This window comes from Neobacillus sp. 114 (assembly GCF_030127045.1).
GTDB lineage: Bacteria > Bacillota > Bacilli > Bacillales > Cytobacillaceae > Neobacillus > Neobacillus rhizophilus.
In genome coordinates, this window is record NZ_CP126144.1 from 3,216,028 (window position 1) to 3,273,698 (window position 57,671).

The window sequence follows — 57,671 nt, forward strand, 5'->3', positions numbered from 1 at the left end:
CAGGAAATATATCGTCAGGCACCAGAAATGTGCCGCTCCTTGCTGTTAGTAAGTACATTCCATTATGCCCCAAAACAGTTTGGAGAATTATTTTTAAAATACCGTCGTGCTTTGGTAAAGAATAAATCGTTGGAAGGTATAAAAGAAACTGCCGCCAAGATTTGTTTATATTCTTGGTCAAAGGAAAACTTCGAAAAGTTTTACCAATATTATCAACCAAATAAAGAATACTATATCCAATCGGCGGAAGCGTGTTTGAAAGTGAATAATTTAAGATTACTTTCAAACATAACTGTACCTACCCTTTTAATTGGCGGACAATATGATACTGTCACTCCTGTTTGGGTACAGTACTTAATGCATAAGCAAATTGCCCACTCCGAGTTTGTTATATTCAGAAATACTGGTCATGTTGCCAAGCTTGAGGCAAAAGATGCCTTTAATAAAGAACTTCGTAACTTCTTAAATAAACATAAAACGGCAAGCTAGCCTCCCCCATTATTACTAATTCCATATTAAAAGCCCCTCTCAACCAAGAGGGGCTTTATTTCTTTCAAAGCCTATTTCATTCAATACTCTACCATATCGCCAGCTTAGATAGTAGGTTCGTTTCCAGAATTTTTCCTGACCAAATGGACGATAAAGGTTCCGAAGAAGGTGGTGATTAAAACGCTGAAGAAAATGATTTCATCAATATGAATTCCAAATGAAGAAATAATCATTTTTACCCCGATTATAGCGATTAATATAAAGGAGGTTGTTTCAAATTCTGGTACTTTATTAATTAACTTCAAGAATAACTGGGCGACACCCCGCATCATTAAAATTCCTAATATTCCGCCCATGAACAAGACCCATTCTTCATTTGAAACACCGAACGCGGCAACTATGCTATCAAAGCTAAAGGCAATGTCCATTAACTCCACCGTTAACACGGTCCTCCAGAAACCCATTCTTTTCGGCCGAACCTCATCCTCTTCTTCTTTTTTCAAAAATAAGTTCTGCAGGACTATAAACAGCAAATAGTGACCACAGACAATCTTGATCCAAGCAATATGAATTAAGGAAACACCTATGCCAATGACCAATAATCGAAAAAAATAGGCGCCGAATATACCATAGAATAATGCCTTCTTTCTCTGTTCCGGTGGCAGATGCTTCACCATAACCGCTAATACCAAAGCGTTGTCCGCTGATAATAATCCTTCGAGAATAATCAGCGAACCAATAATGCCCCAGCTTGTGTGGTCAAATACTACCGATTCAAAAGCCTTTAATGATAAAAATGTACTATAATTGTGGATTATTTCTTGAAGGAATTCCATCAGCATGTTTACTCCTTTTCCTTAAGCTGGGATTTTCTATTTATTATCTACAGTTCGAAGGTTTGTCCACTTTAAAATCAACAGTCCTTCCCTTCTCTCTAAATTTATGAACTGCTTTGCGATATATGAATTAAAAATATTTAAAGTCCACAAAGTTCCTCTTCCTGTACCTTTCTTTCCTATAAAAAGCAGGATATCTGATAGTTTTTCAGAATACATTATAAAAGACTGAAAGGGGTGGTTGTTGGACATGCTTCGGGCTGAAAAAATGGAAGTGAAGGATGGTCTATCGGCAATTGAGCATTTTTTTCAAAAAGGCTGGACGGATGGTCTGCCAATTGTTCCGCCAACGGAAGATCGAATCTATGAAATGTTGAAAAGTGTCAATATGGAACCGGACACCATCATTGGTGCCATTCCTGAAAGAGGAAGAGTTTTTACAGCTGAAATAGTCGCCATAAATGCAGTTATGGCAGGTTGTTTGCCAGGATATTTCCCTGTCGTCATGGCAGCGGTACAAGCAATGTCAGAACCTGAATTCGGACTGCATGGACCGAGTGCCAGTACTCATGGTGCTGCCATCATGATCGCTGTGAATGGGCCGATTGTCGAGCAAATTGGGTTAAATTCAGGTGCCAATGCCTTTGGACCTGGTAATCGTGCAAACGCCACGATTGGACGAGCGATTCGCTTGTTGATGATTAACGCCGGCGGTTCACCGGAATTCGACCGCTCGACCCTGGGGACTCCGGCAAAATACAGCTTTTGTTTTGCTGAAATGAAGACGGATTGGACACCTCTTCATGTTCAAAGAGGCTTTAATGAGAATGATAGTACGGTTACCGTTTTTGCCTGCGAAGGTCCTAATCAAATTCAAAACCATGGTTCGCTTAACAGCGTGGGAATTCTTAGAACGATGTCGGACCGGATGAGTTCTTTAGGCACCATGAACATGGCGAGTGAAACGGAAATGGCGGTTGTTCTTTGCCCTGAACATTATTATCATCTACAAAAAGAAGGCTGGTCTAAGGAAAGTGTTCAGCAGTTTCTCTACGAGAATGCCAAAAGGTCCATTCGTGATATGAAACATGGCGGAATCATCGACGCACCGATTGATGATGGAGATGATCATAAATTTAAACACGCCATACCTTCCTCTGAACAGATTATTTTAATGGTTGCCGGCGGCGAAGCGGGAAGATTTTCCGCTTGCATGCCGGGATGGTTTAGCTACAAACAGTCGAAAGCCGTCACAAAATCAATTAAAGCCGCAACAGGATTCACCTGACACGAGTGCTCTTAACCGATCGGTGATTGGTTTTCATAATTACTTTTTAAAAGAAAGGATGGCTGCGATTTGAGTTTAATTGTGTTTAATCCTACCTCTGGTCCTAGTTTAAAAGAATTGAGAATGGCGAAAAGAGAGAAACCTTTAGAAGGCAGTGTCATTGGTTTAGTCGATAACGGAAAGAAGAATTCAGATACCGTCATTCGTTTTCTGGCCGAACGTCTTCAGCAAAAATATAATCTGAAGGATGTCATCCACCATAAAAAATTATCTTTTTCACATGGTCTCTCCCATGCAGAGGCTAGCATGCTTGCCGAGAAATGTGACTTTATCATCTCCGGGGTTGGAGATTGAGGGTCCTGCAGCTCGGGCAGTTTGCTCGATGGGATTATTATGGAAAAACAAGGCATCCCGACAGTTGTTCTTAGTACTGAACCTTTTATTTCGTCAAGCAGAGCCATGGCCGTTGCCCATGGGATTCCTGATTACCCGTTTGTCACTATCTCCCATCCAATTGCGGCGACGGAAAAAGAGGTTCTTCATCAGTGGGTAGATCAGATTGTCGGTGACGTTGAAGATATTTTATTGGGAAAATCATGAGATACTTTTTTAAATTCTATTAATTAAAAACAGCCAGGGTGGCCAACTTGCCCTGGCTGTTTTTAGATTTAAAAAAGGTTTTTTGAAGCTTTTATAAAGTCCATATCATTAATAACTATATTTTTTAGAACTTAGAATGATAGTTTGCGATTTCCCAAGAGTGTACAGCTGTACGGTAGCTGTCCCATTCTGCTTTTTTCAGGGAAACATATTCAGTGTAAACATGCTCTCCCAATGTTTGAGAAGCAATTTCTCCTGCCTCTAATTCTTTTAAAGCTTCCGCTAAGCTTCCAGGAAGATTGTCGATGCCGCGGAATGCTCTTTCTTCTTCATTCATGTGGAAAATATCCTCTTTAATTTGCGCTGGCGCTTCTAATTCTTTTTCAATTCCATCTAGGCCTGCCGCCGCAATAACCGCAAACGTTAAGTATGGGTTAGAAGAAGGATCTGGACAGCGTAATTCTACACGAGTCGCAAGACCTCTTTTGGCAGGTATACGAATAAGGGCTGAACGATTTGATGTGGACCATGCAATATAGCACGGTGCCTCATAGCCAGGAACCAAACGCTTGTAAGAGTTTACGAGCGGGTTCGTAATGGCAGTAAAGCTCTTTACATTTTCTAATACACCTGCAATAAATTGATAGGCTTTTTTCGATAATTGTAATTCATTAGAAGGATTGAAGAATGCATTTTCATTTCCCTCAAAGAATGACATATTGACGTGCATCCCGGAACCATTGATCCCGAAAACTGGCTTCGGCATAAAGGTTGCGTGTAAACCAAATTTCTTCGCAACTGTCTTAACAACCCACTTATAAGTAGTCGCCAAGTCTGCAGCTGTCAGGACATCTGCATATTTGAAATTAATTTCATGCTGTCCTTCTGCTACCTCATGGTGAGAGGCTTCAATCGTAAAGCCCATTGCTTTTAAGGCACGATAGATTTCCAAGCGGACACGTTCACCTAAATCATATGGGGATGGCTCGAAATAACCTGCTTTATCGCCAAGCTCCTGTGTTGGGTACCCATTTTCATCTGTTTTAAATAGGAAGAATTCTAATTCAGGACCGACCGAAATGGTATAGCCTTGATCAGCAGCACGCTCCACAGTTTTCTTCAAAACGTTTCTTGTGTCCCCTTCAAACAACGTTCCATCAGGGTTCTTAACAGAGCATAGGAAACGCGCTTCGGAATATCCTGCTTCCACTGTCCAAGGAAGGACTGCAAACGTATTTAAGTCTGGCTGCAAATAAAGATCGGATTTATTTATTGGGGAAAAACCTTTAATTGACGACCCATCAAACATCATTTTTCCTTCTACTACATCTTCAAATTGCTCCGTTGTTACAGTAACGTGCTTTAGGATTCCTTCGATGTCTACGAATTGTAAGTGAAGTAGTTCAACACTTTTTTCTTTAATAGTGTTTTTAATTTGTTCTAGAGTTGTAGAATTTACAGCTGCATTTGAAATAAGTGTTTCGGTCATGTCACATTACCTCTCAAATTCATGTTATATTTTCTTACATTATATTTAAAAGTAAATCATTAGACAAGTCCTTTTTGCATATTTTTTTGAATATTTATGCTAGTTTCTCGGAAAGCGTTTTCATATTATGATAATGAATAACAGGTTACCATCAGATAATAAGAGATTTTATATTCATAAATATACATAATTATGTATAATAAACTAAAAAAACCGACATTCTTCCCCTGAATGTCGGTTTTAACAGTATGTTCTATTTCTTATAGGTTTTGTTTTTTCATAATATCATTAATTACTTCATTAAACATTTTAATCAATACGCTCTTTTTTTGGGCTTTTAACCATTCGACCTGGTTTATGGGCAGTTTTAATTTTAAACTGACTTCCTCATCGGGCATTTCCGCTTTTCTTATTTCTTCTAATGTAATGCCCTCTTCAATATTAGGAAACCACGAATCATTTTCGTTGATTTTTTCGAAATCCTCATATTCATTTAGATCGTCAAGTTCACAAAATAAATTTAGCTGCGGTAACCCTCCTGGCAGGATTTTCGCATGCATAATGGAATTAAGAATACGGCCATCCTCTAATTCTATTTCCATTATCAGGTTTTCAAACTTTCTGTATTTTTTCACCGTCACTTCACTCACAATGAGATCCAATTGCAAACTGAATCCAGAACTTGATTCAAAAATATAGATGGCACTATTAAATATATGGATACTCTCTCCATCTATTTTTACCGATTTAACAACAACCATATCTGTTCCCCCATGCAGCTGTCTCAAACATTCCTATAATTTTTAACTATTAACTTAATTTTATATCATAACCTATTAATTGTTCAATTGGCAGAAGGGCAAAATCCTTTAACTATTATGAATGTGTTTACATCGGTGAGGGTTGGGGAAATTTTCGAAAAATACACAAAGTTAACATAATATTATTATGATTTATTTAATAAAAAAAGATTTAGCCTCAGCTAAACCTTTTTCTTAAATCGATAAACAAAATGAATAAGCGGGATAGAAAGTGGTACCCCTATTACGACCAAATAATAAAATGCCTTTTCACCGATTGTTGGTACAGAGTCTGAAAAAAATGCATTCTCCCCCGATAAAATGATATTATAATGGTTATGAATAAAAGGAAGATTTTTTCTTTTCAACATGGAGGAACAGAATGAAAAAAATGAATAGAACCCTTCTCGTCATTGGGATTATTTTTATAGCGTTTAATTTACGGCCTGCCCTCACATCTGTGGGCCCCCTCATCGGATTTATCCGTACAGACTTAGGCATTTCAAACGGAACAGCCGGATTTATTACCACTCTGCCATTACTATCATTTGCGATCATTTCCGTGCTTGCACCAAGAATCAGCCGCACCTATGGCAATGAGCGAACTATATTTTTCGGCCTTTTTATCTTATTTATCGGAATTATCATACGGTCACTTGGTTACATCCCAACCGTTTTTCTCGGCACCCTTCTGATTGGGGTTGGCATCGCTGTCGGGAATGTCCTCCTGCCTAGTTTAGTAAAGCTTAAATTCCCGGATAAGGTCGGAATCATGACAAGTACCTATACGACAGCACTTAGCACCTTTGCCGCGCTTGGATCAGGAATCATTGTGCCGCTAGCTCAAGGCATGTCCTTAGGTTGGAAAGCCGCATTAGCCTCCTGGGCTGTAATAGCAGTGATTGCTATGATTATTTGGTTTCCGCAGCTTCGTGAAACCAGTGTCCGGAAACCGGTCGAGAACATTCCTTCCGGAAATAAAGGCCTATGGTCTTCCGCATTGGCTTGGCAGGTTACCTTTTTTATAGGACTACAATCATTTTTGTTTTACTGTACAATCGCCTGGCTGCCGGCCATTTTAGAAAGCCATGGGATGAGCTTGACTTTAGCAGGCTGGATCCTTTCTATCATGCAATTAGCGGGGCTTCCGGCCACGTTTATGACACCGGTCATAGCCGAACGTTTTCGACATCAAAAAGGAATCGTTCTCTTTTTAGGAATCCTTCACCTAGTTGGCCTATTTGGACTGATCTATATTGGTAATACCATATTATTAATAGCAGCCGTTATTTGTATAGGAGTTGCCCAGAGTGCCAGCTTTAGTTTGGCCCTTACCTTTATCGGTCTAAGAACAACCGATGCCAAGCAAGCAGCGAATTTATCTGGTATGTCCCAATCAATTGGGTATCTGCTGGCAGCGATTGGTCCTAGTTTGATTGGTTATCTTTTCGACCAAACCCATTCATGGACAATTCCGTTATTCGTTTTAGCAATTATAAACGTCATGTTAACTGTGGCAGGTATTGGCGCAGGAAGAAATCAATATGTTTTTCGAGAACCATTGAAAAAAATTAGTTAAAAGATAAAAAATGCCGGTACTCCTTCGTAAATGAGAGTAACCGGCGCTTTTTTTATAGAAAAACTATCTTCTTCTAAATCCTTCTTCAACTAAAAATATTTCTGCCTCTTCCCGTGTAGCGAAAGTTTCTTCGAGATTGAGTCCGAAATAAATATTCCAGATTTCATCCTCGTTCACTAATAACAGAACTTGATTTTCCTCATTGACCCATCGTTCCTCTTCGTTATCCCCAACAATCGCTTCTTCTTCGATCGGCTTTTCAACAGCAGACAAGCTATTAATGGATTCTCTAATCAGTTTCTTTAACTCTTCCTCCGAGTAGTCTCGAATATTAACCATCCCTTTTGCATCGGTATGATATTGGGATAATCGGCCGGCATATACGAATCCATTCCCATTTGGATGAAGATGGTACACCACATTTTTCTTTTCATAAACACTTTCGTTAAATTGGAAATTTACTCGTCCTAGGGAAACATTTACCCTCTCAAGTTCAGGAAATGATTCGATTACAGACAGTTTTTCATCAAAAGTCAGCATAAAGGCCTCCAAAATCTTTAAAGTCATATAAACTCCATTATAAATATATTGGTCTAAAATCACCAACTAAATTTTAAAAAATAAAAACCCTCTATCCATCACAGATAGAGAGCCTTCTTCCTTATGCAGATTTACGGATGAAAGATTTCTTTCCTTCTAAACGGTTCTTGCGGTGTTCAGCAGCAGCCGTGAACAATACGTCTGTTGAAGAGTTCAATGCTGTTTCGCAAGAATCCTGTAAAACACCGATGATAAATCCCACACCTACTATTTGCATTGCCACATCATTCGGGATTCCAAATAGGCTGGCAGCCAACGGAATTAACAATAAGGAACCACCCGCAACCCCTGAAGCACCGCAAGCACATACGGCTGATAAAACACTAAGAATGATAGCAGTAGGGATATCTACTTGAATACCAAGGGTATGAACGGCTCCTAGTGTAAGAACTGAAATAGTAACAGCAGCACCGGCCATATTGATAGTTGCGCCTAACGGAATGGAGACAGAATAAGTATCCTTATCCAAACCTAGTTTTTCACATAATTTCATATTTACCGGAATATTGGCAGCAGAGCTACGTGTAAAGAAGGCTGTAATGCCGCTTTCCTTAAGACACATGAATACAAGTGGGAACGGGTTTTGACGTGTAGCAACGAAAACAATTAGCGGATTGACGACAAGCGCCACAAAAATCATACAGCCAAGTAAAACGACTAGCAATTTTCCATAACCAAGCAAAGAATCAATACCATTTGTCGTAATCGAATCGATAACAAGACCCATGATTCCTAGCGGTGCCAACTTGATGACCCAGGTGACCATTTTGGAAACAGCATCCGAAAAATTAGAAATCATTGTTTTTGTTGTATCAGGAGCATTTTTCAACGCAATGCCAAGAACGACTGCCCAAGCTAGGATTCCGATATAGTTGGCATTAAAGATGGCTTTGACAGGGTTATCGACAACATTCAGAAGTAAGGATTTGAGTACCTCAACAACACCGCCGGGAGCTGTCATATCCTCGGCGCCCTTCGCAAGAGTCAAACCTACTGGGAAAATAAAACTTACAATAACGGCGACCAATCCTGCTAGAAAAGTTCCTAAGAGATAAAGAACGAGAATGGATTTCATATTAGTTTGTTGACCGCTCTTATGCTGGGCGATGGCCGACATAACTAGGAACAGTACCAATACAGGTGCAATTCCTTTTAAAGCTCCTACAAATAATGAACCTAAAATGACTAACGGCTTTGCTACTGCTGGAACCGTTAAAGCAAGGATAATACCAAAAATCAAACCAACAATGATTTGTTTTACTAGACTTACTTGATTCCACTTTTTCAATAGATTTCTCAAATAAACTCCCCCTTTGTCTATTTACTTACTACTTTCCACACCAGGATGAAATAGGTGTCTTTCAAGCTGTTATATCTAACAAATAATATTATAATGAATATTTTGATATCTCACAATAGTATTATTTTCATGAAGTTACGTATTGAATATTTGAAAAATTCCCATAAGTTAAAAATATTTCAAATCCATCAAATTTATTCTCTGTCCCGAATGTTATCAAATTAATAATATCATAATCTCTTTTTTTAGCGAATTGTATAATAATATAAACAGTTCCATCAGACTTAACTTTAAAAAACAAAACCCACCCTGATAGACAAAAAGGGTGGGTTACTCAGCTATCTTTTATTTCCGAATGACTAGATTTTCCTTTCTTTTCCTTCCCAGTGCGGGTCCCTCAAAAGCCGTCGGACAACCTTTCCCACCGGACTTTTTGGCAAGGATTCAATAAATTCAACAGAGGAAGGCTTTTTATAAGAAGCTAACTTTTCTTTACAAAATTGGATGAGTTCTTCTTCAGTTACAGTTTGGCCGTCTTTGAGAACGACAAATGCCTTCACTGTTTCTACCCATTTTTCATCCGGAACACCAACTACAGCGGCTTCCATCACCGCTGGATGCTGATAGAGGATTTCTTCCACTTCCCGCGGATACACGTTAAAACCTCCTGAAATGATCATATCTGATTTACGATCAACCAAGAATAAATAACCTTTTTTATCGAGGTATCCCATATCCCGGGTATGTACCCAGCCATCTTTTATCGTTTCTTCTGTTAATACAAGTTCATTCCAATAACCGAGCATAGCTTGACTGGATTTTACAGCAATCTCGCCAATTTCCCCAGCTTGGAGCTCCTCACCGAATTCATCAACTATTTTAATAGATGCAGTCGGAACGGGACGGCCACAGGACAATAATCTTTCCTCGCCTTCCTCTCCACCGACGGTATGGTCCTCTTTGTTTAAAATGGAAAGAATGAGCGGTGCCTCCGTTTGGCCGTAGTATTGAACAAATTTCGGGCCCCATAGGGTGAGTCCGCGCCGTAATGCTTCTCGAGGCATCGGTGACGCACCATATATAATATTTCTAACGGATTCAAAGGAATACAGTTCGACATTAGGCTGGGACAATAGCATGACAATCATAGTTGGAACTAAATTCAATGTGGTAGGTTTTTCATGGTGTATGGTTTGAAGATACTGTTCGGGATTGAAGCCTGACAGGATGGAATTTGCTGCACCTGATACCCAATGCGGGAGCACCAACGTTCCTGACGCATGGGTCAATGGCGCCGCGTGAAGCATTGTATCTCCTTCGTGGATATCTAATGATGATAAGATATTATTGCTAATAGCTGTCCAAATTTCTTGAGTATGAACGGCAGCTTTAAGTGTACCAGTTGTTCCTGAAGTATATTGAATAGTGGCAATATCGGATTCATGTACTTTCACTGACGGTTCCTCTTCAGATACACCCTTAACAAACTCCGCCATATTAATCATCCATGGTTCTCTTGTGGAACCATTCATTTGGCAGAAATAACGGAGATTTTCACAATGAATTTTTATTTGTTCGGCTCGTTCACTAAATTCATCTGTATATAAGAGCGCACTGGCACCGGTCTCCTTAATCATATGAATATGTTCATTCTCTGATAATCTTGTATTCAGTGGGACCCTTATAATCCCAGTAAGGAGAAGTGCAAAGTCAATTTCAACACTTTGAAGGGAATTTGCCAGCAAAAATGCCACCCGGTCCCCCTTTTTGAGACCAAGACTCAACAATGCATTGGCTAAGCGATTACTATTCCGATAGACTTGATCAAATGTTAATTTTTTTCCTTCAAAGATAACCCCTGTATGATTTGGGAAAAACACGGCACCTCTTTTGATTAATTCAGCTGCATTCACTAACGATTCCTCCCCGTTTAAATAATATTTATGACAGACAAAGACTATTAAGCTTCTTTAACCGACTACTGCAAGTTACGTCCGAATTCCCCGTGTCTGCCCTGTCCTTTAGAAAAACGGGTAGCACCTTCTCTCGTTTCTCCACTATTAACGACATTTACCCCTAACAAGAACTCCAGCTGCATGGCCTTATCAAAGTCAAGATCAAAACCCCGGTAGACTGCTTCCCGATCACTAATCATGCAAGTTTGCGGAAATTCAGCAATTTCTGCAGCAAGTTTTTCAGCCTCTTCCCTCGCTGTCCCTGGTTCAACAACACGGTTTGCTAAACCAATCATCAGCGCCTCTTCTGCGTGCACAGGCCGGCCTGTTAAAATCAAGTCCAATGCTCGGCTCATACCGATTAACCTTGGGAGCCTTTGCGTTCCGCCATCCACAAGCGGAACTCCAAATCTCCGGCAAAACACACCCATGACAGCATCTCGTTCCATCACCCTCAGATCACACCAAATGGCTAGCTCTATACCGCCAGCAACCGCGTAACCTGATACTGCCGCAATTACCGGTTTTGATAAGTGCATTCTGCTTGGCCCCATTGGACCATCCTTTAACATGTCAAGGTTCATTTCATTACCTTCATCTTTAGAAAGCGCATTCAAATCGGCCCCTGCACAAAAAGTTCCGCCTGCTCCATGCAGAACAGCAACCCTTAATGTATCGTCATTTTCAAATTCTCGAAATGCATCCGCCAGCTCCTTAGCGGTCCTCCGATCAACAGCATTTCTCACTTCAGGTCGGTTAATGGTAATCGTACAGACTTTCCCCTTTTTCTCCAAAATCACATTCATTCTTGACTGCCTCCTTTACGTGCGTTTAGATAACTAGAAATTAAATCTTTAAAATTTAGTTCCATCTCGTCCATGTCATATAACTGATTATTCATTGACCACATCGTTCCCAAGCCGATACCCATTGCGATAATCATGACAGGTAAGTTTTTAAGCTGAGTTCCCTCTTTAGATACATCACCCAAGTAGTTCCTGGTATACTCTACCAAGTTTCTAAAAAACTTATTAATAATTTCACGGATTTGCGGATTATGATTTGCCTCACCCAAATAATTTAAAAATACAGCCATGTATTCAGGATTTTCTTTTGAAACCACATTAATATTTTCCAAATGCTTCATCAATTTATCTTCCGGATTTTGCAGCGGTTCAACTGTTTCCATTACCTTTTCATGGGACCGGCGAAATGAAACCTTGAGAACCTGCATAAGCAGATCTTCCTTGCTTTTATAATAATGATAAATAATCCCCGTGCTGATACCGGCTTCCTCGGCTATATCTTTCATGGACAAATTTGAAAGCCCTTTTGAAATAATACAATTTTTGGCTGCCTCAATCACTTGCTCTTTCCTGATGTCTTCCATTCCTACTTTTGGCACAATGGCACCCCCTTTTTTTATTTATAATGAACGTTCAATATAAATAATAGTACTTCTATGAATATTCTGTCAATTATAATTTAGATAACACCTTTTAATCACTCTTAAACATCCTTCCCTTGTCCAGTTTGCATAAAATCTTCTGCACCAAATCATACTAACATTGAGAAAATGTGGAATATTGTCATGAGCACTTAATTATACAGGGGAAATGGGACATGAAATTCCGTAAAAGGAAATTATTATCACAAATTATAAATGAGAAGAGTCAAATGGTTCTAGTTGAACAACAAACGATTTTGAGTAAGGATCGTTTATCTATTCATTTACACGATAATGTCAAAAAATTGGAATCGATCTATGCGGATTGTGCCGATATAAAGTTCCGGTATTTTTTAATTGGGAATGAATCAAAAGCTGTTCTAATTTATGTTGACGGCATGTCAAACGTCGAAGAAATCGATAATAACCTTTTAACACCGTTAATGCGTTTAGAGCTAGAAAAAGAACCGGATATCCATGCCCTGATTGAAAATACCTTAACGGTTTCTAACATAAAGGAAATACAAACCTATGACGATGTGGTTAGTGAGGTTTCATCAGGAAATCCAATCATTTTAATAGATCATCAATCAAAAGGAATTTCGGCCGGAATTCCTAAATGGGAAAAACGGTCTCTTCAAGAGCCGACTACAGAAACTGTCGTCCGCGGTCCAAGAGATGGCTTTATTGAAACGTTAAGCACAAATATTGTCCTCCTGCGCAGGAAAATCAGAAGTCCTAAATTGAAAATAAAATCTCTTCAAATAGGACGCTATAGCCAAACACAAGTCGTTATCATGTACATCGAAGGTATTGCTGATCAAACCCTAATCGAAGAGGTTCAAAACCGTTTAAATCGGATTGATATTGACGGCATTCTGGAGAGCGGATATATCGAGGAGTTTATTAAGGATCATCCATACTCTCCCTTTCCGTTAATGTTAGATACAGAACGGCCGGATATTGCAGCTGCGAGCTTACTGGAAGGAAATGTAGTTATCCTAACGGATGGGACTCCCTTCGCCCTGATTGCGCCAACGACCTTTTACTCCCTGCTGCAGTCACCAGAGGATTATTATGAAGGGTTTATCATTGGAACGCTGATTCGCTGGCTTCGTTATGTCTTTTTGCTGGTGGCCTTGTTGCTGCCTTCCGTTTACGTTGCCATCCTGACATACCATCAGGAAATGATTCCCACCACCCTATTAATCAGCGTAGCAAAATCGCGGGAACAAATCCCTTTCCCGGCACTCGTAGAAGCATTAATCATGGAAGTTTCATTCGAGGCACTTCGAGAGGCCGGCATCCGATTGCCTAAGAACATTGGTTCTGCGGTTAGCATTGTCGGTGCCCTGGTCATTGGTCAAGCGGCTGTATCTGCGGGTTTGGTTTCAGCACCAATGGTCATGGCAGTGGCGATTACCGGGATTGCTTCCTTCTTAATCCCGCGTTACAGCGCATCGATTGTCCTCCGGATACTCAGGTTCCCCATCATGTTTCTGGCCGGCACATTGGGGTTAGTTGGCATCATGCTCGCACTTCTTACGATCATTGTTCATATGTGTACACTTCGTTCCTTTGGAGTTCCCTATCTGCAGCCCTTGGCGCCAATTAGAAATTCAGAGTTGAAGGACTCCATCATCAGGGCGCCCTGGTGGTCTTTTAAGAAGCGGCCCCATTGGACAGATGATTATAATAAGGTCCGCCAGCCAAATGGACAACAGCCTTCTCCTCTAAAAGGAAAGGAATAGGAGCTGACTTACCATGCTGGAACAAGGTAAAATTTCGCCAGTTCAAATGGCCTTGCTAATGATCCCGGCCATAATTGCAACTGTGCTTCTGTTGGTGCCGTCGATAACCGCCAAACATGCCCATCATGACTTATGGCTGTCACCAATCTGGGCATCAGTAACCGGTTTTTTCGTTGTGTTTTTATCGTATAAATTGAATAAACTTTTTCCAAAACAAACCATTATTGAATATAGCGAACATGCTCTAGGAAAAATACTCGGAAAATTGGTTGGGGGCATTTTTCTATTTTTCTATTTTCATGCAACCGGGATAATGGTGCGGGAATACGGCGAGTTTGTCTCCGGGGCGGCCCTGTTCCATACCCCAATGGCGGTTATAATCGGAACCATGGTTCTTGTTTGTTCCTTTGCGGTTCTTGGCGGCCTGGAAGTGATGGGTAGAGCTTCGGAAATCATCGTTCCTGTCGTGATTCTTCTCTACATCTTGCTTTTCATTCTGCTCATCAAAGATTTGGAAGTGAAAAATCTGTTTCCCATTATGGAAAAAGGGTTTAGGCCTTCGTTAATGGGGTCGATTGTCCCGCAAAGCTGGTACAGTGAGTTCATCCTCGTCTCTTTTTTATTGCCTTATGTGACAAATCAGAAAAAAGGGTTTAAATGGGGATTGATAGCGGTTTTCATCGTCTTGTTTCTAATGGTTCTTACCAATATCATGACTCTCTTAATATTTGGAAATTTGACTTCTTCCCTTACCTACCCTGTGATGGTGGCAGCCCGTTACATTAGTATCGCTGATTTCTTGGAACATTTGGAATCGATTGTCATGGCGATATGGATTGCCGGGACATTTATCAAAATTACAGTATTTTATTATGTACTTGCTCTAGGCACCGCTCAGTGGCTTAAGCTTTCAGATTACCGCCCAATCGTGCTGCCGATTGGTTTCTTAATTCTCTTACAAGGGCTCTGGGCAGCGCGGGATCTTCAGGAACTATCCCATTTTCTTGCAACATCAGGGACAATTTATATTTTATCCATACAAGTGGTGATTCCTTTTATATTGCTCCTTTGTGCATCCATTCGAAAAAAGCTTGGCCAGCGGAAAGGAAACAAACAGAATGAAACTCCGGTCAATCATTGAAAATGGACTGCTCCGTTTTTTCCTTATAAGTTCGGTCATTTCCCTTTCTGGCTGCTGGGACAGGAATGAAGTAAATGATTTGGCCTTAATTACAGCTGCAGGTTTTGACATGGTTTCAGACGAAAAGATTGAGTTGAGTGTACTTGTCTTTATCCCAAAAGGCGGCGGCAGTAGTGATCAAGCGATGGAGAGCGGCAATGGCGGAGCGAGTCAAACACTGGTAAGATCGGCTGAGGGGAAAACTGTTGCAGATGCGATGGCCAAACTTCAGGAGAAACTGCCCCGGAAAATCTTTTGGGGCCACACTGATGTTTTTATCTTAGATGAGGAGCTTGCCAAAAAAGGCATTGCCGGACACGTTGACTTTATCATGAGGCATCCAACGCTTCGGGAACGCGGGCAAATTTTTGTCAGCAGCCAAAAGGCTAAAAAGATACTAAAACTTATGCCCCCGCTCGAACGTGATTTGTCCGAGGTTTTGAAGGAACTAAGCCAGCATAAGTTGGGATTAAACATTACCACCAAAAAATTGGCGCAAATGCTGATCGGGGATTCAGGCGATTGTGCTCTGCCTTGGATTACCATCCTCCCCCCTGAAAATAAGGAAAAGCCTAAACAGACGATTGCTTATATTACCGGAACCGCCATTTTCAAAAAAGATAAAATGATTGGAATTATTGACGATTCCGTTACAAGGGGAGTGCTTTGGCTCAGAAATGAGATTCTGTTAGGTGTAATCACGATTAAGCCGCCTAAAACAGACGGTTATATCTCAGTAAATGTGTTGCAAGCACAATCAAAGCTGGTACCGAAAATACAGAATGGCAAATGGATTATCACTCTTAAATCAGTATCCGCCAGTGATATCGTCCAAAATACAACAAAATTAGATGTTTCGAATCCCGTTGTTCTGAAATCTCTCGAACCACTGTTAGCAAAAGAGATTGAAAAAAGAATTAAAAAGGCAAGGAATCAAGTGCAAGAGGAGATGAAAGCCGATATTTTTGGATTTGCTGAAGCCTTTCACCGTAAATATCCAGATGTATGGAATAAGAAAAAAAATCGTTGGAATGAAATCTATCCTAATGTTGAATTAAAATTTGATACAAAATGCCATATTCGCAGGCAGGGCCTAACTTCTTAACACACTTACAGGAGAACAAGAGGTGAAATCATGAAATGGGGTCTGGTGATAGCCAGTTTAATCATTGCCATGTCCATGTTTCTTTATCAATGGCCAAAACTAAAAAAGCAGCAAAAGAAAGAAAAAGCAGCATTTCTATCACTAACCTTCCTTGGATTGTTTCTTTCTGTTTTACTTATTTTTTTTCCGGAAATGCCAGGCCCTACTCAAATGATTGACTGGATTTACAAGCCACTAGGAAGGTTGATTGAAAAATAAAAACCTTTTGCGACAGTTGAAGTGGGTTATCCGACAGTAAGAGGGAGCTATGCGACAGTTGACGCGGGTTATCCGACAGTAAGAGGGAGCTATGCGACAGTTGACGCGGTTTAACCGACAGTTGGAGGGTCCAATCCAAACAGTAAGTTTTTTTTAATCCCCCAAAAATGAACAAGCCACCCTAGACAATGGCCGTGGGTGGCTTGTTTCGTAATACCTTATTCAAATAAAGGGCTGACTGCTTTTTTATTATGAACCCGATCAATACATTCAACTAGTAATGGAGCAACGGATAATATTGTCATTTTACCGCTTCTCTTTTCTTCCGGAATGGAAATCGTATTGGTGACCACTAATTCTTTAATCGACGATGATTCGATTCTGCTAATAGCTGGACCCGAGAGTACCGGGTGCGTGCAGCAGGCATATACGGCTTTTGCCCCTTTTTCCATCAAGGCATTTGCACCTGTTGTAATGGTCCCTGCTGTGTCAATTAAATCATCAACTATGATTGCATTTTTACCCTGGATATTTCCGATGATATTCATGATATCAGACTCATCGTGTTCAGGGCGGCGCCGGTCAATCAAGGCAATCGGCGCATTTAACCGGCTGGCCATTTTTCTCGCTCTGACCACCCCGCCGTTATGCGGTGCAACCACAACGATATCCTCTAATCCTTTTTCTTCAAAATACTTTGAAAGAATCGGAATCCCCGTTAAATGTTCTACCGGTATATCAAAAAAACCTTGAACCTGCGGGGAATGGAAATCCATTGTAATAATCCTGCTGGCACCAGCGGAAACCAAAAGATTCGCGATAAGTTTTGCTGTAATCGGTTCCCGCGACCTTGCTTTCCTGTCTTGGCGGGCATAGCTGTAATATGGCACAACAATGTTAATTACTTTTGCAGAAGCTCGTTTCAAGGCATCAATCATGATAAGAAGCTCCATTATATGTACATTCGTTGGATGTGAAGTGGATTGGACTAGGAAGACTTCACTTCCGCGAACACTTTCTTCTATGCTAATTTGAATTTCACCATCGCTAAATTGCTTCACGGAGCTTTGGCCTAACGTATAGCCTAAAAGTTCAGCCATTTCTTCTGCAAGCTTGCGGTTTGAATTTAAGGTAAACATTTTGAATTTTTTATTTAGTTGATAAGGCACCTTATTTCCTCCAAAAAATACTTTTTAAATTATTATAACATTCAATTTGGAAAAGGATTAAATTTTGCATAAAAAAAAGCACCCTTGAAAGGATGCACCCATTGTTATTTTTCAATTACCTCCACGGAGGAAATCCGTGTTGGATTGATGACAATTTTTTCGTCTCTGTCTAAATATACAAGCGTGTTATGCAAAGTTCTTTCACCATTTGCTGAATCAGTATAAAAAGTTCGAGTGAAGTCTTTTAATGAATAATCCTTTTCGCTAATGACATATTCTTTCCCAGAATCCATGACGACTTTAATTTTCATTTTCCCCACTCCTAACTTATGCTGTTACTATTCATAATTCGATGTTGGAGGGTGAAAATCCTTTTAAAAAGCTATTCTATTTTTGAAATTATTGAAAACAACTCTTTATGAGGCTTCTATTTGCTGAATGATAAGCTGAGATTTTTTAGCGAATAGAGTCTCCCTGAAAAAATAAATAAATCATCGTAGTTAATTTTTACGTATTCTTCAATAATGCCGAGCCCTTCCTGAAAACGGTCAATTAAATAATGAGTGTATTTTTCATCCCACGAATATCGATTAATTCTGATTAGTTCGTCAGCAATGATTTGATACTGAAACTCCTCCATGATTAGTTTAATTTGATACACCTTATCCGCTTTTACATAAACACTATTTTTATTTCCATGGGTCTTATGGACAAATTTAATAAAGTTATTTATATTTTCTGCGAGCATGATCGCTTTTTGCATCTCGAATTGCATGTTTCCATCTCCTCAACAAAATGCATTCCTACGAAGAGTGTATGATGTGTGCAATTTCTATATAACATGTCGACAAGTGGCAATGTGTTTTAACTGTGTTTAAGAAGGAGGAATACCTAAGTATAAAAACGAATAGGTATAGTGGATTATGAATAGAGGTGAAAGAGATGCTAACACAGGAACAATTAAAGGAAATTAAAGCTCTACAAGAGATTTGTGAAAAAGAAGGTGGATTCCACCTAAAGCTTAATGATGACATGCTCGAAAACCGTAGCGCAATCCACCAGGAAGACTTCTTTCGTTACGAAGATGGCAAGCTCGTCGCTTTCCTAGGAAGCTATGGATTTGGAAATAAAGTGGAGCTTTGCGGGATGGTGCATCCTGATTATCGTAGAAAAGGGATTTTTTCGGAACTGCTGGAAATGGAACTTATCGAGGCAAAAAAACACGGTGCGAGCACGATTTTGTTAAATGCTCCAACAGAGTCTCAATCAGCTAAGGATTTTTTGAAAAATATCCCCTGCACGTTTGCGGTGGCGGAGTATCAGATGAAATGGGAAGTTACTGAGTTATCCGATGATCCTTCAGTAACGGTGAGACCTTCTTTTTCTAAGGAAGATTGGGAAGCAGAAATACAGTTGGAAATCTCATGCTTTGGGTTTAGCGAAAAAGAAGCGCGGGAATTTCAACAGACAATCTCAGAAAATAGTAGCGATCAAAGGCTTATCGTTGAGGCGGATGGAAAAACGGCTGGGAAAATGCGCGTATCCGATTCGAATGGCGAAGCGTGGATCTATGGTTTTGCGGTTTTCCCTGAACTGCAGGGAAAAGGAATTGGCCGTCGTGCTTTATCAAGGGTCGTCAAAATGGAACATCAGAAAGGCTTGCCGATTTTTCTCGAAGTCGAAGCTAAGAACGCCCATGCACTGGGGCTCTATGAATCTTGCGGGTTTAGGAGTTATCATTCGCAGGATTATTATCTATACCAAAATTAGAATGAAAAACTGCCAGGATATGTTTCGTATCCTGGCAGCTAATTCACTATTCAATAAATCGGGCCACGTCACTACCACAGCTTTTACATTTTCCTTCCAATACGATTCCAGGTGATGATTCCTTTACGGTATAATTTACAATCTGAACTACATCACAACAATCACTGCACCAAACATTTCGTTCCAGGTCTTTGCGAATTTTCACCGGAATAGAAAGCCACTTTTTATTAGCGGAAAAAGAAAGCACCTCTTCTTCACTTGCTGTTTCTTCTAGGTTCTCTCCCTCTTTTTCCAAAACATCGATTACCTCTTGAATTTTAGCGCTGACTCTTTTGTATTCTATTGTTTTCCAAGCATCTAGAATTGTTTTTAACCCGCGATTTCCGGTGGCAGCTATTTTATCTAGTAATAAAAGAATCATGGAACGGTTCCTGTCTTTGAGGGTTTCAACAAATTCATAGGTTTGATTTTCGGCTGCTTCGATTAATTTATTCAATAATTCTTCAGCATAGGTCTCCTGCTCAATTTCCCAGCCTTTTTCCGTAAAGACGAGCATCGGAAGCCGATTATCATATTCAATGTTTAGATATTGATGAAGAATCATCCAGTCTATTTTTGCAAGAATGTCCTTTTGAGAAACCCCTTTAAATGCCCCGTACACAGGACTGTAGTCCAATTTCAGCTCTAGCACCTTTTTGTCTTTTGACCCGGCTAAAATTTTTGCAAGCAGAGCACGGCCTCCGCTCATGATCAAATCATCAGCTCCACGCAAAATGGTTTTTATCTCATCGTCTGGTAAAGACTTTATCCCATTTGCATCAAGCTCCACACTCACTCTGTTAATTTTTTTACCCATCGATCTCCCTCATTTTACTTTTTAGAATAATATATCATTATTGCCTTAGGACTGGATATTTAACAATTAAAGAACTTTAGGAAACCTTTTATTAAAGTTAATCGTATTAAATATAAAGAACCTGATATTGGTGGTGTTTTTTATGAAATATTCTTCAAAGAAGGATTGGTGGCTAACAGTTATTGTTTTTGGGGGCATGATATTTGCAATTGGGAGCAGCGGATCGGCGGTTTTTGAAGACACTCTGAATGTTGGAGAAACAATAGTTGCGCTCCTAGTCCCGATTCTTTTATCCATTTTTATATTGTGGCTGTGGCTGACTACTTACTATGTTATTGATGATAAAAACTTAATTGTCAGGTATGGGCCGTTTAAGAAAATTATTCCGTTTTATTCAATAAAATCTGTCAAGAAAACGATGAATCCCTTATCTAGCCCGGCGTTGTCTTTAAAAAGACTTGAGATTACGTACGGTCAATATGATACTGTTCTCATTTCACCTAAGGACAGGGATGAGTTTATGGACGTTCTCGCAAATCACTGTCCTCATGCAAAGATAATAAAGTCGTAGTAAGTGCCAGATGGCCACTAAATGGTGGTATCTGGCACTTTTTTGACTGATATCATCGTTTCTAGAAACACACGGATAATATACGATACTATTTTTACCATTTTGTGGGTTACCAGACACTCTTTCGGGCAAAATAGAGTTTCTATTTTTACCGTTCACAGGTTTCCGGGGCTCACTCGGGTAATATAGAACCTCTATTTTTACCGTCCAAAGATTTCCGAGGCTCACACGGGTAAAATAGGATCCCTTATTTTTACCGTTCCCGAGTTTACGGGTATCACATGGGCAATATAGAACCTCTATTTTTACCGTCCGAAGATTTCCGGGGCTCACACGGGTAAAATAGGATCCCTTATTTTTACCGTTCCCGAGTTTACGGGTATCACGTGGGCAAAATAGGGCCTCTATTTTTACCGTCCACAGGTTTCCGGGGCTCACGCAGGTAAAATAGAACCTCTATTTTTACCGTCGAAACTATCCAGGCATCCCAACGGGTAAAATACTAACCTAATAATATCTATTTTTCTACGTTCATTACACTAACTGTTTTTCTTTACCACAACCCCGCATTGTTCCTCCAACGGCAGAATAACCGCCGACATATCCAAATCGCCTAAACCTTGCTCGGTTGAAAAACGATAGGCCTCCTCAGCCAATTGACCCGTAAATTCCCTCAACCCTGCCTCTTGTAAAAGCTGATTGGCCAAGCGGACATCCTTATGAACATATTTCACTGCACCGCCGGGCTCGAATTGACGATCGAAGACATATTCCTCCATATGTCTGCGTAAAATTCGGCTGTCCCCATAGCTCGTCGAGAGGATTTTGTATAGTTGCTCAGGAGCAAGGCCAAATTTAGACCCGGTTACCATCACTTCAGAAACTGCCAGCGAATGGACCGCAACTAGATATTGGTTCATGAGCTTAGCAATGCTGCCAGAGCCCGACGGTCCAAGATATTCAATCGTTCCCCCGACAACTTCTAATATCTTAAAAACTTTTTCAAACGCAGTCTATTTCCCTCCGACCATTATGGTTAAAGAACCGCTTTCCGCTCCCTCAGGCCCGCCGCTTACAGGGCAATCAAGATAATCAATTCCCTTTTCAATAGCTTGCGAGCATATGGTTTTGCTAGTGTCTGCTCCGACCGAAGTAAAATCAATACAAATAGTGCCGGGCCGGGCATTTTCAAGTATTCCAGCTTGATAAACTTCCAAAACGTCTCCAGGCATAGATAAACATGTACAAATAACTTCACAGTTTTGAGCCAGCAACGCAATGGATTCTTCATGAGTGGCGCCATGCTCCACCAGCGCTTTTACTTTCTCCTTAGTGCGGTTATAGACACTTACTTGATACCCATGATCTAAGAGTCTTTTTACCATCCTTGAACCCATTACACCAATACCGATAAATCCTATTTTCATGTTTATTTTCCTCCTGCCCTAAGCCATTCGAAACTATCTTGGCTTTTCCCTAAAGGGGTATATTCCAGCCCAATATACCCTTGATATGTATCATTTAAATATTGAAAAATACTTTGATAATCCATTTCCCCAGCTCCAGGCTGATTCCGCCCCGGAACATCGGCAATTTGAATATGCCCTACTACATCAGCATATTGTTGAAAAAATGCGAGTGGGTTTCCATGGATTCTTTGAATATGGTAAAAATCAAATTGAATCTTTATATTTTGCAGCCCCAATGTACCCAGAATTTCCTTAGCTTGTCGAATATCACTTAAAAAATAACCCGGCATATCGAATTGGTTGATTGGTTCTAACAAAATCGTAAGGCCATGCTTCGCCATTTCCGTTCCGGCATAATGAAGGTTCTCCAAATAGATGTCCTTCGCTGTTTCACAATCGTCCTTAGAAACGATACCGGCCATACAATGAATTCTTGGAACGTTCAAGGCAGTTGCGTACTTGATTCCTTCCATAACTGAGGTTTTAAACTCGTCTACTCGATTAGGGTCAACCCCAAGGCCCCGGTCACCCTTTTCCCAATTACCCGGAGGCAAATTCAATAGCACCATCGATAAATCATTTCGAACTAGTTCCCGCTGTATTTCATCTATCGAATAATTATACGGAAATTGACACTCTACATAGGAAAATCCACACTCCTGGGCTTTCTTAAACCGCTCTAAAAAAGGAACTTCAGTAAAAATAGTTGTGAGATTAACGGCAAATTTGTTCATCTATAACTCCATCAATAAAATTTTTTAGAAAAGCACTAAATAAAAGATTCGACTATAATTTTCATTTTTCCTTGCTACTTGCAAAAATTATAGCCAAAAAATCGACAAACAAAATGCCTGGCATCGTCCATAAACTGGATGATACCAGGCACTTGTTACTTTATTTAGATGCGAATTCCGGCTTTCTTTTTTCTAAAAAGGCAGATGTTCCTTCGTTTTTGTCTTCTGTAGAAAACAGGACAGCTTGGGCAAGTTTTTCAACAAGCAGGCCCGTTCTTTGATCTGTTTCAAATCCGGTTAGTACGGCGAGCTTTGCCAACTTGACGGCCAGCGGTCCTTTCGCGAGGATTTTATCCGCCACTTCCTCAGTTTTTGCTACAAGCTCTTCCGGTGCTACTACTTCAGAGACCAATCCAATACGGTACGCTTCTTCCCCGTCAATCATTTTACCGGTCAGAATCATCTCAAGGGCTTTCCCTTTGCCAACCACGCGAGCCAGGCGCTGGGTACCTCCAGCAGAAGGAATGATAGCAAGATTCAGTTCCGGCAGACCAAACTTGGCATTCGCGGACGCGACCCTAATATCACAAGCAAGCGCAAGCTCGCAGCCCCCGCCTAAAGCAAAGCCGTTTACCATCGCAATGGTTGGTTTATCATACATTTCAATCAGATCATATACCTCTTGCATTCCGCCCGGTTTGAAAACATCGAGAGCTGTCTTCAGTTTTAACTGGCTGATATCTGCTCCAGCAGCGAAGGATTTTTCGCCTTTTCCGGTAAAAACAACAACTCCTACTGAATCATCTCCCTTAAGTTCATTCAGGGCTGCAACAATTTCCTGCAAGGTTTCAAAGTTCAAAGCATTCCGAAGCTCAGGACGATTGATGACGATATAGGCAAGGCGCCCTTTTCGATTAATTTCAAGATTTTGATAGTTTTCCATCAATAACTCCCCCTATTAATTATAGTTATAAAACCCTTTTCCGTTTTTCTTCCCAAGCCGCCCTGCTTTTACATATTTTACAAGAATTGGACATGGGCGGTATTTCTCTCCAAGTGTTTTATGGAGGTATTCCATATTGCGGAGCCTTGTATCAAGGCCAACAAGGTCAGCAAGTGCAAGCGGACCCATTGGATGGTTAAGGCCTAATTTAATCGCTTTATCAATATCCTCGACCGTCCCGACACCTTCCATGACCATATTCATTGCTTCATTCCCAATCAGGCAGTTCATCCGACTGGTAGCAAAGCCGGGGAATTCATTGATTTTGACACATTCCTTTCCGAGCGCTTTTCCAAATTCAAAACTTCTTTCGATCGTCTCCTCGGATGTTTCCAATCCACAAACCACTTCAATCAACTTCATTCTCGGTACCGGGTTGAAGAAATGAAGAGCAAGACAGCGGTCCGGTCTCGATGTTTGCGCCGCAATTTCCGTTGGGCTCATCGTCGATGTATTGGTAGCCAAAATCGCAGAAGGCTTAACGATTTTATCCAGCTGCTTAAAGATTTCTATTTTTAAATCCATGATTTCCAAAACAGCTTCAATGACTATATCGGAATCCTTCGCAGCTTCTTCAAGCTGGGTGGAATAGCGGATTCTGCTTATGGCCGAATCCGCCGCTTCTCTATCAAGCTCGCCTTTTTCAACAGCTCGGTTAAATTGCTTTTCGATGTAGGATCGGCAGGTTTCCAGGGCCGTTTCACTTATATCTTGGACATAGGTTATAAAACCCGCTGCCGCACTAGTATAGGCAATTCCGCGTCCCATCGTACCTGAACCGATGACACTAACTATTTCCATCCTATTTACCCCTTTCATGCAGAAAGAGCCCCACTTACAAGGGGGCTTCTTTTCTATTAACCTTTTAAAACCTATGCTTTTACAAGCAGGTTTTTAATTTCTTCCGTTAGCATTGGCACCACTTCAAATAAGTCTCCGACAATTCCGTAATCGGCTACTTTAAAAATGTTGGCCTCCGGATCTTTATTGATGGCAACGACCACTTTGGAGTTGGACATTCCCGCAAGGTGCTGGATCGCCCCGGAGATACCGCAGGCAATGTAGAGGTCAGGCGTTACGACCTTACCTGTCTGGCCAATCTGAAGGGAATAATCACAGTATTCTGCATCACATGCACCGCGTGAAGCACCAACAGCACCGCCAAGGACATCAGCAAGTTCTTGAAGCGGCTTGAAGCCTTCTGCACTTTTCACACCACGGCCGCCAGAAATGATCACTTTTGCTTCTGTTAAGTCAACGCCCTGGATTGCTTTCTTCGCTACCTCACGGATGATGGTACGCAGATCCTTGATTTCTACTGAAACAGAGGATACCTCACCAGTGCGTGATGCATCTTTTTCAAGCGGTGCAATATTATTTGGACGGATGGAAGCAAAAATTAAACCGTCCGTGACAATTTTCTTTTCAAATGCTTTACCGGAATAGATTGGGCGGGTAAATACAACATTCCCTCCCGCTGCTTCAATCGCCACGGCATCGGAAATCAACCCGGAACCAAGCTTGCTGGCAACCTTTGGCGATAGGTCCTTACCAAGCGCCGTGTGGCCAAAAATTATCGCATCCGGCTGTTCCTGTTCCACGACAGCAAGGATTGCCTGGGAAAAGCCATCTGGAGTGTAGCTGGCAAGCTTAGGGTTTTCCACTACGACAGCCCGGTCTGCGCCATACTGAATCATCTCTGGTGCCAGGTTTCCAACGGATTCTCCAAGCAACACAGCAACTACTTCACCGCCTTCAGCAACGGTTTTCGCTGCGGCGATCCCTTCAAATGATACATTTCTTAATTCCCCATCACGGATTTCTCCAAGTACGATTACTTTTCTAGTCATATTCATGTCCCTCCTTAAATTACTTTTGCTTCCGTATGCAGCAGAGTTACTAATTCTTTAACCTGATTTTGAAGCTCTCCTTCAAGAACGCGGCCGGCTTCTTTTTTCGGCGGCAGATAAATTTCGATTGTTTTTGTTTTCGCTTCGACATCGTCTTCTTCTAAATCGAGGTCGTCAAGTTCCAATTCCTCAAGAGGCTTTTTCTTTGCTTTCATAATTCCAGGTAATGATGGATAGCGCGGTTCATTTAAACCCTGTTGTGCAGTTACCAAAAGAGGCAGAGATGTTTCAATAGTTTCAGAGCTACCTTCAACGTCCCGGACGATATTGACGTTCTGGCCGTCTACTTCAATTTTTGTAATGGTCGTTACATAAGGGATATCAAGCAGGTCAGCGACACGCGGTCCGACTTGTCCGCTTCCGCCATCAATCGCTACATTTCCAGCAAAAATCAGGTCCGCATCCTTATCCTTCAGGTATTCAGCCAAGATTTTTGCAGTTGTAAATTCGTCGCCTGTTTCAAGATCGTTCTCCGTATTGATTAGGACAGCTTTGTCTGCTCCCATTGCCAGCGCTGTGCGCAGCTGCTTTTCTGCATCCTCCCCGCCAACTGATACGACGGTTACTTCCCCGCCTTGATTGTCGCGGATTTGAATCGCTTCCTCTACACCGTACTCATCATATGGATTGATAATAAATTCAGCACCGTCCTCTTGGATGGATCCTTTTGAGACGACAATTTTTTCCTCGGTATCAAACGTTCTTTTTAACAACACATAAATATTCATGTTCATTTCCCTCCTATTAAACTTTTGCTGGGGCGGCATCGTACGAGTAAAATCCTTTGCCTGTTTTTCTTCCCAGTTCACCTTTTTCAACTTTTTCCTGAACAATCCTCGAAGGTTTGTCCCTCTCGTCACCGCTCTCCTGGTAACGCTGCATGCGGACGAGGTAATTGACATCAAGTCCGGTTAAATCCATTAGGGCAAATGGGCCAATTGGATGGTTGAGCGCTTTTTTGACAACTAGGTCGATATCTTCGTGGCTTGCAATCCCATTTTCAAGAAGGAACAATGCCTCGTCCATCAGCTTCCCTAAAATCCTGTTGGCGACAAAACCGGATATTTCTTTATTCAGCAAGACTGGAAGCTTATTGATAGACTTCACAAACTCCATTGCCGTTTCGGCCGTCTCGGCAGAAGTGTGCGGCCCACGGACCACTTCGACAAGCTCCATCACGAGCGCTGGATTGAAGAAATGGACATTACACACTTGATCCGGCCGGTCAGTTGCATCAGCAATTTTCGAACTAACGATCGTTGAGCTGTTGGTGGCAAGAATCGCGTGGGCTGGTGTGATTTTATCAAGCTTTGAAAATAGCTCTCTTTTAATCTCCAATTTTTCAACGATCGCTTCGATAACAAAATCGGCATCGCTTAGTTCTTCTAATGAAGTGGTGAACGCGATTCGGCTGAAGGCTGCTTCTACTGTTTCCGCGGTCAGCCTTCCTTTTGCCACCCTTTTTTGCATTTGTTCATCAAGAATTTGCCTTCCTTTTTCAAGGCTTTCTGCACTTACATCCTGGAGCGTGACGGTATAGCCGCCGAGCGCACACACCATGGCAATTTGTGCCCCCATGGTCCCGGCGCCAACGACGCCGACTTTCCTAATTTCAGCTGGCATGATTCTGCTCTCCTCTCTCTAGCTCTTCTTTGACTAGGAGCCTTTTTAATAGTTTCCCAACTGTGTTTCTCGGAAGCGCCTCGCGCACTTCAAACACTTTTGGAACTTTGTATGGCGTTAATTTTGAATAGCAATATCCCTTCAGTTCATCGAGATCGATTTCCCTCCCACTTTTAGTGACAATAAATGCTTTGACGATTTCCCCGTGCACTTCGTGGGGAATGCCAACAACGGCTGCTTCCTCGATATCTGGGTGTTCATAAAGGACACCCTCCACCTCTTGAGGATAAATATTGAATCCACCGACAATAATCATTTCTTTTTTGCGGCCGACGATGTAAAAATAGCCGTCATCATCCATCATCGCGAGGTCTCCCGTATGAAGCCATCCGTCCTGGAGTGCTGCACTTGTCTCTTCTTGGTTGTTCCAGTAACCTTTCATAATTTGCGGGCCTTTAATTAACAGCTCCCCAATACTTTTCGGACCAACCTCGTTGTTTTGTTCATCCACAATCATACAATCCGTATCAAGCAAGGGAATCCCAATACTTCCAACCTTCCGTATTCCAAAAGGCGGATTGCGGTGTGTGGTAGGCGATGCTTCCGACAACCCGAATCCTTCGGATATTTTTGCACCCGTTAGTCCCTCAAATCCTTTGAGCACTTCTACCGGCAGCGGCGCAGAACCGGATGAACAAAATTTCAAGCAGTTCAAGCTATAATCTTTGATTACTGGGTGGTTCACGAAAGAAATATACATTTTGGGTACACCTGGAAAAAATGTAGGTTGATATTGTTCAATTTTTTCCAGAACATGATTGATTTCAAATTTCCTGAACAACAAAATTTTGGCACCAATATAGATTCCGAGATTCATAGCACTTGTCATGGCGTACACGTGATACAAAGGGGTTGCAGCGAGAATGGTCTCCTCACCGCGAACCATGTTCTCCCCATACATATGAAGACTTTGAACCACATTGGCAACCAGGTTGTAATGGGTGAGCATGGCCCCTTTCATTTTCCCGGAAGTGCCACCGGTATATTGAATGACCGCAATATCTTCCCTGACGTCTATTTCCACAGGTGCATTGATTGGTTCTGAAAATGGAATTAGCAAATCCAGAGTTTTACACTCTTCTGAGTGCAAATCTTCAAATTGTGAGCCAATAATGTACCGAAACGGATAGACTTCGTTTACATCGAGAATGGTTTTTCTAGACTTTGGATCCCCTACAATATAGGATACCTGCGAGTCATTAACGATTTGCAATAGCTCTCTTGGCGTATACAATGGATTGATTTGCACGACCGTCAGCCCGAGTGCTTGTGCAGCATAATAACAAATAATATAATCTGGATGATTGGCAAGCATTAAGCCGATCCGCTCGCCTTTTTGGAAGCCCATCTCCAGCCAAGCGCCTGCCAGCCTGTCGACCTGATCCTTCAGGTCTTGAAAAGTGACATGTTCATCCTCGAAAATAATTGCTGTTTTATCCCTATATTTTTGTACGGATTCTTCCAGCATGCGGTAAAGCGGAATTTCCGGAATTTCGACACTGGCATTGTGTTCGTAATATTTTGCCCATGGCCGGTTGCTTAATCGTCGCAATAATGTTGCACCTCCTTTTGAAGCATTGAATTAAATATGGTTTCGGGCAATACTCTCGGATAAACAGCTTTTTCTATCGGATAGATTGGAAATACTCTCGGATAGGCCTTATTTACTCTCGTAAGGACTCAATTTTCTCTCGCAAGACGTTTTTACTCTCGATTAGGCAAGAAATACTCTCGCATAAGCTCGATTTTCTCTCGGATAAACTCGATTTACTCTCGCAAGACGTTTTTCAGGCTGAGAGGACGAGCCCTAAAGAGTACTTCCCCCATCCACAGCCAATACCTGCCCCGTTACAAAATCACTCGCCGGGCTGGCGAAGTAAAGCGCGGCTCCCATTAGGGCGTGGTCATCACCGATTCTGCCGAGCGGATTGTGCTTTTTGATTTCCTCTCCGCGTTCTGCCAGCACATGTTTCGTCATTTTGGATGGGAAGAATCCCGGTGCAATGGCATTGACATAAATTTGATGACGGGCCCATTTTCTAGCAAGGTCTTTTGTAAAATGATGAACGGCTGCCTTGCTCGTGCTGTAGCCAATGGCATTCAGCACTTCAGGCGGTTCCGCCTTGATGCCAGCGACCGATCCAATGTTAATAATTTTACCGGACCTACGCTCAATCATTTGTCTGCCGACTGCTTTTGTCACTAAAAACATCCCTGTCAGGTTCACGTTCATGACCTTTTCCCATGCTTCTAGCGGCATTTCTTCAACCGGTGCTCCCCATGTGGCTCCGCTGTTGTTGACAAGGATGTCAATTTGGCCAAAATCAGAGAGAATCTGGTTTACCAACTCGTTGACTTCGTTTTCATTTTGGATATTGCAAGAATAACCTTTTGCCTTGACACCATACTTTTCTTCTAAATACTGTGCTGTTTCCTCGCACTGGTCTAAATGCCGCGAACAGACGGCGATGTGGCAACCGGAGGAAGCGTAAGCCTCAGCGATTTGCCGGCCAAGGCCTCTTCCTCCGCCCGTGATAAAAGCAACCTTATTTTCGATATTAAACAATTCTTTTTGCATGCTCTTCCCCCATCTTAATTTTCTTCTAAGATTCTTCTTGCAATAATCAGACGCTGGATTTCGTTTGTACCTTCATAAATCTTTGTGATCCTAGCATCACGGTAGAAGCGTTCGACTGGATAGTCAGATACATACCCCATACCGCCATGTATTTGAACGGCTTTGTCGGCCACTCTGTTAAACACTTCAGAAGCAAATAATTTTGCCATCGATGCTTCCTTGATCACTCTCTTGCCTTCATCAATCATCATCGCCGCTTTTAAGGTAAGGGCTCTTGCTGCCTCTGTTTCGGTAGCCATATCAGCAAGCATCCACTGAATAGCTTGGTTTTCGGCAATTGGTTTTTTAAATTGGACTCTTTGCTTTGCATAGGAGGCGGATAACTCAATTAACTTGTCGCAGGAACCGACGGACCGTGCGGCCAACCCTACGCGGCCTTCGCCCAGGATTTTTAACGCGGACATATAGCCCATGCCGACTTCACCAATGACATTTTCTTCAGGAACTACGCAGTCTTCAAAAATTAATTGGGCCGTATAGGAACCGCGCAAGCCCATTTTTTTATCCTTCTTGCCTACAGTAAAGCCTGGAAAATTCTTTTCTACGAGGAAAGCAGTAATGCCGCCTTTGGCACCTTTTTCAGGGTCTGTTAATGCAAAAACTGTAAAGACATCAGCGACCGGTGCATTGGTTATGAAATGCTTTGTCCCGTTCAAAATCCAGTTACTGCCCTTTTTCTCGGCACGAGTTGCTAGATTAGTAGCATCTGACCCAGCTCCTGGTTCAGAAAGTGCGAATGCGGCAATTTTTCGGCCGGCGGCCATATCTGGAAGGTATTTTTGTTTCAGATAATCTGAAGCTAGCTTCACAAGTCCGGTCGAACCGATACCTGTGTGAGCACTGATTAAGCTAACAAAACCATTATGCGTACGGCCAAGTTGCTCCAGCACGACGGCCTTACCAACAGCATTGAGGCCGATGCCGCCGTATTCCTCTGGAATGCTGATCCCGAATAACCCTAAGTCTTTTGCCTGCTCAACCAAGTGCTGAGGAATGCGGTCTTCATCCTCAATCACCTGAGCGTATGGTTCAACTTCTTTTTCAACAAAGTTACGAACCATTTGTTTCATTTGTTCAATTTCTTGTGGAAGTGTCACTAACATATGTATTTCCTCCTCTTTTTAGTTTCTGAATAAAATAGATGCAAGAACCGTGCCAACATTGGAAACGCTTTAAAATAAATATTTTGAACCTTTTTATAATTTAAATGATTCATTTTTGAATTAAAGAAAGGGCCAAATTATAGTTAATTCCTGTGATTCATTTTTGAATTAAAAAATCAATTTTAAATCAAAAATAAAAACCACCCATAACAGGCGGTTTGGTAGATTAAAAATTCAAGTTGTATTTCTTTAATTTCCGCACGATGGTTGGCTGGCTGCTGTCCAGTGCTTCCGCTAATTCATAGGTGGTCCGATATTTTTTCAGTGCCAGTTTGAGAAGCTGCTCCTCCGCCATTTCCGCCGCCTGCTTCAAAGTCATCAATTCATTGATAGGAATGGCCTGCATTTCCGTTTTTCTATAATCGACTGGTAAATGATCAACGGTTAAGATTGATTCTTCTGTAACAAGGCACATTCTCTCAATCAAATTAGACAATTCACGGACATTCCCCGGCCAGCCATAATTATAAAAGAACTCTTTGAGACCCGAGGAGAGTTGTTTTTTCAAGGAATATTTGCTATTCATTACCTCCAGGAAATAATCGACGAGCGGCAGAATATCGGCCTTTCTATCGCTGAGCGGTGGAATGGAAATGGGAATCACATTCAAACGATAAAATAAGTCCTCGCGAAACTTCCCGTCCGCTACCATTTCCTTTAAATTTCTGTTGGTAGCAGCAATGATGCGCACATCCACTTTCTTAGGGACCGTTCCGCCGATCCGCTGCACTTCCCGCTCCTGGATGACCCTTAGCAGTTTCACCTGCAAGTGAAGCGGAAGCTCACCCACTTCATCCAGGAAAAGGACGCCATCATTGGCAAGCTCAAACATACCCGCCTTTCCTTTGCCACTCGCTCCAGTGAAGGCACCGGCCTCATAGCCAAACAATTCCGATTCGAGCAAATCCGGAGGAATGGCACCGCAATTGATTTTAATCATTTGGCCTCTCCGGCTTCGTTCACTATTGTCAAATATATAGCGGGCCAGGACATCTTTCCCTGTTCCTGTTTCACCAAGAATCAGCACGGTTGCATCGACATTGGCGATGCGCTCTGCTGTCTCATAAATTTTCTGCAACTGCTCACTCCGGATAACCACACCACTTTTTGTAAATGATTTGCCTTTCAGACGCTCAATTTCTTCTTTATAACTATGATTCAACTGATTTGCTTTTGTCAGTGCGGCCTGCAGGTCATTTAGCTCTGATAGGTCGCGGATATTGGTGACAATACTTTCGATTTCTCCATTTTCATCAAGAACAGGACTGCCGGTCAAAAGCACTTCCCTGCCTTTAAAATTTTGCTGGACTAAAGACACGCTTCGCTTTTTCTCTAGGACCTGATGGGTGACGGAATTTTTTAAAATTCCCCTTTTTATCAAGTCATCGACTTTTTTGCCAATATAATATTCCTTTGGAATCCCGGTCAGCCTTTCAATCGCCGAATTTGTTTTAACGGTAATGCCTTCTTTATTGGTAATATAAATCCCGTCATACATATTCTCAATAACCGCATTAAGCTCACGGTTTACTTTATTGGCTTCCTTTAGTTCCTTGATCAAGGAAGTCAGTTCAGTAGAAAAGGTGCCGATATAGCCGATATTCTCAGAATCAGGGAAAAGGCTTTTGATAAAAATCCAATCCTTACCCTCCAATGATGCATGAACAAGCTGCCCTCCCCTTAACTCTACCCAGGTATCAAAGACCTCCTGGATACATTTTCCTGAAAACGGAATGTGCTTTTTAAAAATTTCATTGCGATATAAGATGCGATTATCGGACGCAGTGATAAAAAACGGAAACGGAAGTTGGTCGATGATGACTGCCTCCATGAAATCACCTCAAAAAATTGTTATAATTATAATTTCTATGATAGGTTGAAAATTCCTCTTGGGGTATTTTTTCTATTTATACACCTTCATAATACCAAGTACCATTATGCAAACTTTTTGTGCACTGATTTTTAAAATAAAGATATTCCAGGTGTGCTAATGTTTCACCAACAGCAAAGCGTGTTTCGTGAATGTTTAAATTTTGAAACAAATGCCCGTTAACTTCGTAGATGGTCCTTGGTTGTTTCAGCACCTCACAGACTTTTTCCAATCGCTCCTGATGATGTGCCAATAATTCATCGATTCTCTGGTTGGCTCCTTGAAAAGGTTTGCCATGGGAAGGGATGACGTACTCTGCATCCAATACTTTTATTTTTTCAAGAGATTGAAAAAATGCTTCTAATGGATTGCGGATACCCCGGAACCAATAAGAGATATTTGGCGAAATTCTCGGCAAAATATGGTCCGTTGAAAAAAGAATACTATGTTCCTTGTTAAAAAGGCTAATTAATCCATCTGAGTGTCCCGGGGTGAAAATCACCTCGTATTCATAACGGCCGAAAGGGATTTTCATTCCCTCAATGAGATGACGGTTTACTGTAGGATAAGGTTTTACTTTAGCATTAAAACTATTTTCATCTGATGTTAGAATCATGGATAAATCATCAGGAAAACCAAAGGTATCATAATGCTGCTTCATTTCAGCGATCGATTCTGGTTCCCAGCAGTCTAGTCCTGTCTTTGCATCCACTTCGGTCATCCAAACTTCGGCGTTGGTTAATTGCTGTAAAGTCCCGGCATAGCCAAAATGGTCGGGATGATAATGGGTAATGATAATATCTTGGACATCATGTTTTTCAATAATTGGCGTCCAGATATCCCTGGAAACCTCCGTGTTTAAACCTGCATCGATGATAGTCCATCCATTTGCTCCCTCGGCTAAAAAACAATTCACGTGATTTAAACGAAAAGGAAGCGGGACGGTTACTTGTGTGACTCCTATTTCTGTAAGCAAAATTTACGACTCCTTTCTGGTACTTTCTAATTCTCTTAAAACAGTTTTTAGAATTTTTCCTGCCGCATTCCGTGGCAATTCCTCCAAAAATTCAACATAGCGCGGTTTTTTGTAGCTGGCTAAGGCACTTGAACAAAAGTTGATGACCTCTTGTTCAGTTAACCTTTTCCCATTGCGCAGGACAATTAACGCTTTTACAGTCTCGCCCCATTTAGGGTCCGAGACACCAATAACTGCAGCATCAAGAACATCAGGGTGGGTATATAATACCTCTTCAATTTCTTTCGGATAAATATTCTCACCGCCGCTGATAATCATGTCCTTTTTACGGTCAACAACGGAAATATATCCCTCTTCATCTGTCACTGCCAAATCGCCGCTGTGCAGCCATCCGCCTCGAAACGCTTCCGCTGTTGCCTCAGGATTTTTATAATAGCCCTTCATAACCGTCGGACCTCTGAAAATAATTTCGCCAACCTGTCCCGGTTCAACATCGAGCATCCGCTCATCAACAACCCGAATCTCGACATTGGTAAAAGACAATCCCACCGAGCCAGATTTATTTAAGGAATCGGTAGGTTTTAGCGTTGTAGTTCCAGGAGAGGTTTCTGTCTGGCCGTAAGTATCAAAAACTCCTGCATTTGGGAAATGCTTCATGAGTCGTTTTTTCAATTCTAATGGTGTGGAAGCAGCAGCAGTACAAAGAACCCGCAAACTTGAAACATCAAATTCTAAGAATCTCGGATGTTCCAATAACATATTCCACATGGAAGGGACCATGAAACTATACGTAATCCTCTCAGCTTCAAAGGTTTCCAATACGCGTTCCGGTTCAAATTTATCATGAAAAATAGACCTTCCTCCCATGAGAATCACCATGGAGAAGGCAGAAATCCCGCCAATATGGAACATCGGAGTCGTAATTAATTGGACCTCATCCTTTGTAAGGCCGAATTCAAGAGAATAGTTCATGGCATTCATATAAACATTCTTATGTGATAGGACAGCACCCTTTGGTTTGCCTGTTGTCCCGGATGTATAGCAAATTAAGAAATCATCATCATCTTCAAGCTCAACCAAACTTGGAGTATATGGATTGGCAAAAATTTGATTATATGGATAATGGGAATCATTATGTAGGCTGTTATCATCAACCACAACAATTTCTTCTAGGTTCAGAAGATGGTTTTTTATAGTTTCTATCGTAGAAACAAGTTTGTTGTCAACCACGATCATTTTTGCTTCAGAGTTTGTGAGAATATACTCAATTTCAGCTGGCTGTAACCGGAAGTTAATCGGAACAGCGACAGCCCCTATTTTGGCTAAGGCATATAAACACTCTGCATACTCAATCCGATTAAACAGTAATAAGGCAACCTTATCACCCTTTTGAATACCTTTGAATTGGAGCCATCCAGCCAGGACGTTGACCCGATTATTTAGATCTTCATAGGTTACCCGCACCTCATTGCTCACTAATGCAATCTTATTGGGAAACCTTCTTGTTGACCGCTCAAGCATTTGGTCTACTAACAATTGTCTTGATCGAATGAAATCTATCATGGTATCGCTCCTTAACTGACAAAAAGTTTAAAATTGAAAGGTTACTATATTAAAATTCCATTTATAATCGAAAATCCCTCCATTTATCGTAATTTTCAAAAAATATTTTTAAATAAAGGGCCGGATCCCGCTATGATTGTAATCCGGAAACTTGACAGGTCAGACCCCTTAAGAGAAGTTTTCTTTAACTCTAAAGAATTATATCGGCAATATTTTCCATGATAGTTTCAGCTTTTTGTAGGTTTACCCTTGCTATTCGAATTTCCTTGTACCACCGCTCGATTGGCAGGTCACCGGCGAACCCCGAACCGCCGTGTATTTGCACAATATCATCGATGACTTTTGAAGCAGTTTCGGTTGCCTGCAGTTTTGCCATTTGTGCTGCAAGCTGCCAATTCTGTTCCTTTGATTCTATTTTTTTGGCTGCATCGCTTACCATTAATCTTGCAGCCTGTAGATTCAAAAATGATTTTGCCAGCATGGTACGGATAGTTGGAAATTCAGCTAGCGGTTTCCCTCTAGTAATTCGTATCATTGCATATTGTTTCCCAAATTCAAGCGCTTTGGTAGCTATGCCGATGCTTTTTGCACCAAGCAATACCTGTGCCTCTGCAAGCCAGTGCTGAACGAGAGCCGTGCCTTCCCCTATTGCCCCAACTCGTTGACAATCGTTGACGCGGATATTTTCCAATACAATACTGTGAGTTGATTGAACATCAATCATCACGGTTTCCTTAATACTAAGTTGATTGGCCTCCAGTAAAAATAAGGCTGGCTGATAATCGCCATTCTCTAATTGACAGTTTACAAGAATGACACCAAAGGAAGATTGAGCCATGTTTTGTATGAAAGCCTTATGGCCATTAATGATCCACTCAGTTCCGTCCTTTATAGCTGTCGTGGTCAATCTGTCAAGATGGTTATCTTCTTGTTCCTCCCATACGGCAACAAAACATCCCTTGCCCAGGCTGATGGCAGGCTTTATATATTTATCAATCTGCTCCCGCGAACATTTGTCCAAAAAACTTGGGAAATCTCCGCCAAATGCATCGCCGGCAGGATGGTAGAGTCCCAGTCTGTGCTTAGCGGCTTCCTCAAGCAAAACAGCTCTTGCTGATAATGACAATCCTGTCCCGCCCCATTCCTGTTTAGCATGCAATGCCTGTAATCCCGCCTTTTTGGCCTCGGTTTGGAGATGGGCGACAACTTCTTCGGAAAGCTCTTTTACATACTTTTCAGGTGCATGTTCTGCGGGCAGAACACGGTCTTTGATAAAGGCATGGACGGTCTTTTTTAGTATTTCGAGCTCAATATCTACTATTGTGTTGGACATGTGTTTCACTCCTTTGTTAAAGGCTAACTCCTAAATAATCCGTGGGAATCCAATTCGCTAATAAACGGGGATAATTCGCTAATAAAACTGCTAAATTCGCTAATAAAAGTCGGAAATTCGCTAATAGACGGCTAAAATCCGCTAATAGAGAAGCTTTTTTTAGCTTAATTAAACCTTTTTATCGCAAAAGCTCCTTCCGCTGTGCTTTTGCTGCTTGTTTTAGCAGGTTTTTAATGCCCGTATCTAGTTTGCCAAAGCGTTCATCCGGTGCTTCGCCAATTTTCCAGCGGTAATAAAGTTGCTGAAGGATGACGGCAATTTTATAAAAAGCAAACGTTAGATAATAATCAATGTTGGATACGTCACGGCCGCTTTTCTTCGCATATCGTTCTAACATTTCTTTTCTGGAGAGAAAACCGGGATTGGCTGTAACGGACGTCAACCCGCTATCTTCCTCACCAGGTTCCGCCCAGTAGGCGATCGCGGAGGCTAGATCTGTCAATGGGTCCCCGATTGTACTTAATTCCCAATCAAAGACGCCGACGACTTCTCCTGGGTTGCTGGCAGAAAACATCATATTATTTAATTTAAAGTCATTATGAACGATAGATGGTGCGGGTGAAGATGGGATATTGTCAATTAACCACTTCTCTAATTTTTCAACAGAAGGAATATCATCTGTTTTCGAGTTATGGAATCGTTTAATCCAGCCATGCACCTGCCGGCTTAAGTACCCATCCGGATATCCGAAATTTTGCAGCCCGGCTGCTTCATAATCTACGGCGTGCAACTGTGCCAGGGTATCCACAACAGCATTGGAAACTAGTAAGCCGGTATTTTCTCGGGTTTGAAACTCATCAGGCACGGAATCATCAATCACGACACCTTCTTTTTTCTCCATCACATAAAAGTGCCGCTCCATAATCCTTGAATCCTCACAATAAAGAAAGGGTTTAGGTGCTAATGAAAAAACGCGATTTAGTTTCTGAAGGATGATAAATTCTCTTTTCATATCATGAGCTTTAGGAGGGATGGCGCCAAACGGTGGTCTTCTTAATACTGCCTGCCAATCTCCGATTTTGATAAAGTACGTTAAGTTTGAGTATCCTGCTGAAAAAGCTTTGACCTGAATGGATTCGTCACTTAGCACGGGGATTTCCTGCTTAAGATACTCTTCAACCTTTGACCAGTTCACTTCAGTTACTTTATTTTGGAACTGCTGCTGGCTCATTCAATCTCTCCTTTTCTTGATACTCTTTTAAAACGTGTCTCGCTACGACCATGCGGTGGACCTCGTCAGCACCATCATAAATGCGGGCGGCTCTTGCTTCACGGTACAGGCCCTCGAGCGGTGTATTAGGGGTTAAACCGTACATTCCAAGAGTTTGAATGGCACGGTCAATCACATTGTTCAGTACTTGTGCACCGTAAAACTTGATGAGGGATACTTCTTTGCGGGATTCATCGCCCTGGTCCATTTTCCAAGCTGCATGCAATGTTAGGAGTCTCGAAGCTTGTATTTCTGCTTCTGAATCTGCAATATAGTTTTGAATTATTTGCGAGTCTGCTAGTGTCTTTTTACCATCTTTTTTCGTTAAGGAATAATCAATCATTTCATTTAATGAGCGGCGGGCAACACCAATCCAGCGCATGGCATGGGTAATCCGGCCAGGGCCTAAGCGCAGTTGGGCCAGCTTAAAGCCTTCGCCGCGTCTCCCGAGCATGTTTTTCTCCGGAACACGGCAGTTATTAAAGCGAACTTCACAGTGTCCGCCGACATAATGGTCACCCATGACGGGAACCTCACGTACAATTTCGAAGCCTGGGTTATCGGTATCAACGATGAATAGGCTGGTTCTGTGATATGGGTCTGCAGCGGGGTCGGTCACCACCATGGCGATGGCGAAAGCAGCCCCCTCAGCTCCTGTTGTGTACCATTTATGGGCGTTTATCACCCATTCATCACCATCTTTGACAGCCGTGCCTTGAAGGGTTCTTGGATCAGAACCTGACACTTCCGGTTCGGTCATCGCAAAACAAGAGCGAATATCGTAGTTTGCGAGAGGACGTAAATATTTTTCCTTTTGATCTTCTGTTGCCGCATGAACCAGAATCTCACCGTTACCTGCATCTGGGGCCATGGAACCAAAGATATACGGTCCAATTGGACTTTGGCCAATCACCTCAGATAGCAACCCTAAAGAAACGAACCCCATTCCCATTCCGCCGTATTCCTTCGGTAAATGTGCGGCCCATAATCCGTTATCTTTTACTATTTGCTGCAAGGGCTTTAAGTTTTCATCTGACAGCCCACGATGTGGAACCATGTACTTCTCATTAGGAAATACATATTTATCCATAATTTCCGAAGCTTTATCGAGCATTCTTCGTTGTTCTTCACTTTCTGTGAAATGAAACACGATGGATCACTCCCTTATTGATTTTTGGCGGATTTTACAAACTATTTCGTCTCTTTATAATTCTTAAAGACTGTTTTACCATTTTCAGTGCGGGTTTTGTCCTTTAGAGCCGTTCTTAAGGACGGTTTCACCGATTTCAAGACGAGTTTTGTCCTTTAAAGCCGTTCTTAAGGACAGTTTCACTGATTTCAAGGCGGGTTTTGTCCTTTAGAGCCGTTCTTAAGGACAGTTTTACCGATTTCAGTGCGGGTTTTGTCCTTTAGAGCTGTTCTTAAGGACAGTTTCACCGATTTCAAGGCGAGTTTTGTCCTTTAAAGCCGTTCTTAAGGACAGTTTCACCGATTTCAAGGCGAGTTTTGTCCTTTAGAGCGGTTCCAATAGTAACCAGCAACAAGAAAAATAAGAAAGTTAGTGATATGACCAAAGATAACCAAAAAGGCTCTCTTATACCAGGCTATGAACGGATAGATTTTCAAGAGCATTCTTCACGGCATTGGTAAATCCGGCAGCTGTTACACCATCAATAAACCGATGATCATAAGCAATTGACAGCTTCATCATCGGGGCTACCACAATTTCGTCAAACTCATTTACGACAGGGGTTTTTTGGATGCTGCCAGCAAAGATAATCGTTGATTGTGGAGCATTGATAATCGGTGTACCTGTTTCGATACCAAGGCTGCCCAAATTCGAAACGGTAATCGTTCCGTTTGCATAATCATCCAATGTTAACTGATTATTATTTGCTTTTTCAGATAGGGCTTTAATTTCTTTCGAGATTTCTGATACTGATTTGCTGTCAGCATTTTTCACTACCGGCACCACTAATCCTTGCCCGCTGTTGACGGCAACGGAAATGTTCACATCTTCAAACACAACAATTTTATTTTCCTCTAATCTACTATTTACGATGGAATACTCTCGTACCACATTCGCAACAGCCTTTACAATTACATCGTTAATCGAAACACCCCCTAACTCCTTCTTCGCCTTTAATACTTGGGTCATATTGACACTGACGATTTGGGTAAATTGTGGGATGTTTCTCCAGCTGTTTAACATGTTTTCAGACATAGATTTTTTTACATGGTTTAAAGGAATCGTTTCTTTAATCCTAAGTTCAGCAGTTGTTTCCGTAACGGCAGCAGCATTTTGGACATCCTTTTCAGTAATGAGCCCATCTTTTCCGGTTCCAATCACCGTAGCAAGGTCAATTCCCAACTGTTTGGCAAGCTGGCGTGCTTTCGGTGCGGCTTTGCCGCCTCCGCCTACCTTCCCTGCTGCTTCTTGTTTCTCAGCCACAGCCTCAACTGCTGCAGCAACCTGCACTGTTGCTTCTTCCGCAGGTTGTGCTTCTAAATATGGGGAAAGGTTAATCTCTTCATCCTCTTCGGCAAGAATGGCAATAACCGTATTAACAGGCACCTCTTGTCCCTCTGGAATGATAATCTTACGCAGGACGCCTGAATTCATGGCTTCAATTTCCACTGTGGCTTTTTCTGTTTCCATTTCAAAAAGGTAATCACCTTTCTCGACAAAATCACCTTCTTCCAATAACCAATTTGCTACCGTTCCTGCCTGCATCGTGACACCGAGACGGGGCATTTTAACTTCATTCATCCACATTTCCTCCTTTTAATAGTATGTAAGAATCGCCGAATACATCCCGAATAGATGTATTCGGCGTCATCGACTAGTATTCTAGTAATTCTTTAACCACTTCAATAATTTGATTTTCGCTCGGACGGTAGAATTGCTCCAAATAGATACTTTGGGCTATCGGAACATCCGGGCTGCCAATTCGCTTGATCGGGGCATGAAGATCGAACAAGGCCTTTTCCGCAATTTGTGCAGCAATTTCGGCACCGCAGCCGCCTGTTTTTGGTTCTTCATGGACAATCAGCACCCTTCCTGTTTTCCGTACAGACGCTAGGATCGTATCCATGTCTAATGGCGCAAGTGTTCTCGGGTCAATCACTTCCGCCTCAATTCCGTCTTTCGCCAAGGTGTTCGCGGCATTCAAGGCTGTGTGTACCTGCAGGGCGGTAGCAATAATCGTTACATCCGTTCCCACACGTTTTACATCAGCCTTTCCGAGCGGAATTAAGTATTCCTCCTCAGGAACATCACCTTTCATTCCATAAAGAAGCTTATGTTCGAAGAAAAGTACCGCATTATTGTCTCGAATCGCGGTTTTTAATAAGCCCTTTGCATCTGCTGGTGTGGATGGAATCGCAATGTGAATGCCGGGAGCGTGCATAAACAATGCCTGCGGGCTTTGCGAATGTTCCGGACCGGCACCGCCGGCAATCCCAACCGGTAACCTTAATGTGACCGGCACTTCCATCTGACCGCCATGCATATAGCGCCATTTACCAAGTTTATTAAACACCTCATCAAAGGCTATTCCGACAAAGTCACCGAACTGTAATTCAGGTATTGGCCGTAGCCCCGTTATGGCCATCCCCAAGGCCGCACCTACAATCGTAGTTTCCGCGATAGGTGTGTCAAACACGCGCTGGCCGCCGAATTTTTCGTACAAACCCTTCGTGATGGCATTAATCCCGCCAAATTTACCAACATCTTCACCAAATAAAACGGTACTTGGATCGCGCTCCATTTCCTCCACTAAGGCTTCAATAATCGCTTCGCGCATGGTAATTGTTTTTACTTTTACAGCTGTCCCCATCGTTATCCCTCCTTAAGCATATAGGCCTTCAAAAATTCGATTTGGTTCTGGCAGCGGCGCATTTTCGGCTACTTTAATAGCAGCATGAATTTCATATTCCACCTGTTCATCAACATTTAATAGATCGTTCTCTGTACAATATTGATTTTCTAGCAATTTTTTCTTAAAGCTCTTAATCGGATCACGGTTTTCTTTCCAGTCATTTAAGACAGCCTTGTCAACATAATCATAGGCATCACCTTCGAAGTGGCCCCGGTGGCGGAAGGTTTGAGCCTCAATGAAAGTAGGACCCTCACCAAGTTTGGCTCTTTCAACCGCTTCCTTCACCACTTCCTGCATTAATAGAACATCGTTGCCATCGACTACGCAGCTTGGAATTCCATAACCCCAAGCCCAATCTGCTAAATGCTCCCTGACCGAATGTGTTTCTTCAAAAGTAGAAGAAATAGCATAGCCGTTATTCTCGCAGATATAGACGACCGGAAGCTTATACAACCCTGCCCAGTTAAGGGAACCGTGCAATGGTTCACGAGATGCTGCTCCATCACCAAAATAGCAAACTGAAACCTGGTCAGTGCCTCTTAATTTAGCAGAATAGGCTGTCCCTACAACAATATTAAACTGGGATCCAATCGTTCCGCATTGGCCCAATACGCCTCTTGAAGGATCGGCGCTATGTACAATCCCTGCGCCCAATCCTCTTGTGGTTCCCTCTACCGTCCCCAGGAAGTCCCCGTAAATTTTAGAGAGAGGTACGCCTTTAGCAATCTTTTGATTGCAGCCCCGGTGATTATAGAAGATATAATCTTCATCACGGAGGATATTCGTGATAGAACCCACTGAGACACTTTCTGAACCGATACCGGAATGATAGAACCCGGACACTTTCCCTTCATGCATTAAACGAATCAGGTGTTCATCAAATTTCCTGATTTTCACCATTTCTCTGTAAAACTTAATTAAATCCTCTTTCCGGTAATCACTGAGCTTAATTTCCTTTTGATAGATTTCAGCCAAAGTACTCACTCCTTTAATTTTTATAATTTAACGTAGTAAACCTACGGTAAATACTTGATTACTGGGCCGCGATGCCGCCATCGACCGGCATAATCAGTCCGGTAATATAGCTGGATTCATCGGAGGCCAGAAATAGAGCAGCGTAGGCTATCTCTTCCGGTTTCCCTACTCTTCGAAGCGGATTGCTTGTGAATGCCTTTGTAAATGCCTCATTTTTCAACACATCCGCGATCATCGGCGTGTCAATCGCTCCAGGACAAATACAATTGACGCGGATATTGTATTTACCATAATCAACGGCCATCACACGTGTAAGTGCCACGACTCCGCCTTTTGCGGCGGAATAGGCATCAGCACCCGGCACGCCGACAATCCCATTTAATGAGGAATTGTTGATAATACTTCCGTAGTTTTGCTTCTGCATAATGGGCAGCACATGCTTAGACAACAAATAAACACCGTTCAAATTGATGGAAAGAATATCATTCCAATCTCTTTGCGGTGTTTCAATCAGCGATGCCATTTTATATTTTGAACGGGAAGAAAATCCTACCCCTGCATTATTAAAGACGATATCGATTCGGCCGTAACGGTCCATTACTTCTTCGACAAGAGCGATGATATTATCCTCGTTGGATACATCTGTTTGAAAAAATAATGACTCATGCCCTTCCAAATTGATTTCATCCTCCACACTTTTTCCGTTCTGTTCATTCCACTCAGCAATAATCACCTTGGCACCTTCTGCTGCGAATAATTTCGCTGCTGCTTTCCCTTGACCGCTACCTGCACCTGTAATAATAGCTACCTTATCTTTTAATCTCATTTTCTGCTCCTTTTTAAAAATTAGAATTCTATCATGACCTTCACGGATTGATGTGGGTCCATTTGGGTCTCAAATGCTTCTTTGGCATGCCGAATTGGGAAAGTATGGCTGATTAAATGGCGGGTCTTAACTTTCCCTTCCTTTAATAGCGAAATCGATGAAAGGAAATTCCCGCCTAACGCCCCAATAATCCTTGGCATTTTATGAACGATCTTGGTTGTATCGATTTGCGCTTTTTTCTCAGGCAGGCCGACAAAGGCAATCGTTCCGCCGCTTCGGACAATCTCAAACGATTGTTCCACAGCGGACGGGGCACCGGCAGCATCGACAACGATATCTGCCATTGCTCCTTCATTAAAATGGTAGGGGCCAGCGCCGGTTATGTCTTTGAGCCTCTCGATAACATTTTCCTTGGCTGCATTGATAACCAGATCAGCCCCGGATTGGATGGCAGCCTGCAGGCGAAACTCGGAAACTTCCGTGACAAAAGCTTTTTCAACGGAATATGCTTTGAGCACCTGCATGACTGTGTTTCCGATTAAGCCAGCACCCATCACAACCACTTGATCGCCAGCTTTTGGCTGGCAAAGCTCGACTGTGTAGGCCGAGACAGAAACCGGTTCTATCGTGGCGGCGGTTATATCGTCAATTTCATCAGGAAGGTGATGGAAACTTACCCCGGCAATGGCGTTTGGTATTCTGACATATTCGGCAAAAGCACCTGGCTGACCATAACCAGTAGAGTTTTTAAACAAATCGGGACATAGGGTGTATTGATGGTTTTTACACCAATAGCAGGTGCCGCACACACCGGCATAAAAACCTGTCCCTCTTTCTCCCGCCTGGATTCCTTGGACATTTTTCCCGACTTTTACGACCTCACCGGAAAATTCATGGCCCATAATCTGCCCTTTGTTGATATATAAACCCGTGCCGTAACTATGGACATCTGAGCCGCAAATTCCACAATATTTCACCTTTAGCAGGATATCGTTTGGACCAATTTCCGGCAGGGATACATTTTCGATACGCAAATCGCGGGGGCCGTAATAGACAGCTGCCTTCATCGTACTGTTCATCTAGATTTACCACCTTAAAATTAAATTTTACAAATCAGTATTTTTATAAAAGAAGACAGCAAGAATGGGCGAGCATATACATTTGTTAAAATCATATGGACGATTTAAAAGATTTATCTCGTTCATCGAAATATTTTTTCAAGTCTCCGCGTTTATGATTACCCATCCCATTTCTTGCTTCTTCAGTAGAGTGGCTTAACAAATGGGAGGCAAAGTGCATTTTCATGGAATTGGTGAAGCCCATATTATCAAGGGTATTGTTAATCGACTCTTTGACGAGTGAAACCGCCATTGGCGGCATGAGGGCCACTTTTTTGGCCATTTCATAGACTGCTGTATCGAGTTCCTCTCTAGGAACCACTTGATTGATCATCCCAAGACGGAACGCTTCATGAGCGGTTAAACTATCACCGGTAAATAGCAATTCTTTTGCTTTTTTCTCACCGACCACCCATGGCAAGATCATCACTTCTTGACTATTGGCACCCATTCTGACAACAGGATCATTAAACACGGCATCCTCTGAAACGATGACGATATCGGCCATTAACGCCAATACAAGCCCTGCGGCGATACAGTAACTATGAACCTGAGAGATTAAGGGCTTGCGAATATTCCGCAAATACATAATTTCATCAAAGTAATATTTTCTCTCCCATATAATTCGTTCTTCGGAAGTACTCGGATATTGTTCTTCGGCTGATAAATCATGTCCAGCAGAAAAACAAGGACCTTCCCCATTAAAGATGATGACCCGAATATCATCGTTTTTCTCTGCTTGGCGAAAGGCTTCGCCCATCTCCAGAATCATCTTTTTATTGATCGCATTTCGTTTTTGCGGACGGTTCATCGTCACCCAAGCAATTCCTTCATCAGGCGATTCTTTATATACAATCGTTTCAAAGTCCATAACCGGCATCTCCCTTCCGTTAAAACCCCAGATAAATTTTTCTGACCCGATCATCATTTAATAAGTCAGATGACTGGCCTTCGAGGCCGATCTTGCCTGTTTCAAGAATATAAGCCCGGTCGGAAATCTTTAACGCGGCATTGGCATTTTGTTCCACTAATAGTATGGTGGAGCCTTCTTCGTTCATCTTTTTAATCATCTTGAAAATTTCGGCAACAATGATAGGGGCTATGCCTAACGATGGTTCATCAAACAAAAATAACTTAGGCTTTGCCATAATCGCCCGGCCAATCGCCAGCATTTGCTGTTCCCCGCCGCTCATCGTTCCCGCCATCTGCTGGCTTCGTTCCTTCAGCCGGGGAAAAAGGTCAAAGATGTGTTCCAAATCCTTTTTGATGGCAGCCTGTGAATCCTTGCGGCGGAAGGCACCCATCTGCAGGTTTTCATAAACAGACATGTCAGGGAAAACATGTCGTCCTTCCGGAACATGCCCAATTCCCATCTCCACAATTTTATGGGAGGTCATCTGGTGGATCGGCTCTCCCATAAAAGTAATCGACCCTCCAGAAGCCCTTTTAATCCCGGAAATCGTTCTTAATAATGTGGTCTTCCCCGCACCATTTGAACCAATAAGGGTTACGATTTCGCCCTCATTGACCTCCAGTGAGACATCATGGATGACCTGTACTTTATCATAATGGACTTGAAGATTCTCGATTTTAAGCAAGTGCCTCACTCCCTAAATAGGCTTCAATCACACGAGGATTCTCCTGGATTTCCTGTGGTGTTCCTTCAGCAATTTTCTTGCCGTACTCCAATACGACGATTTTGTCGCACAAGCCCATGACGGCTTTCATATCGTGTTCAATCAAAATAATGGTCACACCTAATTTGGTCCGGATTTCTCTTAGTAAATGCACCAATTGCTTCGTTTCCTCCGGATTCATTCCGGCGGCAGGTTCATCGAGGAGAAACAGCTTTGGTTCTGTTGCCAAAGCAATACCAATGGCGAGCCGGGTTTGATAGCCTAGGCTCAAGTTTTCAGCAGTGGTATCTTTATATTCGCTGACACCGACGAACTCCATAATCTCGTGTGCCTTTTGTTCCAGCTGGCGCTTCGTTCTTGATGGGTCTTTTCTCTTCATCACGTACTGTCCAGTTGTGATATTTTCATAGACAGATAATTTTGGAAAAACCTGCGTATGTTGAAAGGTTCTCGTCAAACCCAATTCTGTAATTTGAAAAGGATTTAAGCCTGTAATCTTCTTTCCTTCAAAATAGACTTCTCCTTTTGAAGGCGGGAAAAAGCAGGTGATGCAGTTAAAAAGCGTACTCTTTCCGGCCCCGTTTGGACCGATAATCCCCAAAATATCCCCTTGCTTAACCGTAAACGTAACATCGTCGAGTGCCACTAGCCCTTTAAAAAATCGGCTAATTCCTTTCACTTCCAGCAATGGCCGCCTCCTCCTTTCCTGTCGACAGAAGATTTTTTTCGCTATGGTGTTTCTTTTTCCGGACAAAGCTCTTAATGAGACCAAGAATACCGTCACGCATAAACATAATCGTTAAAACAAGCAATCCTCCGTAAATCACCATCCGCCATTCCGATACACTGCGTAACAGCTCAGGCAGGAAGATTAGGAAGGTTGTGCCTAAAATCGGTCCGATGATGGTTCCCATTCCCCCGATAATGACCATCAGCAGTATACTGACAGACTCTGAAACCGTAAAGGAATACGGGGATATATAGGAGTTATAGGATGCATAAAGACTGCCCGCAAACCCAGCGAGCGCAGCACTTAACGTAAAAGCAAAAATCTTCACTTTCCAGGTATTAATCCCGACAAACAACGCGAAGTTTTCGTTTTCCCGGATGGCGATCATGGCTTTACCCGTTCTCGAGCCAATTAACAGCTTCACGAACAAAACTACCAAAACCGCACTGATTAATATTAAGTAATAAAAGTGTTCACGTAGGGCAAAATCAAGCCCGAGAATATTAGTTGGAAATGGAATGTTATAAATACCGTTTGGTCCGCCGGTTAAATCTCTCCAGTTATAGATAGTTAAGCGGATAATCTCGCCAAAACCCAAGGTAACGATAGCAAAAAAGTGGGTTTTAAAGCGCAGTACCGGAAGCCCAATTATAAACCCCAACACCCCCGCAACGATTGCCGCAATGGGGAAGGAAGTCCAAAACGAAAAGCCTGCTGAAGTTGTCAAGATGGCACTTGTGTAGGCGCCAACTGCAAACAAGCCGACATGGGCAAACGATAGCTGTCCCGTATACCCGACCATCAGGTTAAGGCTGGCAGTTAAGATGACCCAAATCCCAATTTGATTGAGAATGTGGATTAAATACGAGTCTAACAGGAACGGCAAGACGGAGAGAACAACCAAGACCGCGATAATCGCTCCAATTTTCATGCGGTTATTGTTCATCTTCTCGCCCCCCCAAACAAGCCATTAGGTTTTAGTAAAAGAACCAAAATTAACAGAATATATCCAACTAAATCTTGGTAGGAAGCAGCCCAGAATAGAGAGGTAAACGTTTCGGCGTACCCCATAACAAAGGCACCGACAATTGCACCCACGACACTCCCCATACCGCCAAGAATGACAATAATAAAAGCTTTCAAGCCTGGCCCTAAACCCATCGTCGGGTCAACGACATAAAGTGAACCAATTAATCCGCCCGCCATCGCCGCCATACCGGCACTAATCGCAAACACCAGGCCGTATGTAAGGTTTATGTTGACTCCCATCAGGGCCGATGCATCCTGATCCTGTGATGTTGCCCTTAGTGACCTTCCAAACTTCGTAAATTTAATGACCCAAAATAGAACCGCCACTAATAATGCCGTCAGCAACAGCACCATTAAACGATGGGTAGAAATAGTAGCACCAATGATTGTAAAACTCTTATCAGAAAAAGGAGTCGGGATGCTTCTCATTCCTGTCCCTGCAATCTTCAAAACTAGATTGCTAATAAAGATGGATAACCCAATGGAAGCTAATAAGGTATTTAACATCGCCGTATTTCTGAGCGGCCGGAAAATATAGCGCTCAATCAAAAACCCAAGGCCGCCGACAATCAACATGGCCGCTAGAATCGCTACAAAGAAGTTAATCTGATAGACACCAACCATAATAAACGTAGTAAAAGCACCCAGCATATATAATTCACCATGTGCAAGGTTAATAACATGCATAATACCAAATACAAGGGTAAAACCAATCGCCATTAAACCATAAATGCTGCCACTCACTAGTCCATCCAGTATAGATTGAATTATTTGATCTCCCATGATTACCCCCCTTTTAGAAATAGAGGCAGAGACCAAGATCTCTGCCCCTTATATAATTATTTCGGTAGCGGTTCGTTGACTGTTTGGTAAATCACTTTACCGTCTTTGATGATTGCTCGGTTTCCTACTAGGCTGTTTTCACCTTTTTCATTGAAGCTGTAAGTTCCAATCAGTCCCTTGTACTTTGCATCGCGGATTGCCTTGTTGATTTTTTCCTTATCTGTCACAGTGCCCGCTCTCTGCATGGCATCGACAATAAAGTGGATGCCATCATAACCGGAATAGTTGAAGGAATTAGCTTTGTAACTATTGGATTTAGCAAATAGATCTTGGAATTTTGTGATTTCTGGTGTTACTGCGCCGGCACGACTTAAGGTAACTAAGCCGTTTACGGCATCGGGAACCAATTTAATCAATTCTTCCGGTATACTTCCGCCTGACTCCATAATTTTCACATCTGGCATCACTTCATGCAGTTGCTTTAATAACGGAACCGCTAATTCGGTTTCGGCAGCTAGTACGACACCGTCAGGATTTTTTGCTTTGACTTTATTTAACATGGTCATAAATTCTTTTTGTTCCGGTGCAAACTTTTCCGTTGCGACAATTTTAAGACCTTTTTCTTCCATTGCAGGTGGATAAAGCTTTCCATATGATTGACCCCAGGCATCATCAACGTAGATAAAAGCAATATTTTTCATTTCCATATCTTTCATCGTTTTTGTACCGGCTTCTACATAGTTTTTGTTAGCCGGCGCTGCTTGTGAGAAAAAGCTGGCTCCCTGGGCTGTTAAGATGTCACTAGCGGCAACAAAAGTGATAAGTGGTGTCTTAGCACGTTGTGCAATTGGAATCATGGCGGCTGTCTCGGAACTAATCGAGGTTCCAAGAATGACCGGCACTTTGTCCTGATTAATCAGTTTTTCTGTTGCAGCTGTTGCCGATTCAGCTCTTCCCTCCGAGTCATACTGGACGATTTTTACTTTGTAGGTTTTGTCGCCAACCTTAAAACCGCCATTGTCATTGATTTCCTTCTCGGCTGCTTTATGTCCGTCCAAAACCCACGTTCCCGTTTGTGCAATTGGTCCGGAGGTGGCCAATACAACTCCAATTTCAACGGTATCCACTGATCCACCGGATTTACCGGAAGTCTCTTCCGATCCTTTACTGCACCCTGCCAAAGCAGCAAAAACGGAAAGTACGAAAATTACTAGGCCCAACTTTACTTTTTTCATAAACAACACGCCCTCCTAAAGGTTAAAATTGGATTGGTATAAACCTATACTCCTCTTGAAAATAGAATTTTCAGTGCCTTTTTCCTTGTGTTGCTTACAATTCAAGCCTTTTCGCAATGATGTTCTTCATTATCTCGTTGGTTCCTGCATAAATGGAGGTGGCCTGGATATCCCGGAATCTTCTAGCAATCTCGTATTCTTCCATATATCCATAACCACCTTGAAGCTGCATGCACTGGGTGGCGATTCTTTTGGCCAGATCAGTGACCCACCACTTCGCCATCGACACTTGTGTGACAACCTCCCTCTTCTCGATATGGTTGGCCACTAGGTCATCGACAAACACGCGCGCAATCTGGATTTCTGTCGCCATTTCCGCCATTTTAAATTGCGTATTTTGGAACTGGCTGATTGATTTTCCGAACGCAGACCTTTGTTTGACGTATTCCTTCGTTATTTCGAACATTCGTACCGCGACGGCTACAGCCCCAACTGCTACAAGGAGCCTTTCCTGCTGCAGCTTTTCCATTAAATAATAGAAACCTTTCCCTTCCTCTCCCAATAGGTTGGCCGCAGGTACTTTTGCGTCCTCAAAGACGAGCTCAGCCGTATCCGAACAATGCTGCCCTACTTTACTAAGCTGCTTGGCTTTAACAAAACCGGGTGTCCCTGCCTCTACAACTAAGAGGCTGACTCCTTTATAAGCCGGTTCCGCTTTCGGGTCCGTCTTACAGACAAGAACGACTAGATCAGCATGGATGCCGCTTGTTATAAACGTTTTGGCACCGTTTACAATATAGTAATCTCCTTCTCTTCTAGCAGTAGTTTTGATACCTGCAAGATCAGAGCCTGAGCCTGGTTCGGTCATAGCAATAGCGGTTATGAATTCTCCTGTTAAACATCCAGGCAGCCATTTTTCCTTTTGTTCCTCGTTACCAAAACTATTTATATATGGAACGACGATATCATTATGGTTATTAATGCCGACCAGACCGCTGCCAACCTTTTCTAGTTCTTCGTTGATGACAACGGAATAGCCAAAATCAGCATTCACACCGCCATATTTTTCATCCACCCATGGAGCGAGGAAGCCATTTTCCCCCATCTTCTTCCAGAAGGACCGTGGAACCAATTTCTCATGTTCCCATTGCTCATAGAAAGGAATGGCGTTTTTTTCCAGGAACTTTCTTAATGAGCGTCTAAATATTTCATGCTCTTCCTGCAGGAATGCTCTCCCCATCTGTATTTACCTCCTTTCACAATTCGTGCCATGGCATGATAACCACGACCTTGCCGAAGTTTACCCCTTTTTCGATTCGTAATTGTGCTTCCCTGATTTCCTCGATAGAAAAAACAGAATCAATCACTGGCTTGATTTTGTGTTCATCATAGAAGGAAAGCATACTCTGAAATTCAGCTGGCGAACCCATTGTCGTTCCAATAACATCCATTTGTTTTAAAAATATCTTTGGCATAACAAGCTGTGGTACAGGACCTGCAGTCGCACCAAAGGTGACAATCCGGCTTCCGTGCTTTGCGATATTCAACAGTTTAACGAAATTGCCGCCTCCGACACTGTCAATGCAAAGGTCCGCCCCCTCCGGCATCCATTTTCTTAATTGCTTTTCCCAATTAGGTTCTTTGTAATTGACTCCCCCTGATGCTCCTAAAGAAATCGCTTTTTGAATTTTCTCTTCACTGCTGGATGTGACAAAGACGTTGGCACCTAAGGCAACGGCCATCTGCAGCAGGAATGTTGCGACACCACCTCCAATGCCAGGAATTAATACAGCTTCACCTTTTTTTACCTTCCCTTTTGTCAGCAACGCACGATATGCGGTAAGACCACCTAATGGCAAGGCAGCAGCCTCTTCCCATGAGAGATGCTCCGGTTTTGGAAAAACATTTTCCCTCGGGACATTAATATACTCGGCAAAGGTGCCATTCGTAGGTACTCCGACAATTGAAAAGTCTTTTGTATAGATTCTTTCATCATTACCCCAATTTAATGCCGGATTGATGACCACCTTATCTCCGATAGCGAGGTCTTTCACCCCTTTGCCGACCGCAGCAATTTCACCTGCCCCATCCGCACCAGGAATGGCAGGAAGACGGATTCCCGGATATTCGCCTTTTCGAATGAATATGTCACGGCGATTAAAAGCCGCTGCCCTAATACGTACTAAAACCTCATCCTCACCGAGACTGGGGATGTCAACATCTTCGATTCGATATTGCTCCGGTCCGCCAAGGTCTCTTAAAATAACGGCTTTCATATGTTCCTCCTTTACTCTATTAAACTTTTATTCAAAATACTGTCTTTCAGATGGGGGCTAGAAATATCATGAGTCCGCGCCCACTCCACTCTCTTAAACTTTTAAGTTATAATCTCTCAGCTTTGTTTTGAGAATTTTTCCCGAGCCATTTCTCGGCAGTTCTTCTAAAAATTCAACATAGTGCGGCTTTTTATAGTGGGCAATTTTATCCGTGCAATAGTCAATCACCTGCTGCGCTGAAATGCTTTTCCCATTCCGCAGGACTATGTACGCCTTTACGGTTTCACCCCATTTTTCATCCGGGATTCCCACCACAGCCGCTTCAAGAATATCAGGATGAGTATATAACACCTCTTCAATTTCCTTTGGATAGATATTTTCGCCGCCGCTGATGATCATATCTTTCTTCCGATCGACAACGGTGATATATCCTTCATCATCCAGCTTTACTAGGTCCCCGCTATGGAGCCAGCCGCCATTTACCGCTTCTTCTGTAGCCACTGGATTCTTATAATACTCCTTCATCGTGGTTGGTCCGCGGTATACAATCTCGCCTACCTCACCGGGGGCGCAGTCATTCATGTTTTCATCTACTACTTTTATTTCTACATTAGAATACGGGAGGCCGACAGACCCTGTTTTAAGGATGGAATCACTTGCCTTCAGTGTCGAGGTGCTTGCTGCCATTTCTGTATGTCCAAAGGTATCGTAGACACCTGCGTTTGGAAAATACTTCATTAATTTTTTCTTTAGCTCTAACGGTGTTGTGGCAGCTCCGCAGCATATTTTTTGAATACTTGTGACATTGTAATTTTTGAATGAAGGAAGTTCTAGGAGTATGTTCCACATCGATGGCACCATAAAAGAATATGTTACTTTTTCTTTTTCAAAGATTTGCAATAGATGTTCGGGGTCAAATTTACTTAGAAGAATGGACGTTCCACCAACTAGCATCAGCATTGTCAAGGCAGATATGCCGCCTATATGAAACAAGGGGGTTGAAATGACTTGTACTTCGTCCTTTGTCAAACTACACTCAAGGCACATATTGACGGAATTCATAAAGACATTTTTGTGGGTGAGGACAGCACCTTTTGGTTTACCTGTTGTACCTGAGGTATATACGATAAGGAAGTCGTCATCGTCTTTCAATTCTTCCAAACTAGGAATAAAAGCGGTTTCAAAAATATCATCATATGAAAAATAGGAATGGTGTTTAGCTTCTTGCTGATCAACAATTATTACTTCTTCTAACAACGGGAGGTTGACTCTCATTTTTCCAATGATTTCAACAAAGTCTTGGTGGGCAATCAGCATTTTCGCATCGGAGTTTTGGAGGATATATTCAAATTCAAGCTGCTGTAGCCGGAAATTAACAGGAACAGCAACTGCACCAATTTTGCCTAAAGCTAATAAGCATTCAGTGATTTCGATGGAGTTGTACAACAAGAGTGCTACTTTTTCTCCCTTGTTAATTCCTTTCGACTGAAACCAGCCTGCTAATTGATTGACGCGATTTAGCAGAGTGACATACGTAATCCTTCTTTTATCATCTACGATAGCGGTTTTATTTGGAAACCTGCGGGCTGATCGGTTGAGCATTTCATCTACCAATAACTGTTTTGCTCTGACATACTCCAGCATGTTCTCACTCCAATCTCAACTGAATTACTATTTACTTTTTGACCTATCGTTTACTTTTTTATTTTATTCCAAAGATTCTGAAAAATCAATATGAAAATCAATATTTTTATAAGGATAATATTAATTCTTGAAAAACTATTAATATAAGACATTTAACACCTTTTTCCACATTTTTAAATTTCAGGTTGATTTTTCAGAAAATTTAACATATATTTAAAAATAAAACAATAACTGATAGTTTACTTTTAAACTCCAAAAGGATAAGTAACCAGAATTAAAAGGAGGTTTTACATGACTTCTCTTAGAGCACAAAAAATTGCCAAGAGGAAACAGGAAATCTTGCGATCTGCCGCTTCTGTTCTTGCTGAAAAAGGGTACCATGGGGCAACAATGGAAGAAATAGCGGCAAAACTTCTCCTGACAAAGGGTTCAATGTACAATTATTTTAAAAATAAAGATGACCTTCTTTATCATTGCCACCAAATGATTATGGAAATGAGTTTGAAGAGAATTGAGGAAGTCATAACTAGTGACTCGAATCCTATTGAAAAATTACAAAACGCGATTCGTGCTCATATTTTGCTCGTTACAAGTGAGAAATCAATGTTTATGATTATGGATAAACCAAACCAAAATTTCTCTAATGAGAAGTTAAACGACGTTTTAGAGCTAAGGCGAAACTATTCTCAACATTTTGATAGCATAATAAATGAAGGCATTGTCCAAAAGGTATTCGACCCTAAAGTGGATGTTAAAATGGTGCGGTTAATCATTCTTGGGGCGTTAAATTGGATACAGCAATGGTATGTCCAAGAGGGTTCAAAAACGGATGAAGAAATTGCAAGCGCTTTCGCGAAATATCTACTAAAGATGGTTATCAAAAAATAACCCGCTTTTTGAAAAAACGGGTTATCTTCGAAGTTTTAGTTTCCTTTTATTCTGCTTTTAAATTGATCATAGTCTGTTTTCACGTAATGGAAGGCTTTGGCGCTGCCGCCATGGTCTGGATGTGTTTCTATTAATAATTTTTTAAAACCGGCCAAGACTTCTTTTGGACCTGCTGTTTTGGAAAGCCCCAGTTTTCGACGATAATCTTGCGGATTAGATGATGGTCCGGATTGGGATTGTACCTTTTCATCCTCTCCTTTACCTTGTTTCGAGAGCTCTTCTTTTAGTCTTAACAATTCCTTACGAAGGTCAATATTTTCCTTTAACACGTTTCTGGTCTCCAGTTGCAATTCCGATTTTTCATGCTTAAGGCTGGCGATTTCTTTATTCAGCTTGTCCCGTTGCTGGATCATCGCTTTTAAAGACGTTTGATGAAGCTCCTGTATCCCTTTGATTTGCTCATCCTGTGCTTTAAGTTTTACTTTCAGCTCACGAATCGTCATATCAGAAGGTCTCTCTTCAAAGTGCGGTAATTTTGGCTGAGTAGAAAGGTATTCCTTGATTTGGTCCACATTCCCTAGTCTATGAATCTTCCCTTCATTATACCAGCGTTTGACTAGTTGAATACCGATGTTTGCAGCAACACCTGCATCCTTTAATAGGTCAAAGGCTTCATCCGTATCTTCCAGTATGTATTCTGTTTTGGAGAGCCTAGCTTTTCCTTCGAATCTTATCTTTCGCTCCCGCATCCACCGTCTAACCGTCTGAATGCTAAGCTCATCCGGAACTCCAGCACTCTTTAACAACTCAAAAGCTTGATCCGTATTCACAACAAATCCTCCTCCAAAAACAACTGAGGTGACAGAAAATGACACAAATGGCCATATAATTTAATAGTTTCCTATTTAATATTAATAGAGGAAAAAAAGAATGTGAATGGCTCAATTAGACTAATAAATGAGGCATGGGTGAGGCATGGGGACGGTTCTTATGCCTCATTATGGGAAATGAAAGAAGCACTAAATCAAGGAGTCTATTGGTTTACGAGTGTTTTTGAGGAGTATTTACTAGTAGTGCTAATTAACTCTTTTATCGCAGGTATTTTTCGACATTGTTTCCGGGAACATGGACACTCTGCTTTTCAATAATCCTAAAGTATAATATTCTTAGAATTGTCGGTACGATATTACAATTCTACCCGCTAGTCTTAACTAAAGGAGTTCATAACATGATTAACGTTTTATTCGTCTGTCTGGGGAACATTTGCCGATCACCGATGGCTGAGGCTGTGTTTCGCGACTTACTTGAGAAAGAAAATCTGTCCGGCCAAATCGCTGTGGATTCCGCCGCAACCAGTTCATGGCATATAGGTTCACCACCGCATAAAGGAACCTTGGCCATCTTAAAAAAATATAACATTTCCTCGGAGGGCCTTGACGGTCGTCAATTAACAAAAGACGACTTTGAAAAATTCGACTATATTGTAGGAATGGACGAAAGCAACACGAAGAACATTTACGAAATTACCGGAAAGCCAAATCATCCAAAAATCACCCGTCTTCTCGACCTAACTGAACACAAAAAAGATGTTCCGGATCCATACTACACAGGTGATTTTCAAGAAACCTACCAGCTTATAACAGAAGGATGTCGGGCTTTACTCGAGAAAATCCTTGCAGAAAATTGACGCGTGGGGACGGTTCTTGTGCCTCACTCAAGTAAATCAACTGAGGCAAGAGAACCGTCCCCATGCATCATTTTAAGATTTCATCTACCATGGTTCTCATTGAGTAAACTACGGTTTTTTTGTACTTTACAGCTAATATGAGGACTCTGATTTGTTGGGATCGGTTTAGGTGCTTGAAACGAGGTTCTTGTTTTAGAAAGGAGCGGACAATCGACCAGCTTTTAGGTGTGAAAGGAAAATCATCAAGGGGCTGCTTTCTCAATAAACGATGAAACCACGAACTAATATCGGAGGAAGTGCTTTTGTC

The 57,671-nt window shown here is 42.0% G+C and carries 55 protein-coding genes and 1 pseudogene (2 of these 56 only partly in view); 12 read left to right on the forward strand and 44 right to left on the reverse strand.

Translation table 11 applies throughout. The features are described 5' to 3' along the window. Positions 1 to 489: the 3' portion of an alpha/beta fold hydrolase gene (locus QNN06_RS15675; protein ID WP_284035388.1), read on the forward strand. The gene continues 291 nt to the left of window position 1, outside the view; 489 of the gene's 780 nt are visible here — the last part of the coding sequence; the start codon falls outside the window, past its left edge; it ends in the stop codon at positions 487 to 489. 104 nt (positions 490 to 593) lie between these two features. Here QNN06_RS15675 and QNN06_RS15680 read toward each other — a convergent pair whose 3' ends face one another. Further along, a complete protein-coding gene (locus QNN06_RS15680) occupies positions 594 to 1,331 on the reverse strand; it encodes a TerC family protein (RefSeq protein WP_372447553.1) in 738 nt (245 codons plus the stop codon). A 244-nt stretch (positions 1,332 to 1,575) separates the two neighbouring features. Here QNN06_RS15680 and QNN06_RS15685 point away from each other — a divergent pair, with 244 nt between their 5' ends. Further along, on the forward strand, positions 1,576 to 2,613 hold the full coding sequence (locus QNN06_RS15685; protein ID WP_284035389.1) for a hypothetical protein: 1,038 nt from the start codon (positions 1,576 to 1,578) through the stop codon (positions 2,611 to 2,613). 69 nt (positions 2,614 to 2,682) lie between these two features. Next, the gene (locus QNN06_RS15690; protein WP_284035390.1) at positions 2,683 to 3,213 is read left to right on the forward strand and encodes a UGSC family (seleno)protein; all 531 of its coding nucleotides are present in this window, start codon (positions 2,683 to 2,685) and stop codon (positions 3,211 to 3,213) included. Between the two features lie 124 nt (positions 3,214 to 3,337). On the opposite strand, the gene glnA is transcribed toward QNN06_RS15690, so the two are convergent. Together glnA and QNN06_RS15700 are read right to left on the reverse strand one after the other, a co-directional pair. Further along, on the reverse strand, positions 3,338 to 4,702 hold the full coding sequence (gene glnA, locus QNN06_RS15695; protein ID WP_284035391.1) for a type I glutamate--ammonia ligase: 1,365 nt from the start codon (positions 4,700 to 4,702) through the stop codon (positions 3,338 to 3,340). A 260-nt stretch (positions 4,703 to 4,962) separates the two neighbouring features. Beyond that, the gene (locus QNN06_RS15700; protein WP_284035392.1) at positions 4,963 to 5,463 is read right to left on the reverse strand and encodes a hypothetical protein; all 501 of its coding nucleotides are present in this window, start codon (positions 5,461 to 5,463) and stop codon (positions 4,963 to 4,965) included. 421 nt (positions 5,464 to 5,884) lie between these two features. Between QNN06_RS15700 and QNN06_RS15705 the strand changes: the two genes are divergently transcribed. After that, positions 5,885 to 7,081, forward strand: coding sequence for a CynX/NimT family MFS transporter (locus tag QNN06_RS15705; protein WP_284035393.1), 1,197 nt, complete (start codon positions 5,885 to 5,887; stop codon positions 7,079 to 7,081). A gap of 63 nt (positions 7,082 to 7,144) precedes the next feature. Here QNN06_RS15705 and QNN06_RS15710 read toward each other — a convergent pair whose 3' ends face one another. The 5 genes from QNN06_RS15710 to QNN06_RS15730 form a co-directional block, all read right to left on the reverse strand. Continuing rightward, on the reverse strand, positions 7,145 to 7,621 hold the full coding sequence (locus QNN06_RS15710; RefSeq protein ID WP_213116845.1) for a hypothetical protein: 477 nt from the start codon (positions 7,619 to 7,621) through the stop codon (positions 7,145 to 7,147). 121 nt (positions 7,622 to 7,742) lie between these two features. Continuing rightward, on the reverse strand, positions 7,743 to 8,981 hold the full coding sequence (sstT, locus tag QNN06_RS15715) for a serine/threonine transporter SstT (protein ID WP_213115469.1): 1,239 nt from the start codon (positions 8,979 to 8,981) through the stop codon (positions 7,743 to 7,745). 359 nt (positions 8,982 to 9,340) lie between these two features. Further along, positions 9,341 to 10,894, reverse strand: coding sequence for a class I adenylate-forming enzyme family protein (locus QNN06_RS15720; RefSeq protein WP_213115468.1), 1,554 nt, complete (start codon positions 10,892 to 10,894; stop codon positions 9,341 to 9,343). A gap of 65 nt (positions 10,895 to 10,959) precedes the next feature. Continuing rightward, the gene (locus QNN06_RS15725) at positions 10,960 to 11,742 is read right to left on the reverse strand and encodes a crotonase/enoyl-CoA hydratase family protein (protein WP_213115467.1); all 783 of its coding nucleotides are present in this window, start codon (positions 11,740 to 11,742) and stop codon (positions 10,960 to 10,962) included. Then, on the reverse strand, positions 11,739 to 12,341 hold the full coding sequence (locus QNN06_RS15730; protein ID WP_284035394.1) for a TetR/AcrR family transcriptional regulator: 603 nt from the start codon (positions 12,339 to 12,341) through the stop codon (positions 11,739 to 11,741). Before QNN06_RS15730 ends, QNN06_RS15725 begins: the two co-directional genes overlap by 4 nt. 218 nt (positions 12,342 to 12,559) lie before the next feature. Here QNN06_RS15730 and QNN06_RS15735 point away from each other — a divergent pair, with 218 nt between their 5' ends. Genes QNN06_RS15735 through QNN06_RS15750 form a run of 4 tightly spaced genes read left to right on the forward strand, consistent with a single transcriptional unit; the run spans position 12,560 to position 16,677 of the window. Beyond that, entirely contained in the window at positions 12,560 to 14,134 is a 1,575-nt protein-coding gene (locus QNN06_RS15735; RefSeq protein ID WP_213115466.1) for a spore germination protein, read from the forward strand. 13 nt (positions 14,135 to 14,147) lie between these two features. Then, the gene (locus QNN06_RS15740; protein ID WP_284035395.1) at positions 14,148 to 15,275 is read left to right on the forward strand and encodes a GerAB/ArcD/ProY family transporter; all 1,128 of its coding nucleotides are present in this window, start codon (positions 14,148 to 14,150) and stop codon (positions 15,273 to 15,275) included. Then, positions 15,253 to 16,419: a Ger(x)C family spore germination protein gene (locus QNN06_RS15745; RefSeq protein ID WP_284035396.1), complete on the forward strand. Its 1,167-nt coding sequence runs from the start codon at positions 15,253 to 15,255 to the stop codon at positions 16,417 to 16,419. The genes QNN06_RS15740 and QNN06_RS15745 overlap by 23 nt, the downstream gene beginning before the upstream one ends. Before the next feature lie 30 nt (positions 16,420 to 16,449). Continuing rightward, entirely contained in the window at positions 16,450 to 16,677 is a 228-nt protein-coding gene (locus QNN06_RS15750) for a hypothetical protein (RefSeq protein ID WP_213115463.1), read from the forward strand. Positions 16,678 to 16,895: 218 nt separating this feature from the next. Here QNN06_RS15750 and QNN06_RS15755 read toward each other — a convergent pair whose 3' ends face one another. The 3 genes from QNN06_RS15755 to QNN06_RS15765 all read right to left on the reverse strand — a co-directional run bounded on the left by QNN06_RS15755 (position 16,896) and on the right by QNN06_RS15765 (position 18,621). Further along, a complete protein-coding gene (locus tag QNN06_RS15755) occupies positions 16,896 to 17,846 on the reverse strand; it encodes a ribose-phosphate diphosphokinase (protein WP_284035397.1) in 951 nt (316 codons plus the stop codon). Positions 17,847 to 17,950: 104 nt separating this feature from the next. Then, positions 17,951 to 18,157: a hypothetical protein gene (locus QNN06_RS15760; RefSeq protein WP_213115462.1), complete on the reverse strand. Its 207-nt coding sequence runs from the start codon at positions 18,155 to 18,157 to the stop codon at positions 17,951 to 17,953. A 116-nt stretch (positions 18,158 to 18,273) separates the two neighbouring features. Next, positions 18,274 to 18,621 carry a hypothetical protein gene (locus QNN06_RS15765; protein WP_284035398.1) on the reverse strand — a complete coding sequence of 116 codons (348 nt, stop codon included), beginning with the start codon at positions 18,619 to 18,621 and terminating at the stop codon, positions 18,274 to 18,276. Positions 18,622 to 18,788: 167 nt separating this feature from the next. On the opposite strand from QNN06_RS15765, the gene QNN06_RS15770 reads away from it, so the two are divergent. After that, positions 18,789 to 19,616, forward strand: a complete 828-nt coding sequence (locus QNN06_RS15770) for a GNAT family N-acetyltransferase (protein ID WP_284035399.1) — start codon at positions 18,789 to 18,791, stop codon at positions 19,614 to 19,616. A 46-nt stretch (positions 19,617 to 19,662) separates the two neighbouring features. Here the strand turns inward: QNN06_RS15770 and QNN06_RS15775 are convergent, their stop codons facing one another. Further along, positions 19,663 to 20,472 carry an RQC domain-containing protein gene (locus QNN06_RS15775; RefSeq protein ID WP_217037342.1) on the reverse strand — a complete coding sequence of 270 codons (810 nt, stop codon included), beginning with the start codon at positions 20,470 to 20,472 and terminating at the stop codon, positions 19,663 to 19,665. A gap of 142 nt (positions 20,473 to 20,614) precedes the next feature. Between QNN06_RS15775 and QNN06_RS15780 the strand changes: the two genes are divergently transcribed. Continuing rightward, on the forward strand, positions 20,615 to 21,043 hold the full coding sequence (locus QNN06_RS15780; protein ID WP_217037341.1) for a PH domain-containing protein: 429 nt from the start codon (positions 20,615 to 20,617) through the stop codon (positions 21,041 to 21,043). A 539-nt stretch (positions 21,044 to 21,582) separates the two neighbouring features. Here the strand turns inward: QNN06_RS15780 and QNN06_RS15785 are convergent. The 30 genes and pseudogenes from QNN06_RS15785 to menE all read right to left on the reverse strand — a co-directional run bounded on the left by QNN06_RS15785 (position 21,583) and on the right by menE (position 54,789). Further along, positions 21,583 to 22,470, reverse strand: a pseudogene (locus tag QNN06_RS15785) (NAD(P)-dependent oxidoreductase). A gap of 2 nt (positions 22,471 to 22,472) precedes the next feature. Continuing rightward, complete coding sequence (locus QNN06_RS15790) at positions 22,473 to 23,246, reverse strand: hydroxypyruvate isomerase family protein (protein WP_284035400.1); 774 nt, start codon at positions 23,244 to 23,246, stop codon at positions 22,473 to 22,475. A gap of 160 nt (positions 23,247 to 23,406) precedes the next feature. After that, positions 23,407 to 24,189: an enoyl-CoA hydratase/isomerase family protein gene (locus QNN06_RS15795; RefSeq protein ID WP_284035401.1), complete on the reverse strand. Its 783-nt coding sequence runs from the start codon at positions 24,187 to 24,189 to the stop codon at positions 23,407 to 23,409. Between the two features lie 15 nt (positions 24,190 to 24,204). Next, positions 24,205 to 25,050, reverse strand: a complete 846-nt coding sequence (locus QNN06_RS15800; protein ID WP_284035402.1) for a 3-hydroxyacyl-CoA dehydrogenase family protein — start codon at positions 25,048 to 25,050, stop codon at positions 24,205 to 24,207. A 71-nt stretch (positions 25,051 to 25,121) separates the two neighbouring features. Continuing rightward, positions 25,122 to 26,099, reverse strand: coding sequence for an electron transfer flavoprotein subunit alpha/FixB family protein (locus QNN06_RS15805; protein WP_284035403.1), 978 nt, complete (start codon positions 26,097 to 26,099; stop codon positions 25,122 to 25,124). A 14-nt stretch (positions 26,100 to 26,113) separates the two neighbouring features. Then, entirely contained in the window at positions 26,114 to 26,887 is a 774-nt protein-coding gene (locus tag QNN06_RS15810; protein WP_284035404.1) for an electron transfer flavoprotein subunit beta/FixA family protein, read from the reverse strand. A gap of 16 nt (positions 26,888 to 26,903) precedes the next feature. Beyond that, positions 26,904 to 27,782, reverse strand: coding sequence for a 3-hydroxyacyl-CoA dehydrogenase family protein (locus tag QNN06_RS15815; RefSeq protein WP_249366375.1), 879 nt, complete (start codon positions 27,780 to 27,782; stop codon positions 26,904 to 26,906). Beyond that, entirely contained in the window at positions 27,772 to 29,394 is a 1,623-nt protein-coding gene (locus QNN06_RS15820) for a long-chain-fatty-acid--CoA ligase (protein ID WP_254124861.1), read from the reverse strand. The genes QNN06_RS15815 and QNN06_RS15820 overlap by 11 nt, the downstream gene beginning before the upstream one ends. 255 nt (positions 29,395 to 29,649) lie before the next feature. Further along, positions 29,650 to 30,420 (reverse strand): SDR family oxidoreductase, encoded by a 771-nt coding sequence (locus tag QNN06_RS15825; protein WP_217037335.1) that lies wholly within the window; start codon positions 30,418 to 30,420, stop codon positions 29,650 to 29,652. 14 nt (positions 30,421 to 30,434) lie between these two features. Next, the gene (locus QNN06_RS15830) at positions 30,435 to 31,583 is read right to left on the reverse strand and encodes an acyl-CoA dehydrogenase family protein (RefSeq protein WP_217037334.1); all 1,149 of its coding nucleotides are present in this window, start codon (positions 31,581 to 31,583) and stop codon (positions 30,435 to 30,437) included. 226 nt (positions 31,584 to 31,809) lie between these two features. Next, positions 31,810 to 33,474 carry a sigma-54 interaction domain-containing protein gene (locus tag QNN06_RS15835; RefSeq protein WP_284035405.1) on the reverse strand — a complete coding sequence of 555 codons (1,665 nt, stop codon included), beginning with the start codon at positions 33,472 to 33,474 and terminating at the stop codon, positions 31,810 to 31,812. Between the two features lie 76 nt (positions 33,475 to 33,550). Then, complete coding sequence (locus QNN06_RS15840) at positions 33,551 to 34,489, reverse strand: MBL fold metallo-hydrolase (protein WP_284035406.1); 939 nt, start codon at positions 34,487 to 34,489, stop codon at positions 33,551 to 33,553. A 3-nt stretch (positions 34,490 to 34,492) separates the two neighbouring features. Further along, complete coding sequence (locus QNN06_RS15845) at positions 34,493 to 36,052, reverse strand: acyl-CoA synthetase (protein WP_217037333.1); 1,560 nt, start codon at positions 36,050 to 36,052, stop codon at positions 34,493 to 34,495. A 190-nt stretch (positions 36,053 to 36,242) separates the two neighbouring features. Continuing rightward, complete coding sequence (locus tag QNN06_RS15850) at positions 36,243 to 37,385, reverse strand: acyl-CoA dehydrogenase family protein (protein ID WP_284035407.1); 1,143 nt, start codon at positions 37,383 to 37,385, stop codon at positions 36,243 to 36,245. 178 nt (positions 37,386 to 37,563) lie between these two features. Beyond that, the gene (locus QNN06_RS15855; RefSeq protein WP_284035408.1) at positions 37,564 to 38,616 is read right to left on the reverse strand and encodes a phosphotransferase family protein; all 1,053 of its coding nucleotides are present in this window, start codon (positions 38,614 to 38,616) and stop codon (positions 37,564 to 37,566) included. Next, complete coding sequence (locus QNN06_RS15860) at positions 38,591 to 39,805, reverse strand: acyl-CoA dehydrogenase family protein (RefSeq protein WP_284035409.1); 1,215 nt, start codon at positions 39,803 to 39,805, stop codon at positions 38,591 to 38,593. Before QNN06_RS15860 ends, QNN06_RS15855 begins: the two co-directional genes overlap by 26 nt. A gap of 444 nt (positions 39,806 to 40,249) precedes the next feature. Next, positions 40,250 to 41,425 carry a dihydrolipoamide acetyltransferase family protein gene (locus QNN06_RS15865; RefSeq protein WP_284035410.1) on the reverse strand — a complete coding sequence of 392 codons (1,176 nt, stop codon included), beginning with the start codon at positions 41,423 to 41,425 and terminating at the stop codon, positions 40,250 to 40,252. 73 nt (positions 41,426 to 41,498) lie between these two features. Next, a complete protein-coding gene (locus QNN06_RS15870) occupies positions 41,499 to 42,494 on the reverse strand; it encodes an alpha-ketoacid dehydrogenase subunit beta (protein WP_213115439.1) in 996 nt (331 codons plus the stop codon). A gap of 12 nt (positions 42,495 to 42,506) precedes the next feature. Then, positions 42,507 to 43,511 (reverse strand): thiamine pyrophosphate-dependent dehydrogenase E1 component subunit alpha, encoded by a 1,005-nt coding sequence (locus tag QNN06_RS15875; protein ID WP_217037327.1) that lies wholly within the window; start codon positions 43,509 to 43,511, stop codon positions 42,507 to 42,509. A 58-nt stretch (positions 43,512 to 43,569) separates the two neighbouring features. Beyond that, positions 43,570 to 44,337 carry an SDR family NAD(P)-dependent oxidoreductase gene (locus QNN06_RS15880; RefSeq protein ID WP_217037326.1) on the reverse strand — a complete coding sequence of 256 codons (768 nt, stop codon included), beginning with the start codon at positions 44,335 to 44,337 and terminating at the stop codon, positions 43,570 to 43,572. Positions 44,338 to 44,357: 20 nt separating this feature from the next. Beyond that, complete coding sequence (locus tag QNN06_RS15885) at positions 44,358 to 45,416, reverse strand: zinc-dependent alcohol dehydrogenase (RefSeq protein ID WP_284035411.1); 1,059 nt, start codon at positions 45,414 to 45,416, stop codon at positions 44,358 to 44,360. A gap of 91 nt (positions 45,417 to 45,507) precedes the next feature. Then, on the reverse strand, positions 45,508 to 46,326 hold the full coding sequence (locus QNN06_RS15890) for an enoyl-CoA hydratase (RefSeq protein ID WP_213115435.1): 819 nt from the start codon (positions 46,324 to 46,326) through the stop codon (positions 45,508 to 45,510). Between the two features lie 19 nt (positions 46,327 to 46,345). Beyond that, positions 46,346 to 47,053, reverse strand: a complete 708-nt coding sequence (locus tag QNN06_RS15895) for an ABC transporter ATP-binding protein (RefSeq protein WP_213115434.1) — start codon at positions 47,051 to 47,053, stop codon at positions 46,346 to 46,348. Beyond that, complete coding sequence (locus QNN06_RS15900) at positions 47,046 to 47,771, reverse strand: ABC transporter ATP-binding protein (RefSeq protein ID WP_307852007.1); 726 nt, start codon at positions 47,769 to 47,771, stop codon at positions 47,046 to 47,048. The genes QNN06_RS15895 and QNN06_RS15900 overlap by 8 nt, the downstream gene beginning before the upstream one ends. Further along, the gene (locus QNN06_RS15905; protein WP_284035412.1) at positions 47,758 to 48,768 is read right to left on the reverse strand and encodes a branched-chain amino acid ABC transporter permease; all 1,011 of its coding nucleotides are present in this window, start codon (positions 48,766 to 48,768) and stop codon (positions 47,758 to 47,760) included. The genes QNN06_RS15900 and QNN06_RS15905 overlap by 14 nt, the downstream gene beginning before the upstream one ends. Next, on the reverse strand, positions 48,765 to 49,634 hold the full coding sequence (locus QNN06_RS15910; protein ID WP_217037322.1) for a branched-chain amino acid ABC transporter permease: 870 nt from the start codon (positions 49,632 to 49,634) through the stop codon (positions 48,765 to 48,767). The genes QNN06_RS15905 and QNN06_RS15910 overlap by 4 nt, the downstream gene beginning before the upstream one ends. 56 nt (positions 49,635 to 49,690) lie before the next feature. Then, complete coding sequence (locus QNN06_RS15915) at positions 49,691 to 50,869, reverse strand: ABC transporter substrate-binding protein (protein WP_217037321.1); 1,179 nt, start codon at positions 50,867 to 50,869, stop codon at positions 49,691 to 49,693. Between the two features lie 94 nt (positions 50,870 to 50,963). Then, a complete protein-coding gene (locus QNN06_RS15920) occupies positions 50,964 to 52,109 on the reverse strand; it encodes an acyl-CoA dehydrogenase family protein (RefSeq protein WP_284035413.1) in 1,146 nt (381 codons plus the stop codon). Positions 52,110 to 52,125: 16 nt separating this feature from the next. After that, positions 52,126 to 53,145 (reverse strand): quinone oxidoreductase family protein, encoded by a 1,020-nt coding sequence (locus QNN06_RS15925; protein WP_284035414.1) that lies wholly within the window; start codon positions 53,143 to 53,145, stop codon positions 52,126 to 52,128. Positions 53,146 to 53,238: 93 nt separating this feature from the next. Further along, positions 53,239 to 54,789, reverse strand: coding sequence for an o-succinylbenzoate--CoA ligase (menE, locus tag QNN06_RS15930; protein WP_284035415.1), 1,551 nt, complete (start codon positions 54,787 to 54,789; stop codon positions 53,239 to 53,241). Positions 54,790 to 55,080: 291 nt separating this feature from the next. On the opposite strand from menE, the gene QNN06_RS15935 reads away from it, so the two are divergent. Then, a complete protein-coding gene (locus tag QNN06_RS15935; RefSeq protein ID WP_284035416.1) occupies positions 55,081 to 55,677 on the forward strand; it encodes a TetR/AcrR family transcriptional regulator in 597 nt (198 codons plus the stop codon). Positions 55,678 to 55,712: 35 nt separating this feature from the next. Here the strand turns inward: QNN06_RS15935 and QNN06_RS15940 are convergent, their stop codons facing one another. Then, positions 55,713 to 56,507, reverse strand: coding sequence for a hypothetical protein (locus QNN06_RS15940; RefSeq protein WP_217037317.1), 795 nt, complete (start codon positions 56,505 to 56,507; stop codon positions 55,713 to 55,715). 398 nt (positions 56,508 to 56,905) lie between these two features. On the opposite strand from QNN06_RS15940, the gene QNN06_RS15945 reads away from it, so the two are divergent. Continuing rightward, complete coding sequence (locus QNN06_RS15945) at positions 56,906 to 57,364, forward strand: low molecular weight protein-tyrosine-phosphatase (RefSeq protein ID WP_284035417.1); 459 nt, start codon at positions 56,906 to 56,908, stop codon at positions 57,362 to 57,364. A 67-nt stretch (positions 57,365 to 57,431) separates the two neighbouring features. Here the strand turns inward: QNN06_RS15945 and QNN06_RS15950 are convergent, their stop codons facing one another. Beyond that, on the reverse strand, positions 57,432 to 57,671 hold the 3' portion of the coding sequence (locus tag QNN06_RS15950) for a ParB N-terminal domain-containing protein (protein ID WP_284035418.1). It continues 225 nt past the right edge of the window; only the last 240 of its 465 coding nucleotides appear in the window; its start codon lies beyond the right edge, outside the window; it ends in the stop codon at positions 57,432 to 57,434.

Bases quoted from the DNA above. Each gene is read 5' to 3' on its own strand.
- QNN06_RS15680 (WP_372447553.1), bottom strand. From the start codon at position 1,331: ATGCTGATGGAATTCCTTCAAGAAATAATCCACAATTATAGTACATTT.
- QNN06_RS15685 (WP_284035389.1), top strand. From the start codon at position 1,576: ATGCTTCGGGCTGAAAAAATGGAAGTGAAGGATGGTCTATCGGCAATT.
- glnA (WP_284035391.1), bottom strand. From the start codon at position 4,702: ATGACCGAAACACTTATTTCAAATGCAGCTGTAAATTCTACAACTCTA.
- QNN06_RS15700 (WP_284035392.1), bottom strand. From the start codon at position 5,463: ATGGTTGTTGTTAAATCGGTAAAAATAGATGGAGAGAGTATCCATATA.
- QNN06_RS15705 (WP_284035393.1), top strand. From the start codon at position 5,885: ATGAAAAAAATGAATAGAACCCTTCTCGTCATTGGGATTATTTTTATA.
- QNN06_RS15710 (WP_213116845.1), bottom strand. From the start codon at position 7,621: ATGCTGACTTTTGATGAAAAACTGTCTGTAATCGAATCATTTCCTGAA.
- QNN06_RS15725 (WP_213115467.1), bottom strand. From the start codon at position 11,742: ATGAATGTGATTTTGGAGAAAAAGGGGAAAGTCTGTACGATTACCATT.
- QNN06_RS15735 (WP_213115466.1), top strand. From the start codon at position 12,560: ATGAAATTCCGTAAAAGGAAATTATTATCACAAATTATAAATGAGAAG.
- QNN06_RS15740 (WP_284035395.1), top strand. From the start codon at position 14,148: ATGCTGGAACAAGGTAAAATTTCGCCAGTTCAAATGGCCTTGCTAATG.
- QNN06_RS15745 (WP_284035396.1), top strand. From the start codon at position 15,253: ATGAAACTCCGGTCAATCATTGAAAATGGACTGCTCCGTTTTTTCCTT.
- QNN06_RS15750 (WP_213115463.1), top strand. From the start codon at position 16,450: ATGAAATGGGGTCTGGTGATAGCCAGTTTAATCATTGCCATGTCCATG.
- QNN06_RS15760 (WP_213115462.1), bottom strand. From the start codon at position 18,157: ATGAAAATTAAAGTCGTCATGGATTCTGGGAAAGAATATGTCATTAGC.
- QNN06_RS15765 (WP_284035398.1), bottom strand. From the start codon at position 18,621: ATGCAATTCGAGATGCAAAAAGCGATCATGCTCGCAGAAAATATAAAT.
- QNN06_RS15770 (WP_284035399.1), top strand. From the start codon at position 18,789: ATGCTAACACAGGAACAATTAAAGGAAATTAAAGCTCTACAAGAGATT.
- QNN06_RS15775 (WP_217037342.1), bottom strand. From the start codon at position 20,472: ATGGGTAAAAAAATTAACAGAGTGAGTGTGGAGCTTGATGCAAATGGG.
- QNN06_RS15780 (WP_217037341.1), top strand. From the start codon at position 20,615: ATGAAATATTCTTCAAAGAAGGATTGGTGGCTAACAGTTATTGTTTTT.
- QNN06_RS15790 (WP_284035400.1), bottom strand. From the start codon at position 23,246: ATGAACAAATTTGCCGTTAATCTCACAACTATTTTTACTGAAGTTCCT.
- QNN06_RS15795 (WP_284035401.1), bottom strand. From the start codon at position 24,189: ATGGAAAACTATCAAAATCTTGAAATTAATCGAAAAGGGCGCCTTGCC.
- QNN06_RS15800 (WP_284035402.1), bottom strand. From the start codon at position 25,050: ATGGAAATAGTTAGTGTCATCGGTTCAGGTACGATGGGACGCGGAATT.
- QNN06_RS15805 (WP_284035403.1), bottom strand. From the start codon at position 26,099: ATGACTAGAAAAGTAATCGTACTTGGAGAAATCCGTGATGGGGAATTA.
- QNN06_RS15810 (WP_284035404.1), bottom strand. From the start codon at position 26,887: ATGAATATTTATGTGTTGTTAAAAAGAACGTTTGATACCGAGGAAAAA.
- QNN06_RS15815 (WP_249366375.1), bottom strand. From the start codon at position 27,782: ATGCCAGCTGAAATTAGGAAAGTCGGCGTCGTTGGCGCCGGGACCATG.
- QNN06_RS15825 (WP_217037335.1), bottom strand. From the start codon at position 30,420: ATGCAAAAAGAATTGTTTAATATCGAAAATAAGGTTGCTTTTATCACG.
- QNN06_RS15830 (WP_217037334.1), bottom strand. From the start codon at position 31,583: ATGTTAGTGACACTTCCACAAGAAATTGAACAAATGAAACAAATGGTT.
- QNN06_RS15835 (WP_284035405.1), bottom strand. From the start codon at position 33,474: ATGGAGGCAGTCATCATCGACCAACTTCCGTTTCCGTTTTTTATCACT.
- QNN06_RS15845 (WP_217037333.1), bottom strand. From the start codon at position 36,052: ATGATAGATTTCATTCGATCAAGACAATTGTTAGTAGACCAAATGCTT.
- QNN06_RS15850 (WP_284035407.1), bottom strand. From the start codon at position 37,385: ATGTCCAACACAATAGTAGATATTGAGCTCGAAATACTAAAAAAGACC.
- QNN06_RS15855 (WP_284035408.1), bottom strand. From the start codon at position 38,616: ATGAGCCAGCAGCAGTTCCAAAATAAAGTAACTGAAGTGAACTGGTCA.
- QNN06_RS15865 (WP_284035410.1), bottom strand. From the start codon at position 41,425: ATGAATGAAGTTAAAATGCCCCGTCTCGGTGTCACGATGCAGGCAGGA.
- QNN06_RS15870 (WP_213115439.1), bottom strand. From the start codon at position 42,494: ATGGGGACAGCTGTAAAAGTAAAAACAATTACCATGCGCGAAGCGATT.
- QNN06_RS15880 (WP_217037326.1), bottom strand. From the start codon at position 44,337: ATGAGATTAAAAGATAAGGTAGCTATTATTACAGGTGCAGGTAGCGGT.
- QNN06_RS15885 (WP_284035411.1), bottom strand. From the start codon at position 45,416: ATGAACAGTACGATGAAGGCAGCTGTCTATTACGGCCCCCGCGATTTG.
- QNN06_RS15890 (WP_213115435.1), bottom strand. From the start codon at position 46,326: ATGGACTTTGAAACGATTGTATATAAAGAATCGCCTGATGAAGGAATT.
- QNN06_RS15905 (WP_284035412.1), bottom strand. From the start codon at position 48,768: ATGAACAATAACCGCATGAAAATTGGAGCGATTATCGCGGTCTTGGTT.
- QNN06_RS15910 (WP_217037322.1), bottom strand. From the start codon at position 49,634: ATGGGAGATCAAATAATTCAATCTATACTGGATGGACTAGTGAGTGGC.
- QNN06_RS15915 (WP_217037321.1), bottom strand. From the start codon at position 50,869: ATGAAAAAAGTAAAGTTGGGCCTAGTAATTTTCGTACTTTCCGTTTTT.
- QNN06_RS15920 (WP_284035413.1), bottom strand. From the start codon at position 52,109: ATGGGGAGAGCATTCCTGCAGGAAGAGCATGAAATATTTAGACGCTCA.
- QNN06_RS15925 (WP_284035414.1), bottom strand. From the start codon at position 53,145: ATGAAAGCCGTTATTTTAAGAGACCTTGGCGGACCGGAGCAATATCGA.
- menE (WP_284035415.1), bottom strand. From the start codon at position 54,789: ATGCTGGAGTATGTCAGAGCAAAACAGTTATTGGTAGATGAAATGCTC.
- QNN06_RS15935 (WP_284035416.1), top strand. From the start codon at position 55,081: ATGACTTCTCTTAGAGCACAAAAAATTGCCAAGAGGAAACAGGAAATC.
- QNN06_RS15945 (WP_284035417.1), top strand. From the start codon at position 56,906: ATGATTAACGTTTTATTCGTCTGTCTGGGGAACATTTGCCGATCACCG.